At 70.0% G+C, this 55,187-nt stretch carries 50 protein-coding genes and 7 pseudogenes (1 of these 57 running past the window's edge); 26 read left to right on the forward strand and 31 right to left on the reverse strand.

Annotated features, from left to right (window positions below; genetic code table 11):
• Positions 1–426 (reverse strand): annotated as a pseudogene (locus ACWDYJ_RS19295) (hypothetical protein); the annotation flags it as partial.
• Positions 427–457: 31 nt separating this feature from the next.
• Here ACWDYJ_RS19295 and ACWDYJ_RS19300 point away from each other — a divergent pair.
• A complete protein-coding gene (locus tag ACWDYJ_RS19300) occupies positions 458–895 on the forward strand; it encodes a hypothetical protein (protein ID WP_451566766.1) in 438 nt (145 codons plus the stop codon).
• A gap of 201 nt (positions 896–1,096) precedes the next feature.
• Here the strand turns inward: ACWDYJ_RS19300 and ACWDYJ_RS19305 are convergent, their stop codons facing one another.
• Together ACWDYJ_RS19305 and ACWDYJ_RS19310 are read right to left on the reverse strand one after the other, a co-directional pair.
• Positions 1,097–2,251, reverse strand: coding sequence for a hypothetical protein (locus ACWDYJ_RS19305; RefSeq protein WP_451566767.1), 1,155 nt, complete (start codon positions 2,249–2,251; stop codon positions 1,097–1,099).
• Complete coding sequence (locus ACWDYJ_RS19310) at positions 2,251–2,595, reverse strand: hypothetical protein (RefSeq protein WP_451566768.1); 345 nt, start codon at positions 2,593–2,595, stop codon at positions 2,251–2,253. Before ACWDYJ_RS19310 ends, ACWDYJ_RS19305 begins: the two co-directional genes overlap by 1 nt.
• A gap of 193 nt (positions 2,596–2,788) precedes the next feature.
• Here ACWDYJ_RS19310 and ACWDYJ_RS19315 point away from each other — a divergent pair, with 193 nt between their 5' ends.
• A complete protein-coding gene (locus tag ACWDYJ_RS19315) occupies positions 2,789–3,544 on the forward strand; it encodes a transposase family protein (RefSeq protein ID WP_451566769.1) in 756 nt (251 codons plus the stop codon).
• 257 nt (positions 3,545–3,801) lie between these two features.
• Positions 3,802–4,368, forward strand: coding sequence for a hypothetical protein (locus tag ACWDYJ_RS19320; RefSeq protein WP_451566770.1), 567 nt, complete (start codon positions 3,802–3,804; stop codon positions 4,366–4,368).
• 547 nt (positions 4,369–4,915) lie between these two features.
• Here the strand turns inward: ACWDYJ_RS19320 and ACWDYJ_RS19325 are convergent.
• A pseudogene (locus tag ACWDYJ_RS19325) lies at positions 4,916–5,667 on the reverse strand (transposase).
• 112 nt (positions 5,668–5,779) lie between these two features.
• On the opposite strand from ACWDYJ_RS19325, the pseudogene ACWDYJ_RS19330 reads away from it, so the two are divergent.
• From ACWDYJ_RS19330 to ACWDYJ_RS19340, 3 genes and pseudogenes are all read left to right on the forward strand, one after another.
• Positions 5,780–6,022, forward strand: a pseudogene (locus tag ACWDYJ_RS19330) (IS701 family transposase); the annotation flags it as partial.
• A 317-nt stretch (positions 6,023–6,339) separates the two neighbouring features.
• On the forward strand, positions 6,340–7,404 hold the full coding sequence (locus ACWDYJ_RS19335) for a gluconolaconase (protein ID WP_451566771.1): 1,065 nt from the start codon (positions 6,340–6,342) through the stop codon (positions 7,402–7,404).
• Between the two features lie 53 nt (positions 7,405–7,457).
• A complete protein-coding gene (locus ACWDYJ_RS19340) occupies positions 7,458–8,615 on the forward strand; it encodes a hypothetical protein (RefSeq protein ID WP_451566772.1) in 1,158 nt (385 codons plus the stop codon).
• A gap of 354 nt (positions 8,616–8,969) precedes the next feature.
• Here the strand turns inward: ACWDYJ_RS19340 and ACWDYJ_RS19345 are convergent, their stop codons facing one another.
• From ACWDYJ_RS19345 to ACWDYJ_RS19385, 9 genes are all read right to left on the reverse strand, one after another.
• Positions 8,970–9,989, reverse strand: a complete 1,020-nt coding sequence (locus tag ACWDYJ_RS19345; protein WP_451566773.1) for a TauD/TfdA family dioxygenase — start codon at positions 9,987–9,989, stop codon at positions 8,970–8,972.
• Between the two features lie 14 nt (positions 9,990–10,003).
• The gene (locus ACWDYJ_RS19350; protein ID WP_451566774.1) at positions 10,004–11,080 is read right to left on the reverse strand and encodes an amino acid kinase family protein; all 1,077 of its coding nucleotides are present in this window, start codon (positions 11,078–11,080) and stop codon (positions 10,004–10,006) included.
• The gene (locus ACWDYJ_RS19355) at positions 11,077–12,120 is read right to left on the reverse strand and encodes an aspartate-semialdehyde dehydrogenase (RefSeq protein ID WP_451566775.1); all 1,044 of its coding nucleotides are present in this window, start codon (positions 12,118–12,120) and stop codon (positions 11,077–11,079) included. Before ACWDYJ_RS19355 ends, ACWDYJ_RS19350 begins: the two co-directional genes overlap by 4 nt.
• Complete coding sequence (locus ACWDYJ_RS19360; RefSeq protein WP_451566776.1) at positions 12,107–13,468, reverse strand: methylaspartate mutase; 1,362 nt, start codon at positions 13,466–13,468, stop codon at positions 12,107–12,109. The genes ACWDYJ_RS19355 and ACWDYJ_RS19360 overlap by 14 nt, the downstream gene beginning before the upstream one ends.
• Positions 13,465–13,995 (reverse strand): cobalamin B12-binding domain-containing protein, encoded by a 531-nt coding sequence (locus ACWDYJ_RS19365; RefSeq protein ID WP_451566777.1) that lies wholly within the window; start codon positions 13,993–13,995, stop codon positions 13,465–13,467. Before ACWDYJ_RS19365 ends, ACWDYJ_RS19360 begins: the two co-directional genes overlap by 4 nt.
• Positions 13,989–15,020 carry a pyridoxal-phosphate dependent enzyme gene (locus ACWDYJ_RS19370; RefSeq protein WP_451566778.1) on the reverse strand — a complete coding sequence of 344 codons (1,032 nt, stop codon included), beginning with the start codon at positions 15,018–15,020 and terminating at the stop codon, positions 13,989–13,991. Before ACWDYJ_RS19370 ends, ACWDYJ_RS19365 begins: the two co-directional genes overlap by 7 nt.
• Positions 15,013–15,903 carry a GHMP family kinase ATP-binding protein gene (locus ACWDYJ_RS19375; protein WP_451566779.1) on the reverse strand — a complete coding sequence of 297 codons (891 nt, stop codon included), beginning with the start codon at positions 15,901–15,903 and terminating at the stop codon, positions 15,013–15,015. Before ACWDYJ_RS19375 ends, ACWDYJ_RS19370 begins: the two co-directional genes overlap by 8 nt.
• A gap of 34 nt (positions 15,904–15,937) precedes the next feature.
• Positions 15,938–17,242, reverse strand: coding sequence for a diaminobutyrate--2-oxoglutarate transaminase (gene ectB / locus ACWDYJ_RS19380; RefSeq protein WP_451566780.1), 1,305 nt, complete (start codon positions 17,240–17,242; stop codon positions 15,938–15,940).
• 407 nt (positions 17,243–17,649) lie between these two features.
• Entirely contained in the window at positions 17,650–18,885 is a 1,236-nt protein-coding gene (locus ACWDYJ_RS19385; RefSeq protein ID WP_451566781.1) for a threonine synthase, read from the reverse strand.
• 149 nt (positions 18,886–19,034) lie between these two features.
• Here ACWDYJ_RS19385 and ACWDYJ_RS19390 point away from each other — a divergent pair, with 149 nt between their 5' ends.
• Genes ACWDYJ_RS19390 through ACWDYJ_RS19400 form a run of 3 tightly spaced genes read left to right on the forward strand, consistent with a single transcriptional unit; the run spans position 19,035 to position 22,814 of the window.
• Complete coding sequence (locus ACWDYJ_RS19390) at positions 19,035–20,246, forward strand: ATP-grasp domain-containing protein (protein WP_451566782.1); 1,212 nt, start codon at positions 19,035–19,037, stop codon at positions 20,244–20,246.
• A gap of 29 nt (positions 20,247–20,275) precedes the next feature.
• Positions 20,276–21,532, forward strand: coding sequence for an ATP-grasp domain-containing protein (locus tag ACWDYJ_RS19395; protein ID WP_451566783.1), 1,257 nt, complete (start codon positions 20,276–20,278; stop codon positions 21,530–21,532).
• On the forward strand, positions 21,504–22,814 hold the full coding sequence (locus ACWDYJ_RS19400) for an MFS transporter (protein WP_451566784.1): 1,311 nt from the start codon (positions 21,504–21,506) through the stop codon (positions 22,812–22,814). The genes ACWDYJ_RS19395 and ACWDYJ_RS19400 overlap by 29 nt, the downstream gene beginning before the upstream one ends.
• Here the strand turns inward: ACWDYJ_RS19400 and ACWDYJ_RS19405 are convergent.
• Positions 22,711–23,709 (reverse strand): hypothetical protein, encoded by a 999-nt coding sequence (locus ACWDYJ_RS19405; protein ID WP_451566785.1) that lies wholly within the window; start codon positions 23,707–23,709, stop codon positions 22,711–22,713. The two genes, ACWDYJ_RS19400 and ACWDYJ_RS19405, sit on opposite strands and share 104 nt — an antisense overlap.
• 53 nt (positions 23,710–23,762) lie before the next feature.
• Positions 23,763–24,089 (reverse strand): hypothetical protein, encoded by a 327-nt coding sequence (locus ACWDYJ_RS19410; RefSeq protein WP_451566786.1) that lies wholly within the window; start codon positions 24,087–24,089, stop codon positions 23,763–23,765.
• Between the two features lie 627 nt (positions 24,090–24,716).
• Between ACWDYJ_RS19410 and ACWDYJ_RS19415 the strand changes: the two genes are divergently transcribed.
• Entirely contained in the window at positions 24,717–26,075 is a 1,359-nt protein-coding gene (locus ACWDYJ_RS19415) for an outer membrane protein assembly factor BamB family protein (protein WP_451566787.1), read from the forward strand.
• 66 nt (positions 26,076–26,141) lie between these two features.
• Here ACWDYJ_RS19415 and ACWDYJ_RS19420 read toward each other — a convergent pair whose 3' ends face one another.
• The 6 genes and pseudogenes from ACWDYJ_RS19420 to ACWDYJ_RS19445 form a co-directional block, all read right to left on the reverse strand.
• Positions 26,142–26,981 carry an IS5 family transposase gene (locus tag ACWDYJ_RS19420; RefSeq protein WP_451566788.1) on the reverse strand — a complete coding sequence of 280 codons (840 nt, stop codon included), beginning with the start codon at positions 26,979–26,981 and terminating at the stop codon, positions 26,142–26,144.
• A 354-nt stretch (positions 26,982–27,335) separates the two neighbouring features.
• On the reverse strand, positions 27,336–29,486 hold the full coding sequence (locus ACWDYJ_RS19425; RefSeq protein WP_451566789.1) for a hypothetical protein: 2,151 nt from the start codon (positions 29,484–29,486) through the stop codon (positions 27,336–27,338).
• A gap of 178 nt (positions 29,487–29,664) precedes the next feature.
• Positions 29,665–30,708: a hypothetical protein gene (locus tag ACWDYJ_RS19430; protein WP_451566790.1), complete on the reverse strand. Its 1,044-nt coding sequence runs from the start codon at positions 30,706–30,708 to the stop codon at positions 29,665–29,667.
• 106 nt (positions 30,709–30,814) lie between these two features.
• Positions 30,815–31,126: a hypothetical protein gene (locus ACWDYJ_RS19435; protein WP_451566791.1), complete on the reverse strand. Its 312-nt coding sequence runs from the start codon at positions 31,124–31,126 to the stop codon at positions 30,815–30,817.
• Positions 31,127–31,181: 55 nt separating this feature from the next.
• Positions 31,182–31,292, reverse strand: a pseudogene (locus tag ACWDYJ_RS19440) (hypothetical protein); the annotation flags it as partial.
• Positions 31,293–31,303: 11 nt separating this feature from the next.
• The gene (locus ACWDYJ_RS19445) at positions 31,304–32,329 is read right to left on the reverse strand and encodes a transposase (RefSeq protein ID WP_451566792.1); all 1,026 of its coding nucleotides are present in this window, start codon (positions 32,327–32,329) and stop codon (positions 31,304–31,306) included.
• Positions 32,330–32,398: 69 nt separating this feature from the next.
• Between ACWDYJ_RS19445 and ACWDYJ_RS19450 the strand changes: the two genes are divergently transcribed.
• The 3 genes and pseudogenes from ACWDYJ_RS19450 to ACWDYJ_RS19460 all read left to right on the forward strand — a co-directional run.
• Complete coding sequence (locus ACWDYJ_RS19450) at positions 32,399–32,938, forward strand: DEAD/DEAH box helicase family protein (RefSeq protein WP_451566793.1); 540 nt, start codon at positions 32,399–32,401, stop codon at positions 32,936–32,938.
• On the forward strand, positions 32,935–33,450 hold the full coding sequence (locus tag ACWDYJ_RS19455; protein WP_451566794.1) for a hypothetical protein: 516 nt from the start codon (positions 32,935–32,937) through the stop codon (positions 33,448–33,450). The genes ACWDYJ_RS19450 and ACWDYJ_RS19455 overlap by 4 nt, the downstream gene beginning before the upstream one ends.
• A pseudogene (locus ACWDYJ_RS19460) lies at positions 33,414–33,552 on the forward strand (transposase); the annotation flags it as partial. The gene ACWDYJ_RS19455 and the pseudogene ACWDYJ_RS19460, both read left to right, overlap by 37 nt.
• Before the next feature lie 60 nt (positions 33,553–33,612).
• Here ACWDYJ_RS19460 and ACWDYJ_RS19465 read toward each other — a convergent pair.
• Together ACWDYJ_RS19465 and ACWDYJ_RS19470 are read right to left on the reverse strand one after the other, a co-directional pair.
• Positions 33,613–34,149: a hypothetical protein gene (locus ACWDYJ_RS19465; protein WP_451566795.1), complete on the reverse strand. Its 537-nt coding sequence runs from the start codon at positions 34,147–34,149 to the stop codon at positions 33,613–33,615.
• A gap of 272 nt (positions 34,150–34,421) precedes the next feature.
• Positions 34,422–35,402 (reverse strand): annotated as a pseudogene (locus ACWDYJ_RS19470) (IS5 family transposase).
• Between the two features lie 190 nt (positions 35,403–35,592).
• On the opposite strand from ACWDYJ_RS19470, the gene ACWDYJ_RS19475 reads away from it, so the two are divergent.
• Positions 35,593–35,976: a helix-turn-helix domain-containing protein gene (locus ACWDYJ_RS19475; RefSeq protein WP_451566796.1), complete on the forward strand. Its 384-nt coding sequence runs from the start codon at positions 35,593–35,595 to the stop codon at positions 35,974–35,976.
• On the opposite strand, the gene ACWDYJ_RS19480 is transcribed toward ACWDYJ_RS19475, so the two are convergent.
• Together ACWDYJ_RS19480 and ACWDYJ_RS19485 are read right to left on the reverse strand one after the other, a co-directional pair.
• Positions 35,913–36,770, reverse strand: coding sequence for a TIGR03621 family F420-dependent LLM class oxidoreductase (locus ACWDYJ_RS19480; RefSeq protein WP_451566797.1), 858 nt, complete (start codon positions 36,768–36,770; stop codon positions 35,913–35,915). The genes ACWDYJ_RS19475 and ACWDYJ_RS19480 overlap by 64 nt on opposite strands.
• Positions 36,771–36,820: 50 nt before the next feature.
• Positions 36,821–38,041 (reverse strand): MFS transporter, encoded by a 1,221-nt coding sequence (locus ACWDYJ_RS19485; protein ID WP_451566798.1) that lies wholly within the window; start codon positions 38,039–38,041, stop codon positions 36,821–36,823.
• Between the two features lie 203 nt (positions 38,042–38,244).
• Here ACWDYJ_RS19485 and ACWDYJ_RS19490 point away from each other — a divergent pair, with 203 nt between their 5' ends.
• The 11 genes from ACWDYJ_RS19490 to ACWDYJ_RS19540 all read left to right on the forward strand — a co-directional run bounded on the left by ACWDYJ_RS19490 (position 38,245) and on the right by ACWDYJ_RS19540 (position 48,210).
• Complete coding sequence (locus ACWDYJ_RS19490) at positions 38,245–38,970, forward strand: transketolase (RefSeq protein WP_451566799.1); 726 nt, start codon at positions 38,245–38,247, stop codon at positions 38,968–38,970.
• Between the two features lie 24 nt (positions 38,971–38,994).
• Complete coding sequence (locus ACWDYJ_RS19495) at positions 38,995–39,903, forward strand: transketolase family protein (RefSeq protein WP_451566800.1); 909 nt, start codon at positions 38,995–38,997, stop codon at positions 39,901–39,903.
• Between the two features lie 102 nt (positions 39,904–40,005).
• Positions 40,006–40,131 (forward strand): hypothetical protein, encoded by a 126-nt coding sequence (locus ACWDYJ_RS19500; protein WP_255306236.1) that lies wholly within the window; start codon positions 40,006–40,008, stop codon positions 40,129–40,131.
• An 89-nt stretch (positions 40,132–40,220) separates the two neighbouring features.
• Positions 40,221–41,069, forward strand: a complete 849-nt coding sequence (locus ACWDYJ_RS19505; protein ID WP_451566801.1) for a JmjC domain-containing protein — start codon at positions 40,221–40,223, stop codon at positions 41,067–41,069.
• A complete protein-coding gene (locus tag ACWDYJ_RS19510; protein WP_451566802.1) occupies positions 41,066–41,881 on the forward strand; it encodes a hypothetical protein in 816 nt (271 codons plus the stop codon). Before ACWDYJ_RS19505 ends, ACWDYJ_RS19510 begins: the two co-directional genes overlap by 4 nt.
• Complete coding sequence (locus tag ACWDYJ_RS19515) at positions 41,878–43,731, forward strand: alpha/beta hydrolase family protein (protein ID WP_451566803.1); 1,854 nt, start codon at positions 41,878–41,880, stop codon at positions 43,729–43,731. Before ACWDYJ_RS19510 ends, ACWDYJ_RS19515 begins: the two co-directional genes overlap by 4 nt.
• Positions 43,728–45,011 (forward strand): YcaO-like family protein, encoded by a 1,284-nt coding sequence (locus ACWDYJ_RS19520; RefSeq protein ID WP_451566804.1) that lies wholly within the window; start codon positions 43,728–43,730, stop codon positions 45,009–45,011. Before ACWDYJ_RS19515 ends, ACWDYJ_RS19520 begins: the two co-directional genes overlap by 4 nt.
• Positions 45,008–45,682 (forward strand): TfuA-like protein, encoded by a 675-nt coding sequence (locus ACWDYJ_RS19525; RefSeq protein ID WP_451566805.1) that lies wholly within the window; start codon positions 45,008–45,010, stop codon positions 45,680–45,682. The genes ACWDYJ_RS19520 and ACWDYJ_RS19525 overlap by 4 nt, the downstream gene beginning before the upstream one ends.
• Position 45,683: 1 nt before the next feature.
• Positions 45,684–46,802, forward strand: a complete 1,119-nt coding sequence (locus ACWDYJ_RS19530) for a JmjC domain-containing protein (protein ID WP_451566806.1) — start codon at positions 45,684–45,686, stop codon at positions 46,800–46,802.
• Positions 46,803–46,805: 3 nt separating this feature from the next.
• Positions 46,806–47,612, forward strand: a complete 807-nt coding sequence (locus tag ACWDYJ_RS19535) for a CmcI family methyltransferase (protein ID WP_451566807.1) — start codon at positions 46,806–46,808, stop codon at positions 47,610–47,612.
• A gap of 70 nt (positions 47,613–47,682) precedes the next feature.
• Positions 47,683–48,210 carry a GNAT family N-acetyltransferase gene (locus ACWDYJ_RS19540; RefSeq protein ID WP_451566808.1) on the forward strand — a complete coding sequence of 176 codons (528 nt, stop codon included), beginning with the start codon at positions 47,683–47,685 and terminating at the stop codon, positions 48,208–48,210.
• A 444-nt stretch (positions 48,211–48,654) separates the two neighbouring features.
• Here the strand turns inward: ACWDYJ_RS19540 and ACWDYJ_RS19545 are convergent.
• Positions 48,655–49,054 (reverse strand): annotated as a pseudogene (locus tag ACWDYJ_RS19545) (transposase); the annotation flags it as partial.
• 233 nt (positions 49,055–49,287) lie between these two features.
• Between ACWDYJ_RS19545 and ACWDYJ_RS19550 the strand changes: the two are divergent.
• Positions 49,288–50,322: an HAD-IIA family hydrolase gene (locus tag ACWDYJ_RS19550; protein ID WP_451566809.1), complete on the forward strand. Its 1,035-nt coding sequence runs from the start codon at positions 49,288–49,290 to the stop codon at positions 50,320–50,322.
• Here ACWDYJ_RS19550 and ACWDYJ_RS19555 read toward each other — a convergent pair.
• The 5 genes in view from ACWDYJ_RS19555 to ACWDYJ_RS19575 are tightly spaced (at most 37 nt apart) and all read right to left on the reverse strand, a layout consistent with a single transcriptional unit that may run on beyond the window.
• On the reverse strand, positions 50,312–51,406 hold the full coding sequence (locus ACWDYJ_RS19555) for a hypothetical protein (RefSeq protein WP_451566810.1): 1,095 nt from the start codon (positions 51,404–51,406) through the stop codon (positions 50,312–50,314). The two genes, ACWDYJ_RS19550 and ACWDYJ_RS19555, sit on opposite strands and share 11 nt — an antisense overlap.
• Positions 51,407–51,426: 20 nt before the next feature.
• Positions 51,427–52,338, reverse strand: a complete 912-nt coding sequence (locus ACWDYJ_RS19560; RefSeq protein WP_451566811.1) for a methyltransferase domain-containing protein — start codon at positions 52,336–52,338, stop codon at positions 51,427–51,429.
• 37 nt (positions 52,339–52,375) lie between these two features.
• Positions 52,376–53,359, reverse strand: coding sequence for an ornithine carbamoyltransferase (locus tag ACWDYJ_RS19565; protein WP_451566812.1), 984 nt, complete (start codon positions 53,357–53,359; stop codon positions 52,376–52,378).
• 13 nt (positions 53,360–53,372) lie between these two features.
• Positions 53,373–54,404: an ornithine cyclodeaminase family protein gene (locus ACWDYJ_RS19570; RefSeq protein ID WP_451566813.1), complete on the reverse strand. Its 1,032-nt coding sequence runs from the start codon at positions 54,402–54,404 to the stop codon at positions 53,373–53,375.
• Positions 54,401–55,187, reverse strand: partial view of a diiron oxygenase gene (locus ACWDYJ_RS19575; protein ID WP_451566814.1) — the 3' portion only. Its footprint extends 155 nt past the window's final position; 787 of the gene's 942 nt are visible here — the last part of the coding sequence; its start codon lies beyond the right edge, outside the window; its stop codon occupies positions 54,401–54,403. Before ACWDYJ_RS19575 ends, ACWDYJ_RS19570 begins: the two co-directional genes overlap by 4 nt.

The following is a 55,187-nucleotide window of genomic DNA, read 5'->3' on the forward strand; positions in this document are numbered from 1 at the left end:
CGTTCTCGCGGGCGGCGCCCACGGATCGGCGGCCTCCCGCACCGGCGCAGCAGCGGGGGCGGGCGCGGTGCCCGGAGCCGGGGCGGGTGCGGGTACGCGTCCCGCCGCAGGCGCGCCCCACGGATCGCCGGAGCTGCCCATGCGCGAGGCCAGCCCGTCCCGGGCCGGCGGCGCCACAGCACCGGGAGCAGCAGGGGCCGGGGCGGCGGTGGGCGCCGGGGTGGCCGGGGCGGGCGCGGGTGCTTTGGCGGCGGCCGCGGTGGTGACGGCGGCGACGGCCTGGTCGACGCCCGCTCCGGCTGCGTGCGCGTCGAGGAGGATCCGGGCGACGTCGATACCGCGGGCGTCGAGCCGGCCCATCGCGGCCGCGATGTCCGGCCAGGCCGGGGAGGCGAGGATCGCGTCGCGCACCAGCCCCTCGGGCATCGTGGACTTCAGGAGGTCGGCCCAGCGGTCCGTGCCCTCCGCCAGTCATGCGGCCCATCTGCGGCAGAAACGTGCCGAGGTCGACACCGGCCTGCTGGAGACCGACGAGCTGGCGGGCCATCACCGGCCAGTCCGCCCCCGCCATCAGCTCGGCCAGGATGTCGTCGCCCAGGACGCCGCGCAGCTGGTCGGCCGACCAGCCCGGCGCCATCTTGGCGGCGTCCTCGCCGAGCTCCTCCTCCTTGCCCGTGAGGCGCTTTTGGGTAGCGCGGCGTACGGCGTCGGTGATGGTCATCACCAGCCGGTAGGCCATCGCGGCGGTCTGCGCGGCCTCCCCGAGGGCTTCGGCGAACGGATCGGGCTGGGGCGGGTACGTCATCGGCGGGGGCTCCCTCGGTCAGGCGTCAGCGCCTACGGGACGGGCCCGGCCGGCCAGGATCCGGGCGCGGCCGGACCGGTACACCAGTAACGGGTGTGGCGGTCGGCAGGCCACGGCCCGGCGTCCGCGCGGTGCGCGCAGTGCGTGGCTTCGTGGTCGGTGGCGGGGCGCCGGTCAGACCGGCTGCTTCCCGCAGCAGGACGGCGGCTTCGGAGGCGGCTTTCGCCTGCGCGCGGAAGGCCTGCGCCCGGTGCCAGGAGGCGGCGGCCTCCACCGCTTCCACGAGCGCGATCAGCAGCGTGAGGACGACCGCGGCGCCGCCCCCGCGTGCGGCGCGTGGGGCCCGCTCCAGTGCCCGAGGCGCGCCATCCGGCCCGCGCGCGGCCCTCCAGGCTGCGGGCGCCGGGGGCGCGGGCGGCTTGCTCGAAGGCGTCGGCCGCTGCCTGGACGCGGTCGCGGACGCGGGCCGGGGAGTGGGCGGCGGCGACGGCCAGGAGGTCGCCGAGGGCTGCGACGTCGCCCGCGCCTTCGTCCTGCCTGGCGCGGCCCAGGAGTTCGGATGCTTCGCGGATCCGGTGTTCGGCGAGCGCCCAGTCGGCCGGGGTGACGACAGGGTTCGAAGCGTTCGCGGACGCGGGGCAGGGACAGGTCGTAGGCGAGCGTGGATCCGGCGAACCAGACGGGTCGGGTGCCGCCGTCGGCGCGGTCCCCGGGCAGCGCGACCGCGTACCCGACGAGGGAGCCGTCGTCGTCTCGGCGTTCGCGCACGCGCAGCCCGGCGTCGCGGAGCCGGTCGAGGAAGTCGGTGTCGCCGTGGGCGAGGGCGGCGGCCTGGCGGACGGTGCGCTGCAGGGACTCCCGGGCGGTCTCGGCGAGGCCGCGGCGGGCGGCTTTCTCGGCCTCGCCGGTGAACGGGCGGCGGCGCGCGGTGCGGTCGAGCGGCGACATGGGGGTGAGGCCCCAGCGGGCTTCGAAACCGCGGGCGGCCGTGTGCATGTTGAGGATGTCGCCGCGTACGCGGGGGTGCCGGCCGTCCTGGCGGGCGAGGGTCGCCAGGATGTGGATGTGGTCGTCCGCGTGCCGTATCGCGATCCAACGGCAGGCCTGCTCGTCACCGTGCCCGGCGATGCCCGCGGCGTGCACCATGGCGGCGGCGACCTCCGCCCACTCCGCGTCCGACAGCACGCGATCGTCGGCGTGGTTGCGGACCGAGACGTGCCACACGTGTTCTTCCGGCTTCGGGCCGCGCAGCGCCTCCACGGGCGCGTCCAGGAGCAGCGCCAGATCGGCGAGCGACATGCGTGCTGGGGTACGGGCCGGGCACGGCAGATCGGAGTCCCAACCAGCGACGAGGTGGGGGTCGACGTGCTCGTCGCGCTCGCGCGGACCGAAGAGGTAGTCCAGGAGGTCGATCGTCGTCGAACCCGTCTCCGCCTTCTTCGGCATCACGACCGCGGGCGCCTCTCCCGCATCACCTGGACCGTCGCCTCATCCACCCGGGCCACCGCCGCCAACGCCGCTTCCACCACGGTGGCGGCCGACTCCGGGACGCCGGCCCCGGACGGGCCGGTGGCGGTCAGCAAGCGGAGCGCGGCGACGGTCTCCCGCAGGTGCACGCGGGCCTGGACCAGCTCCCTCAGCACGTCCCCGGCGTCCCGGGAGACCGGCACCAGGATGTGTTGCGCGACCGCCATCACCTGCCGTCCCGCCCACGACGCGGGCGACATCCCCTCCCGCCCCGCAGCCAGCCGGACGACCTCCAGCTCCGCGTCGTTGAACGACAGATTCACCCGCCGTCCACGTGGCGCGGACGTCAGCCGCTCACGCCGTCGGCCCCCGCCGGAAGGCCCCTCAATACCCATTGAGCCTTTTCCAACCTGAGTGCGATGCCGGGCTGTTGGGGGTCGAGGGCTGTACGGAACGACGAAGCTCCTGGTAGACGGGTTCTCGACCAAGATCACCCATGTCTGCCAGGAGCTTCGCGTGCTTGTTTACCCGTCGTCGATCGACCTGTCCAGCCGTACCCTGCGGCACCTGACCGCGCAGCTCGCAGTTCGGCAGTGGGAGATCGGGACGAGGTGGCGGCGCCTGCCCGCCGGCCGTCAGGCCCTGCTCGCCCTGGCCCACCTGCGGTGCGGCGACACCTACACCCAGCTCGCCGCCGGGTTCGGCATCGGGATCGCGACCGTGTACCGATACATACGCGAGGCCATCGAGGTACTGACCGCCCTCGCGCCGACCCTGGCTGAGGTGATGGAGACGGCCCGGACGAAGGCATACGTGATCCTGGACGGCACCCTGCTGCCGATCGACCGGATCGCCGCCGACACCCCGTACTACTCGGGCAAGCACAAGCGGCACGGCATGAACGTCCAAGTCCTCACCGACCCGTTCGGCCGACTGCTCTGGGCATCCCCGGCCCTGCCCGGAGCCACCCATGACCTGACGGCCGCCCGAAGTCACGGGATCGTCGACGCGCTCGCCGCAGCGGGACTGAAGTGCTGGGCGGACAAGGCCTACCAAGGCGCCGGCCGGCACATCCGAGTCCCCTTCCGGGGCCGCCGGCTCAAGCGTTGGAAGCGACGGCACAACAGCAGCCACGCCAAAATACGGTGCGTCGGCGAGCAGGCCATGGCCGTACTGAAGGGCTGGCGCCTCCTGCGGAAGCTCCGCTGCAGCACGAACCGCATCACCGACATCGTGAAGGCAGTCCTCGTCCTTCACCACGCCTCAACATGAGGTTGGAAAAGGCTCACTGTACGCAGCAGAGGATCTACTTGGCGCAGACGGCCGGCCGAATCTTCCCCGGCCCTCCTCTGGCCTCCCAGCGCGCTCGGGGCCCCGCCAGCACCAGCGCCTCGGACTCTGTGAGCGTTCACGTTTTTCGGCTCTGTCGGGGATCTTGTGATGTCGCAGGACCTGGAACATAGGATCACCCACCGCTGAACCTGCCGGGCAGGTCCTTCTGTACCGTGGCGACCTCTTACCTTGGTGCCATGGGAGGGACCAACACGAGGGGACGGGTCGAGTTGACGCACGAGGACGTCCACGCCGGTGAGCACGGTTCCCGCGCGCGGTGCCTGCCCGAGCCGTGGATGTGCGATGTCTTCCATCTCGATGGCAGCCTGAGGGACATTCGGGTCCTCGACGCGACCCGCGTCGAGTGGATCGCGGTCCTCGAACGCTTGCGTGTCGTAGCCGACGAGACCGAGGTGGAGCACCCCTACCCCCGGCTCGATCCCGTGCGGCCGGCCTTCGCCGACCTCTTCCGCGTCTGGGCAGACGAGCCGGAGGGCCAGGGGACGAGTTTCGCCTTCCGGGCCCGCTTTGGCGCCGTGTGGTTCTTCGCCCTGCCCTACGACGAGGAGGAGATCGAGTTCTCCGTCTGGCCCGAGGACGTGCTTGACGGTGCGGGGGTGGCCGCCGTGCTGCGGTTCCTGGTCGAGGCCGCGACGGCCAGTCAACGTCGGGCCCTGCTGACCGCCGAGGTCGTCCGGTATGACCCGGGGCTACCGACGCTGATCTCCCACGACCCTGTTACCGGCCTCACTTCCCACATCTGAAGGGTGTGGTGGACGTTTCGCGTCATTCGGCTCTGTCGGGAATGTTGCGATGCCGCACGGTCATGGGCGAGGAGTACGCGTTGGCGTAGGAGGTCGAGGTTGGCTCGGTCGTAGGCCATGCGTTTGAGGAGTTTGACCCGGGTGACGTGGCCCTCGACCTGACCCGAACTCCATGGTGTGGAGAGTCCGGCGATGACAGCGTCGAAGTCTCGTCGCAGGCCGCCGAGGGAGTGGAGGGCTGGAAGGTCGTCGGCAAGCACGCGTTCCATCCAGTCCGGGAGTTCGTCGCCCCGGAGGTGGTGGAGCATCTCGGCGAAGTCGTGGACGTACCTTGCGGCGGCGTCGAGGTGAGGGCAGACCATGCGGATCTCCTTCAGTTCGGCGGCGTCCGTGGGGGCGAGGTGCTGGGGTTCGTCATGATCCAGCGGACGACACGTCGGGGCTTCGGGGCCGGCCTGGGCTGTGGCCGGGAGACCGGCTGCCGCTTCCGGCCTGGCTGGCGGGAGGCCGGAAGGCGCGGAAGTAGCGGCGGAGACACTGAGCTCTTTCAGCGTTGCCGCTCCAGGGTGAGGACGGCTGGGGCGATTGACGACATTCGATTCGGGCTGCACCGGGCTCTGCGGAAGATGCGCCAGGACTTCAGAGGGGCTACGCCCCGCTCCACCGGTGCCCGTGCCGCCGAGAGCGCGCGGTTGACGGTTCGCTGGGTTGGTGTGAGGTCGCGGCCTGGTGGGCGTCTGAGGGGTGTCGTCACCCACGGGCCGGCCCCCCTGTAGGCGCGGTCGGCGAGGACGGGGACGCCCTGGCGTTCACAGATCCGGATGATCCGGTGGGTGCGGGCCGCCGTCAGGTCGTGGGCACGGCCGGGCAGTGCGGGCGAGATCCATAGCAGCCGCCCGGCTGGATCGGTCACCAACTGCACGTTCACCCCGTGTCGGCGGTGCTTGTGCGAGTAGTCGGCCCGGCTGTCGCCGACTCGGTATCGCACTCCGCGAGGGTGCCGTCGATCAGGACGTAGTCGGGGTTGGCTTCGCGCAGGGCGCGCAGCAGGCCGGGTGCGCGGTCGGCGAGCAGGTCGACGACGGCTGTGGTGATGGTGTGGGCGGTGCCTACGGATATGCCGAAGCCGACAGCGATCTGCGTGAGGGTGTCGTGCCTGCGTAGGTACACCAGGCCGACCAGGGCACGCTGGTGCGGCGGGAGCTTGCAGCGGCGGTCACCCCCGCGGGTGACGATGAGCATGGTGACCCACTCGACCAGGGCATGGGGCAGGTCGAGTACGGCAGGACAGGGAACCAACATGGCTCCTGGGCCGATGAGTTGAGACGTCGAACACCTCTCTCAACGGCACAGGAGCCTCGTGCGTTGCAGACACCGCCCCCATCACCCGATCAGTGACCACTCTGAAAGAGCTCACGTACTGGCCGTGCCCAAGTCACAGTTCACCGTCGGCTGCCCCCGCATCGACGGCCTGTTCGCGCAGGCCCCGCCCGAAGCATGGGAGAAGGTCTCGTGCGGTGACGGCGCGAAGGGACCGCGCCTCTACCACTGGGCGGCGGTGCGGCTGCCAGCCGTCGCCGAGTTCGACTACCAGGGCGAAGTCCCCCACCGGATGCGATGGGCACTGGGCCGCCGCAGCATCCGCAAGCCCGACGCGCCGCCGGCTCGCACCGGCGCACACCCGCGAGAGCGGCGCTTCCCCGGCAGCGGCACATCCCCGCCACTTCCCGACCGCCCCCGGCCCCGCAAGCGGCCCGAGACCACGGATCCGGCCACACCGGACGTCCCGCGCCGCCGGGGACGGGCCGGTCCACCCCTCGCCGAAAAGGCGATCCCCGCAGGTGGAAAGGGGGTTGTCCGATTTTCAACCCATGGCCATTTCCGCTTGATGATCATCTTGCGCCAGCCGCGTAGTTTCACCGTGCACCGGAAGAATCATTCATTTCCGCGACTCAGGGAGACCTCAGGTACATGTCGGAGAAAAGCGCGAAGAGTGATGTAGGCAAGGCCTATATCAACGACGTGTTCATGCGCCACCCGCTCACCGCGCGGAACCAGGACGAGCTCGAAATCCCGGCCAAGGCCGAAGCCATCCTGGATCGGAACAAGCAGCGGGGCGCGTTGAAGAGGACCCCCGAAGGAGGGGGAGAGCCGATCAGCCCCATCGGGTTCTCGTTGAACAAGAAGCGCTACGGCGAGTTTCCCGAGGACGAGAAGACGGCGCAGGAGCGCGGGTGGCGCGCGTTCATGAACATGGGCGTGCCCGTCGTCGAAGAGCGGAGCGACATCACGCAGCCCCCGCCCGACATGATCTCCAAGCAGACGTATATCAACGGAACCGACCCCGTCAAAATAACCGTGACGGACACGGTCGAGTTCTCCATCTCGAACACCGTCAGCTGGTCGCTCCAAGGCGAGGTGAAGCTCACCTTCGGGGCCAAATCCATCGCATCGCTGCAGCAGGAGATGCAGAAGAGCATGGCGATGCAGCACTACCAGAAGACCACCCTGAAGAACAGCAAGGACAATCAGGGCGTCGACCAGGAGTCCCAGACGGAGGCGACGAGCACGACGACGGCCACGACTACCGCCACGGGCACCGGTGAGCTGTGGGCGGACCTGCTGCTCGGCGTCACCGCCTCCGTCAGCGGTTCGCTGACCACCGAATGGAAACACCAGTCGTCGGTCAGCCTGGAAGTGATGAGCCGGGCGGACGTCATGGCCACGACCCGCCGCCAGGTGAGGCAGTTCGACTACGAATTCCCGGTCACCTTCGGCGGTTGGGTCGCCTTGTACTACCCGCAGCCGGTGGAGGTCAGGGGAGCTCCCCCGCAGGCCAAGCAGCCGAAGTACTCCCGGGTCGTCGCATGGAAGCTCGGCGACTCCGTCGAGGACGGCAGCAACTTCGACCTGGCCGATGAAGGCAAGAGGTTCATGCAGAAGGGGTCGGCCGAAATCGTGGCCGTCCGCACCGGGGAACACCGGGTCTTCCAGCCCGAGACACTCGACTACGAGAGCCAGAAACAGCCTCTCTGAAAAGGCGACCACCCACCGGGCAGGCCAGAACAGCCACATCAGGAGGAACTCTCGTGTCATTCGGAAACATCTTCGACGGCGGCGGCAGCGGAGCCGACTCCGCCAAACAGTCCGCTGAAGCGCTCAACAAGGACACCCCCGGGGCCGGCGACGTCTCGGAAGCCGTCCGCAAAATGGAGAGTGAGCGCGACCCGTGGCTCGTGCGCCAGACGGCGCACGGGGCGTTCGACGTCATGGGTTTCCTCAATCCCCTCTTCCAGAAATTCCACGACGCGTCCGCCGATCAGCGTCAGGTCTCCGAGGACCCCGGTTCGACGTCCGCCATGGCCTCGTCGACCCTGAAGGCGGCCGGACCGCCGAAGGTGAGTATCGGCGAGGACGACATGCCGAAGCTCGAAGACCTGTCGAAGCTCATGGCCACCAGGCGGAGCTTCGCCCTCATCGCGACGGGCCTGGGCACGTCCGAGGGCCTCGCGGTGGACCCGTCGCAGAACACGGCGTACGTCGCCGACCGGGGCGGCCAGAAGCTGTCCGCGGTGAAGATCGCCACCGGCGCGCAGCGCGTGGTCGCGAGCACCCTGGGCGATGTCTGCGATGTGAAGCTGGACGGCAAGGGCAAGGCCTACACCGCCGACTACGGCAACGGGCGCCTGCTCGCAGTGGACCTGTCCACCGGCACCTCCAGCGCGGTCGCCAGTGTCCCGGGCGCGTACGGCCTCGCGCTGGACGGCAAGGGCAAGGCCTACGTCGTCAGCCACAGCGAAGGGAAGCTGATCGCGGTCGACCTGCAGAACGGGCAGAAGACCACGGTCGCCACCGGCCTGCCGGTCGGCGTCTCCGCAGTGGCGCTGGACGGCAAGGGCAAGGCGTACGTCGGCCAGAAGGACCACGGCGGCAGCCTGTACGAGGTCAACCTGGCCGACGGCACGAAGCGCCTAGTGACCACCCTCCCCGGGGCGAGCGCCATGCGCATGGAGCTCACCGGCGACGGCAAGGCGTTCACCATCGACCACGTGAACGGCCGCCTGTACGAAATCACCCTGGCCGACGGTTCGCAGCGCGTGGTGGCCAGCGGCCTGGCGACCTGCGAAGGCCTCGCACTGGACACCGCCAACGGCCAGATCTACGTCAGCAACCGTGAGACCCAGCTCTGGCAGATCACCCAACTCGACACCCAGCCCATGGGCGGCGTCGGCAAGGTCGCGGCGTAGGTGGGCGTTACCCTGCTGACCTGTGGTTTTCCGTCCGGGCCGGGCACCGCCGTCACGACGCCAGTGGTGTTGGTCATGGCGCAGCCGATGGCGAGGTACCAGTTGCGGTCTCCGCCGTCGACGTGCTCCGGGACCTTCGCCGCGAACACCGCTCGCCTCGCCCGCCGTCTCAAGCCCTTGGCATGCCAGCCGAGCTGACCTGCCGACCGCGTCCAGCAGCCGGGCCCTACGCCGGCTCTGCTGCGGCTCCTCGAACAGGTCGGCATCACCGTCGTCCTGTGTGCTCCTGACGGCTGCCGAGCAGGGCCTGGTCCGAGTGGCTCCGGGCCCTGCTCGACGCCGGGAGTGCCGGGATCAGGTGTAGATGCGGCGGGATCCGAGGGCGGCCCGTTCTCGCAGGGGCCATGTGGTGCGGCGGACGTAGGTGCGCTGAAGCCATCGGTCCGTCCCGTCGTGGCGCGCCGTGAAGGCGGAGCGGGCGTGGAGGCCCTTGCGGTTGTTGATGAGGAGGGCCTGGCCGGGTGCGAGTTTCACGCTGTGGTTGACCTCAGGGTCTCGGCAGACCTCCTGGAGCCGTTCGAGGGCTGCCTCGGCAGCGGTGGTGAGCGGCCGGACGCCGTTGGCGGAGACCGCGATCTCGGGGGAGTGCAGGGGGCCGTGCAGGACGGGGACGCGAGCGGAGAGGACCTCGTCACGGCCGGCGTCGCGGCAGTAGCTGCCGGGAGCGTTCAGCCGGAAGTTCGCTGTGCGCAGGACGCGCACGGTGTCCGGGTCGAGGGTGCGCACGATGTCGCGGGCGTCGGCGTAGTGGGTGACGGCCTCCCCGAGCGGGTCCTGGCGAAGGCAGGAGAGGACCAGGAAATCGGGGTTCGGAACGTCGTAGCGGCCGTCGGCGTCATACACGATGTCGTTGTGGAAGTTGAGGAAGACGCGTGAGCCCTGGTTGGTCTGGCTGTGCGCGCCGGTGCTCACGGGGACGACGTCGTGGATGGCGCGCCCCGCCTTCTCCGTCAAAAAGCCGATGGGTTCGCCGAGCAGGGTGGACAGGCCGGTGATCACGTTCTCGGCGACGAAGGTGGGTTTGCCGGGCGCGGGTTCGCCGTCCACCGGCGTGGGGGGAAGGACCGGATCTGTGGGCAGGTTCGTCAGCAGGGTGACGCCGGGGGTATCGGCGTGGCGGCCGAAGTCCAGGATCTGGTTGACGGCGGGCACTGGGAGCGCGGTGAAGGCGCGCAGCAGGTGAACGCTTGCGGCGTCGAGGTCCTGTGCCGGGTCCGGAAGCGCGAGGAGCGCCTCGGCGAGGGTGTCCCGGTCGGAGTCGGCCAGGTCCACGCGGCGGAAGGTGGCGGTGGGTTCGAGGACGTGGGTGTTCATGTGCGACTGACTCCTTACGTCAGGATCGGGCTGAGGGCGTCGTGCAGGTGTCGGGCCAGCTGGACGGCCTCGTCGGGCCCGGACGCGAGGTGGACGGTCGCGTCGGTGGGGCCGACCTTGACGACGGGGATGCCTCCGGGGCGGCCTGCTCCCAGGGCGGTGCGCCAGTGGTCAGATTCCAGGTCGACGTAGCCGCCCGAGATGACAACGCAAGGGCCTTCGTCGGTGTCCGCGGTGAAGACTTCGACGCCGCCGGCGGTGAGCGCATCGGCGGCTGCCCTGGCCTGGTCGTGGCTGTCGTAGAGGAGGGCGCGGGACATCCGGTTGAGGACCACCATGGCGGTGGGTGCGCTGTCCGTTCCGATCACGGTGCCTTCCGTGAACGGCGGCCGGTTGGAGCGGCAGCTGATGCGGATGCCGTGTTCTTCGGCTAGTGACACGGCACGCCGGTGGAGGACCTTGGCTCCGTAGCGGGAGAACTCAGCGGCGCGTGCGTGCGTGAGCGCGGTCAGCAAGGCGCTTCCCGGTACGAGGTGGGGGTCGCAGCTGTAGACGCCGTCGACGTCGGAATGGATCTCGCAGGTTGCCGCGCCCAGTGCGACGGCGACGGCGACGGCGGACAGGTCGGAGCTGTTCTTGCCGAGCCAGCTGGGCCGGCCCGCCGTGTCAACGGCCTGGCCACCCGGTACGACGACGATGTCGTGGCTGTTCAGTGCCTTCTGGAGGGGGGCGGGGTCGATGGCGGTGAGCTGCGCCCACATGGGAGACCCTGTGGTGGTGAACCCGAGCTGATGGCCGACCAGGACGGTGGCGTCGGCTCCGCCGTGGTGCAGGGCGGCGGCGAGGAGGTGGGCGCTGATGGTGTCGGCGAGGGTGAGCAGTCCCGCCACAGTCTCCTCGGGCGGGTGCGGTTGCGCCGCGACGAGGCGTTCGCGCAGCCGTTCCGTTTCTCCGGGCATCGCACTCACGACGACCGCGAGGGGGCGTCCGGTCCGGCGGCGGCGCTGGTTGAGCACTTCAGCGACCGCGGTGTAGTCGTCGGGCGTGCGGAAGGTGGACCCGCCGAACTTCAGGACGTCGGCGGTGCTCATACGGTCCCCCGGCGGCGGAGTTCCTCGGCGATCTGGATGGCATTGAGGGCGGCGCCAATGCGCAGGTTGTCGGCCGTCAGCCAGAGCCAGAAGGAGTTCGGGTCCTGGGGCGTCACGCGGATCCGGCCGACATGGACGTGGTCGGGTTCGGTCACGGTGCGCGGGGTGGGGAACAGGCCGATCTCGTGGCGGTCGTGCACCGTCACTTCGGGTTGAGCTGCGAGGAGAGCGACGAGGCTGTCGCGGTCCAGGGGGCGCTCGGTACGGACGAGGGCGGCCTCGCTGTGTCCGTTGGCCACAGGAACCCGGACGCACGTGGCGGTGAGATCGAGTCCGGGAAGGCCGAGGATCTTCTCGCTCTCCTGGCGCATCTTCTGCTCCTCGAGGGTGAAGCCGTCGTCGAGAAGGCGGTCGATCGAGGGGACCAGGTTGAAGGAGAGTGTGGGGGTGAACTCCTTGGCGACCGGTTCGAGGGGCGGCTCGGCGAGGGTGCGGCGGGTGTCCTCGTACAGTTCGCTGATCCCGGAGTGGCCTCGGCCCGAGGCCGCCTGGTAGGTGCTGACGACCACCTGGCGCAGACCCGCGGCCTCGTGGACGGGCCGCAGCAGGCGCACGAGCGGAATGGTGGAGCAGTTGGGGTTGGCAACGACGCCGCTGCGCGGCCGCCGGTCGAGCTGCTCGGGGTTGACCTGAGGTACGACGAGGGGTGTGTCGGGGTCCATACGGAAGGCGTTGGTGTTGTCGATCACCAGCGTTCCGGCGGCCGTGGCGGCGGGCACCCATGCGTGACTGACCTCGGTGCCGGCGGAGAAGAATGCGAGGTCGGCCCGCGAGAAGTCGTACGCCGCGAGGTCTTGCACGGGGTACTGGACACCGCCGAGGGGAAGTTCGCGCCCCGTGGACCGGGCGGACGCGACGAGGTCGACGGAGCGGTACTCGAAGCCGCGTTCCTCGATGAGCCGGGCCAGGGTGGTGCCGACGGCTCCGGTGGCGCCGACGATGGCGATGCGCGGTGCGTTGGGGTTCTCAGTAATGGGCATGGCGCGTGAGTTCTCCGTGTCGGTGTCGGGCGGTGTGGATGCGCAGCGCGCGGGCCGGCGTCGGCGGGCTGTCGTAGCGGTGTTGTGTGTGGGCGAGCATGGTGAGGAGCTCGGCGGCGCGGATGCGTGCGCCGGTGGCGTTGTCGGGCGCCGGGCGGATGGGCATGGCGCCAGTGGTGCGCCAGGCCAGCCGACCTGTGTCGTCGACGGTGGCACGGGCTTGCCCCGCGTTGTCGGGGTGAAGGCAGTACGGCACGTCGAGGGCGCCCCGGCGGAACGCTTCGACGAGTGCGCCGCCCACTGTGGGGGCGAGGGAGAGCGTGGTCTCGATGAGGCGGATGGCGTTTTCGAGGATGCCCGAGCTGTCGGCCTGTACCCCGGGACCGATGGAGGCGGTGCGAGCCGCTGCAGTGGCATCGTGCAGGGCCTGTACGTTCTCCCGGATGGTCGGGATCCGGTGGGCTTCGGCCACGGTCTTGACGATGAGGCGGCCGGCGCCGGCGCGAACCGAGAGAGAGGCGCTGTCGGCGAGCAGCCGGGTGGCGCCGTCGGCAGTCTGGGGATAGACGCCCATGTAGGTGTAGACGACGATGTGCCGGCTGACGGTGGCGGGCAGGTACGTTTCGGCGAGCACCCGCAGGGCGGCCAGGGCTTCGGCGTCCTGCGCCGGGTGGGTCTGCTGGGCATAGCTGAGCGACACGCTGCGCAGGCCGTGCTCGGCGAAGAACATGCATTCCAGCACGCTGAGCGCGATGAGGAGGTCGGGCGGGCAGAGCTGGCCAAGCATGCAGCCGCCGAACGACTCCAGGTGTACCGGCGCTCCCGGCCCGGTGTGGGCGGCAAGCAGTTCACAGGAGCGGGCCCATTCGGCCGTGGCCTCGCGCAGTGGGACACGGCTGTAGGGCAGGCAGTAGGAGACGGGGCCGCCCTCTGTGATGGTGATGCCGGAATCGAGCATCACCTGGAAGATCTCGTACGGGCGGGCCGAGCCGTGACGCATCTGCACGGGAAAGTCCGGGGCGGCGATGCCGTCGAGGAGTTCGCGGGTACGGACGGCTCCGTGTGTCACGATCGGGTACCCGTTCAGGGGTTTGCCCGCTGCGAGGGCCGCGCGGGCCCGCTTGTGCTGCAGGGTGCGGGTGAAGCTGTCGAGGGTGATGGTGCCGATGCTCGCGGTGCCGCTGTCGCGCACCGCGATCAGGCCGTCCCGCATGGTGGCCTGGTCGGAAAAACCCATCCGGGTCTGGACGACCAGTTGCCGCCCAGATAACTGGTCGGGGGTGTGCGCTCCGAGGACGCGGTCGAGACCGTTGGCCGGTTCCGGCCGGGCGTGGCCGGCCTCGGTCATACGGCCGCTCCGGAGACGGCCGCGGCGGGCTCCTCGGCCGCCTGCTGGAGGTAGCGTGCGAAGGCATCCACGGGCTGGTCAGCGGTGAACACGGCGTCGAATCCTGCTTCGAGGAGCGTGGTTGTCTGCTGGTCGCTGAGGGCACCGTCGGTCGTGAGCTTGCCTCCGGCGACGGCGCGGAGCCGGTGCAGACCCGCGTCGCGCAGGGCGCGTACGCAGTCGGGTGCCTCCAGGACGCCGTGGCCGTTGACCGAACTGAGGACGAGCAGGTCGGGCTGGTGGCGCCGACAGCCGTCGACGAGCTCCTCGACGGGGACGCATGCTCCGAGGTTGTGCACGATGTAGCCGTGTTCCTCCAGAAGAAGCTGGAGGAAGACCAGGTTCCAGGTGTGCGAGTCGGAGGGTGTGGTGGTGACCACGGCGGTGGGCCGCCCGGGGCGCCTGCCGGCCGGCGCCTGCTCCGGCCAGGACGGCACCCCGCGCCCCGGTGACTGGTTGGCCGAACGCCGGACGAAATCGGTCAGCACGGCAGTTCCTTCTGGGCGACGGTGTAGGCGCGGCGGTTCCAGTCCATGACCGACCAGGGGAGCGCGAGGTCGTCGAGGACGTCGATGGACTTCGGCTCCAGTCCGGCGACCGGTACGGCGGTGGCGTGCTTGCGGTACACCGTGTCCATGTACCGGTGGCCGGTGTCCGCGGCGATGAACACGTACTGGCGGCCGGAGTCGAAGCGGGCTTCCCAGTTCGCGGCCAGGTAGGCGCAGCCCGAGGACATCCCGCCGAAGACCCCGTGCTCACGGTAGAGCTGGATGGTGGCGGAGATGGCCTGCTCGTGTGCGATCCAGTGGATGCGGTCGTACAACGAGTGGCGGACGTTCTTGAAGTAGACGGGGCTGCCGATGCCGGAGATGCTGGCCACCGGGTCCTCGACGGGCTCGCTGCCGAAGGTGACGCTCTCGAAGGGCTGGATGCCGACGAGTTCGGTGTCCGGCCGCAGTTCCCGCAGGTAGGTGGTCAGTGCACCGGTGGAGGACCCGGAGCCGACTCCGCCGACGAGGGTCAGCGGGACGTCCGTGTCGAATGCCTGGTGGATGACCTGGGCGCAGTCGCGGTAGCCGAGGTAGTGGTAGTCCTCGTGGTACTGCTGCATCCAGTAGACGTCGTCCCGTGCGGCGAGCACCTCGTGGATGCGCTTCAGGCGCACTTCCAGGTCCATCTTGTCGACGAGGGGGCCCGGCGGGATGGCGACCTGGTCGACTTCGGCGCCGAGTAGTTCGAGCTGTACCAGGACGGAGGGGTCCACCTTCGTGGAGCAGACGATGCGGCACTTCATGCCGTACTTGTGGCAGGCCAGCGCCAGGGAGTACGCGTACGTGCCGCTGGAGCTGTCCATCAGAGTGTCGCCGGGCTTCACACGGCCGCTGTCGAGTAGGTGCCTGACGGCCGCGAGGGCGGAGTAGACCTTCATCGTCTCGAACCGGGCGACTACGAGATTGCCGCTGAGGCGGACCAGGTCCGGCAGCTTCACCGCGTCGGCTATGTGATCAAACATTTCCCCACCCCACCTGAGAGAACTGGCACTGGTAGCCCATGCCGAGGAAGAACTCGGAGAGTTCGGCGTGGGCCTGCTGGTCCGGGCGCTGCCGGAAGAGGTATCCGATGACGGTGCCGGTGTGGGCGACGAAGAGCCCGTCGGCACGGAGGTCTGTGCGCCGGGCGCGCAGCAGGTCGAACGTCGTTTTGGGGACGGCTCCCTGTGACAGCGTGGCGCTGCGGGTGGCGGCCGCGGCGATGGCGGCGGCGTCCTGGCGGGCGAAGGCGGTCACGAGATCGTCGACACAGTCGCCGTACTGGTCGCGGTGGCGACCGTAGTGGGCGAGGAGGGCTGGCCCGGCCGCCTCGGTGTCGACCGTCCCCTCCTCGGTGATGTAGCAGGCGTACAGTCCGACGCGGTCGCCGAGGGGGCGCACCACCCGGTGCGAGGCACTGAGGTAGAGGGCGAATTCCTCGAGGAAGACGCTGTCGGCCCGCTCGATCTGTCCGAGGATGCCGGTCACGGCCATCTGGTCGTAGGGGATGGCGAAGAGACGGAAGAGGCAGCGCAGGGTCGCCACGATGTCGGCGGTGGAACTCGCCATGCCCTTGCCCACGGCCAGCTCACTGTGGAAGGAAATCCGTCCGGCGGGCATGGTCAGGCCGTAGCGGTCGAGGAAAAGGGACAGAGCGCGGGCCGACTTGTGCCGCGTGTCCAGGGCGGATCCGTCGAACTCGGTGTCCTCGGGGTCCGCGGTGAAGTGGCACCAGCTGAACTTGTCGACGGGCAGCGAGACGATGGAGATGTGCGCGACCCCGCTCTCCCAGTACGGGCCCTGGAACAGCTCGCCCAGGGTTCCTCGGCTCAGCCCGCTGTGGACGAGCGGGCCGGTACGGGGCACGCTGCCCCCTGCACGGCCGATGCGGGGCCGTAGGTCAGTCGTGGTCTGAGACATGGCTGCCCTTTCCGGGAGCGGTGGCGGTGAGCGCGGAGAGGATGATGTCCAGCCCTCGCGCGAGTTCTTCACGGCCGATCGTGAGAGGCGGCAGGACGCGCAGGACCTCATCGCGCCGGCCGCAGCGCTCCACGACAAGGCCGTCGTCGAAGCACCGTTCCTGAATGCGCTGGGCCCGATCCGGGTCCGCAGTGTCGATTCCGACGACCAGGCCCCGGCCGCGGGCGGGCAGGCTGTGTTCGACGGCGACGCGTCGGGCGAAGCGGTCCAGTGCGTCGGCGTTCTCACGCAGCAGCTTCAGGAATCCCGGGTCGTTCCAGTAGTCCAGGGCGGCCGTGGCGGTGACGAAGGCCAGCTGGTTGCCACGGAAGGTGCCGCTGTGCTCGCCAGGTGCCCAGACGTCGTACTCCGGGGCGATGAGCAGCAGGGACATCGGCAGGCCGTAGCCGCTGATGGACTTCGACAGTGTGATCAGGTCGGGGGCGATGCCGGCTTGCTCGAAGCTGAAGAAGTCTCCGGTGCGGCCGCAGCCGGCGAAGATGTCGTCGACGATGAGCACGATGTCGTGCCGCTGGGTGAACTCGCGCAGGCCGCGCAGGAACTCGGGTGAGGCACAGTAGATTCCGCCGTCGGACTGGAGGGTCTCCAGGATCACGGCTGCCGGGAGTGGTGTGCCGCTGGAGCTGTCGGCGATCATCCGCTCCAGGTAAGCGAGGGAGTCGAACGGTCCGGTGGGGCCTTCGGGATAGGGAACGAAGACGGTGCCGTGCGCGTCGGTGCCCAGGGCCGCGCGGGTGGCGAGGTCGCCGGTGACGGCCAGGGCGCCGGCGGAGACGCCGTGGAAGCCGCCGTAGAAGGAGACGACGGATCGGCGGCCGGTGGCCTTACGGGCGAGTTTGAGAGCGGCCTCGACGGCGTTGGTCCCGGTAGGGCCGCAGAACTGGACCTTGTGCCGCAGGCCTCGAGGGGCCAGGACGGTGTCGTGCAGGGCGTCGAGGAAGTCTCGCTTCGCGACGGTGAAGAGGTCGAGGCCATGGGTCAGACCGTCGGCGGCGATGTGCTCGATGAGTCTCTTCTTGAGAGCCGCGGGGCTGTGGCCGTAGTTCAGGGCCCCCGAGCCGCAGAAGAAGTCGAGGTACTGCCTGCCGTCCTCGTCGTAGAGGGAGGCTTCGCGGGCCGTCGCGAAGACAGCGGGAAATTTGCGGGAGTAGCTCCGTACCTCCGACTCGAGCCTGTGGTGCGCGGTCTGCGTCCGGGGCGGTAGGGGTGTCGACAGCGTACGCATTCGGTTCTCCTTCAAAACAACCTGGCAGATCAGTGCCAGATGATGTCTTCGGCGTGTCGGACGACCATGTGGTGGGCTGTCCGGCCGGCGCTGCTGATGTTCATGGGTCCCTCCGCCGACGGGCCGAGCCCAGTCGGACGTCCGGTGGTGCGGTGGGGGGGTAGGGGCGCTCGCCGCTCAGGCGGTACGGGTGTCTCACGCTGTGCGGGAGCAGGTCCATATGGCCGCAACAAAACCAGCAGTCTGGTTTTCTGTCAACGGGAATGATCAGCGGTTGGCATGCGTGGATGTTCCGCCCTACCCTCGCGCCCATCCCTGAACTGGGCATTCGACCGCGACACGGCGGCAGGACCCTTCCGCAACCGCCCTAAAAAACCGCACATCCGGTCTGGAAGGGGAGAGTGGGTTCAGGCAATGCCGAAGTCCTTCAGCTCCAGGGAGACGGCCTTCCACGTGGGTTCGATCTGCTTCAGCGGCACGACACCCACTCCCAGGCCCTTGAAGCCGCTTGAAGTGGACACGCACACGACCGGCCCGTCGAACTCTTCTCCGGCAGCGGTCCGCTGGTGCAGTCCGGCCAGTCCCGCAGCGGCCGACAGCTCCGCCCAGATGCCCTGGGAGGCCAGCCGCTCCTGCGCCCGTGCCATCTCCGCGTCCGTCACCAGCAGCGCCGCCCCCTGGCTGTCGAGGACCGCGCGCACCCCGCGGTGTCCGCCCGCCGCGCAGTCGATGGCGTACGCCTCGGTGGGCGCGACCGGCACGACGGCGGCCGGGGATCCGGAGCGGATCGCGGCCGCCAGGGGCCCGCCGGCTGCCGGTTCGCACCCGACCATGCGGGGCAGCCGGTCGGTGATCCCCAGTCGGCGCAGCTCCGCGAAGCCCTTCCAGACGCCGAACAGCAGCTCGCCGTACCCGCTGGGGGCGAACACGGCCGATGGGACGCCCAGTTCAGCATGAATCTCGTACGCGATGCTCTTGTACCCCTCCGCGCCGAAGGGGTGCCCCGTGTGCGTACGCGTCAGATTGCTCACCGGGTGGTAGCCGAGCCGGTCACAGACCTCGTTCAGCAAGGGCCAGCGGCTGTGCTCGGGGACGGGGAGGACGGCGGCTCCATAGGCGCGCAGGAAGGAGGCCACCGCCGGCGGCGCGCCGGCCGAGGCCAGCACCACGCACCGCAGCCCGGCGCGCGCGGCATAGGCAGCGGCCGAGGCTCCGTGGTTCCCGGAGGACGCCACCGCGATTCCCGGGGCTCCCTGGTGGACGGCCGCGCTCACCGTGACCCGGTTGAGCCGGTCCTTGTGGCTCCAGGTGGGGTTCCGCGACTCGTCCTTGATCCAGACCCCGTCGCCGAGCGGAAGCAGCGGCGTGGCGCCCTCCCCCAGTCCGGGAGCGGCGAGCGGGGGCAACAGAGGCGCCCAGCGGTCCAGCCCGCCGCGCGCCGGCCCCGTGAAGAGGTCCGCCGGAGTCTGCTCGTAGGCGTAGTCGACCTCCAGCGGGAAGTCCACCTGCGCGGTGCGCGTACGGGGACAGCCGCGCGGCAGCGTCGGCCACAGCGGGTAACGCAGCCGCGGGTCGCCCAACGACCGCTGGAACCGGGCGAGCGAGGCTCCCGGATCCGTCTTCTGGCGGGAGGCACCGTTCATGGCGTGATCCTAAATGCTGGCGCGGCGGGTACTTCCTGCATGCAACTTCATGCGCCCGAGGAGAGCTGGAAGCCCGCGTCCGGGCCGGGACATACTCAGCGCACTTCCCCCCCGCTCATCCCATCCGGCCCTCGATCGGAGATTTCACCGTGCACATCGCAGCTCTCGAATGGCTCACCTACGGGCTCAGCCAAGCCGTTTCGGCCGCCCGTCAGCGCGGAATCACCTTCCACCTGCTCACCGCCGACCGCACCGAGTACGCGCACGAGATCGCCCTGAGCGACCCCGCCACCCTCGTCATCCACGACGTGGACACCACCGATGCGGCCCAGGCGGCCAAAGAACTGCGGACGATCGACGGCCTGGCCGGTCTCGTCAGCACCACGGACGTCTGCAGCCTGGTCTCGCTGGAGGTCGCGGCCGAACTCGGCCTGCCGGCCCAGCCCGCCGAGGCCGTGCGGCTGGTACGTGACAAGGCCGCGCTGCGCCGACACCTGCACGGGATGGGACTGTCCCGTGCCTCCCAGGTCAGCGTGGACCCCTCCACCACCGACCCGGCCGCTCTCGCCGACCAGCTGACCTACCCGTCCGTGCTGAAGGACACCTCCGGCACCGGGAGCCAGGGCGTGTGGATGGCCCACAGCGCCGACGACCTGCCCGGCATCCTGGCGGCAGCACGCGACAGCCACCTGCGGGGAGGGATGCTCACCGTCGAGCCCTACTTCGCCGGCCCGCTGTACAGCGCCGAGACCCTGAGCTGGGACGGCGAGACCCGTCTGCTCGGAGTCAGCAGCCGCCTGCTTTCCCCCCTGCCGCACTTCCGTGAGGAAGGCGAGGCCTTCCCCATCGCATTCCCCGAGCCACAGCAGCGTGAGCTGACCGCCTGGGTCTCCTCCGTCCTCGACGGCATCGGCTACCGCGGCTTCTCCCACACTGAGTTCATCGTCACGGGCGACGGCTACGAGATCGTCGAGATCAACCCCCGGCTGGGCGGCGGCCATATCGGCACCCTGGTCTGCGGCACGTACGACACCAACATCTACGAGGCCTTCCTCGATATGGCTCTCGGAGAGCGCCCCGCCCTCCTGGACGCGCCGCTCTCCGCGGCGCGCGGCGTGTCGGAGATCCACCTCATCGCCGACCGTACCGGCGTGTTCGACGGGTTCGACGGCGAGCAGCACCTCGTCGGCCACCCAGGTCTGCCCCGCCTGTACTCGGCCCTCACTCCTGGCGCGCCCGTCGACTCGCTCACCGACTGGCGCGCAAGCCTCGGCTCGATCGTGGCCGAGGGCCCGACGGCCGAGCTCGCGATGCACAACGCCGCGGCCGCGGCCCGGCTCGTGCGCCCGCGCATCCTCTGACCGCGCCACCCATCTCCAGGGAGACCATCATGGACAGACCTCATCTGCTGATGATCGGCGGCTGGAAGGCCCTGATCGACAAGGCCGTCAAGGCCGGGTACGACGTCAGCTTCCTCGGCGACACACACGACAGCGAATGGCAAGACGGCACCCTTGAACGCGACTGCGTACAGGCATGCCATGCGGCTGTCGTACAGATCTCCACGTGTCTCGTGCACGCCCGTCGCATGCACGCCCAGCGGCCGTTCGACGCCGTCGTGTCCTTCACCGAATTCGGGCTCGAGACGGCGGCAGTGGTCGCGGACGCGCTCGGCGTCAAAGGACTCGGCCTGCATCCGGTGGCCGTCACCCGCTACAAGGACCGCATGCGCGCCGTTCTCGACGCCCACCCCGACCTGGCGCTGCGCTGGCGGCTCGTGCACAACGGGGCGGAGCTGCGCGACTTCTGGCAGGAGCACGGACCCGACCTGATCCTCAAGCCGGCGGCCGGTGTGGGCAGCGAGGGTGTCTACGAGATCAACGGCGCCCGGGACCTGGAGGAGACGGCGGAGAACCCCGCCTGGCAGGGCGACACCCCCTACCTGGCGGAGCGCTTCGTACCGGGCGACGGGCTCTACAGCGTCGAGACCGTCACCGCCGGCGGCGAACACCGGACCGTCGCGGTGACGCTGGCCAAGCTGGTCGGCGACCCGAAGACCGTCGTCAACTACATCATGACGCCGCCCCCGCCGCCCCACGACGTCCACGCGAAGCGCGTCGCCGCGGCTGCCCACCGGCTGCTGGACGCCATCGAGCTGGGCTGGGGCGTGGCGCACACCGAGGTGAAGGTCGACACCGACGGGCAGCCGGTGATCATCGAGTCGCAGACGCGGGTCGGCGGACACGGGATCTCCCGCATGGTCGAGTGGTCGACCGGCACGCTCCAGCTGGACGCGGCACTGACCGCGCTGTGCGCCGACGCCCCGGGCTTTCCTGCCACCCCCGTGGTTCCCGTCGAGCCGCCTGCCGGTCAGGTGACCGTGTCCTTCTCGATCCTGCCCCCGGCGGGACGGGTCAAGGCGGTCGCCGATCCCAAGGTCCTGGACACCGTGCCGGAGGTCCTCGACCACGAGATCCGCATCACCCCTGGCTGCGAGCTTGTGGAAACCGTGGACAACTCCGCCCGCCAGGGGATGGTCTGGCTGCGCGCCGGCTCCCACGACGAGGTGTTCGCGGCCATGCGGGCCGTCTGTGACAACTACTGGGTGGAGTACGACGATGGTCACATCTGGCACCCCTCCTACTGAGGCGGACCCGGCCACCGCGCCGGGCGCCCGGCCGCGCCCCCCGGTGCTGACCGGCCGGCTGAAGTTCTTCCTGGTCTCTTCGTTCCTGCTGCCGCTGGGCAGCTTCATGGTGCTGCCCTTCATGTCGGTCTTCCTCCACCAGCGGCTGGGATTCCCGCTGGGTGTGGTCGGACTCGTGATCGGCGCGGCCTCGCTGGTGCAGTTCTCCGGCGGCATGGTGGGCGGGATCGTGGCCGAGCGCATCGGCCTGCGGAGCACCATGCTGGCCGGGCTGACGGTACGGGCCTGCGGCTTCCTGCTCTTCTCGCTGTCGCTCGGAGTGCCGGCGCTGGCCGTCGCCGCCCTGCTGATGACGGCGGCGGGCGACGCTCTGTACACCCCCGCCAACAAGGCGTACCTGGTCAAGGAAGCGGGGCCGGACCGTCGGCCGCTGGTGCTGTCGTTGACCAACTCAGCGCTGAACACCGGTATGGCCGTGGGCCCGCTGATTTCGGCGCTCTTCATCACGACGGCGCCCGGGCCGGTCTTCGTGACCGTCACGGTCGTGTTCACCGGGGTCGCCATCGCCCACGCGGTGCTCCTCGAACCGGACCGCCCCGCGTCCCGAGGCGGCGGCGAGAAGCGCGAAGTGCTGGCGAAGGCCCTGCTCAAGCCGCCCATGATGGTGGCGGGGTTGGGCACCTACATCTACATGTTCTTCCAAAACTACCTGGTCGTATACCTGTCGGACCATCACTCCGCGGGCGTCTTCAGCCTCGTGCTGCTGCTCAACACGGTGCTGGTCATCGTGGTGCAACCGCTTGCCTCCAGCCGGATCGAACGCCTCCGGTTCGGTACGGCGGCGCTCATGTCATTCGTACTCTTCGGGGCCGGGCTCGCCCTGGTAGGCCCGTACGGCCTGCCGGGGGTCTTCGCCGGTACCGTCCTGGTGTCGCTCGGAGAACTCCTCATCTTCCTCAAATGTGATCTGGCAGCCCTGGACTCGCTACCGAACCGGCCCGCCGCGGCCGTGGGCACCGTGCGGATGGCGGCGGGACTCGGAGCCCTGGCCAGCGCAGTGGTGGGCGGGCAGCTCTACGTCCTGACCTCCGACGCCGGCACGGGGAGCCCGATGTTCTGGCTGGCCGTGGCCGCACAGAGCCTGGCCCTGGCGCTGGGCACGGCCCTCACCATCCGCCTCAGGAGGCGGCGTCAGCTACCTCGTCGCGCCGATCCAGCCAGCCCTGCTCATGAGCACGACTCCCCGCTTGGAAGCGACTCGTCGCCCCAAGGTCCTTCATGACCTCGGCTATGTGGCGACGGCAGACGCGTACGGAGATGCCCAGCCGACGGGCGACCACCTCGTCCTTGAGACCGCCGTCGAGGAGTCTGACGATGGCCCGCTTGAGCTCCTGATCGGCTTCGCCGTAGCCGAGCTGACCCGGCAGCGGTTCAAAAGGCAGCGAGGTCTCCCATGCGGAGTCCCAGTTCCTCTGGATGTAGACGAGCAGCGGCTCGGCACGCAGGACGAGCGCACCCGGTTCCGGGCCCTCAGCAGGCAGTACAGCGGTCCCCCGGTCGAAAATGATCACCCGGGACGCGACATGGCTGACGGTCCGGAACTCCGCTCCCTCGCTGGTGAGCCGCTCCAGATGGCGCCGCATGTACGGGTGTGCGAGGACACTGTGCGGGTACAGAGTCCGCAGTCGCACCCCGCGCCGCAGGCAGTCCACCGTGCGCTCGAGTCCCTCCTCGATCGCCTCCTGGGGCGGCAACACCGGGTGGGCGGCGCGTATTTCCAGCGCGGCGTTGTCGGTGAGCCCGCTGAGCGTTGCTCGGACGGCATCCAGGGACCTGAGGTATTCGAGCGGCTCGTGGTTGCTGCGCTGCGCCTTCGCCCCCTGATATGCGGAGCGGAACACTGCGAGGCTCTCCTCGACCTCTCGCGCGGCACGGCGCCGGCGTTGGATGGCCGCCTCGATGGGTCCTACGAGATGGGCGCCCGCGGTATCGGGCGTACAGGGCAGGATCTCTCCAGTGAGCTGCTCCTGCCTCAGAAGCCTGGCGGACAGCAGGTCCCCGAGTGCCAATCCGGCCTCGGCCCCGGCAACGCCCAGCTCGGCAGCAGCCTCCTCCAGACGAAGGTTCCCACGCTCCAGCGACCAGCGGTACAGCGCGACATGCAGCGGGCCGAACACCGCTGGCGGCTCTTGGTCCATGGTTCCCCCACCCAGCGATAGCGCCCATCCCCTCAAGGGCAGACCCATAGTAGGGGGCGTAGTCGGCTGTGATCAATTTCTGGGATTGACCCTCGCGGCTGGACCTGAACCGGTAGATCGTCTTTGTGACGCGGATGCAACTGACGGATGTGTAGCGGGAGTTGATCCATGCGCTTGAGCGCGTGCAGGGCCGGGGTGACCTCGGCGTTGAAGCAGGCCCGGTACATCTCCGACAGCTCCGCCACCTTCTCCTCGGTCTCGAGGAACATCTCCGCGAGCAGCGGGTCCCTCCCCGGGGCGAGGACGAACGTGAAGCCCTTGCCGAGCAGCTCGTCCTCGATCTCGTTGACGTGGTACATCTCGTGGAGCCGGTGCAGCGGGGGGATCCCGGCCTCGTAGGAGACGCCGCACCGACCTCGACCTGGAACGGCAGGAAGTCCGTGAGCTGCGCCAGGTTGTCGGCGTAGACCGGCTGTCCGGCGGTGTCCTTCACCCGGACTCCGTGGGTCAGGACCTCCCACGGCCGGCGCCGGATCGTCCGCGGCGGGAACGTGTTGACGGAGGTGAACGTGGTGTCGATGACCTCGTGGTCCGCCGGCAGCCTGCGGCCCGCCCGCCCGCCCTGCCCACCCGGCCTCTCGCCACCACCTCTACGTGCCGAATAACTGATCGTTTCAGAATGAGTTGAGCTTCGGGTCTTGTCCTCGACGATCTTGCTCGGCAGGGTCTCCGGAGTGTGCGCTGATCTTGTTCGTGACAACCTGCGGGAGCGGGTGGCCCCGCGGCTGCCGCCCACGCCCGAACGGCGCCGTCGCTACCTCGGGCTGGCGCGCGTTTCCTACGCGTGCAGCAGCCGCAGCGGAGATGAGCCCGACGCCTTGACGGTGCCACACCTGCTCGGACCCATGTCTATGATCACCGCGCTGGGAGAACCATGACGCCCCGTCTGCCGGCTGGCGGCGTCACGCCAAGGGGGGGTAGCGAGCATGGCCACGCGAACGACGCGATCGAACGACGACGAGCCGAACGGCGATTCATCCGCGCGCAGGGAACGGACCCGCCGCATCCTGACCCGCCGCTTCCTGATCCGGGGCGGTGCGATCGCGGCCCTGATCTGCGCCGTCATAGTCGCCTCCGTCTGCATTGCGGGACGCTTCCCGGGCGACTCGATGGACATCGCCTGGGAGGCCCCCGCGGACGGCACGGTCCTCGACCAGGTCAACGGGACCCAGCCGTACGACAGTGACGGGACCTTGCTGTACGACGGCGACGGGTCCTGGCTGGCCGGCGACACGTTGGTGCGGAGCCGATCCTACGCGGCAACCGGCCACGACGCCGGGACCGGCAAACAGGTCTGGGAGTACTGGCCCCCGCGCAACTCCAAGATCTGTGCAACCAGGGCCGACGTAGACCAGTCCGTCATGGTCGTCACCCGCGACAACGAGAACCGGCCCGCCTCGGACAAGCAGCAGTTGTGCACCACACTCGCCGCGGTCGACATGAAGAACGGCCGCGAGATCTGGCGCACCTCAATCCCGGCCCTGGACCGCACAAGGCGCTTTGGCGACCGCGAGCGTGCTCAGGTGACCGCGGGCGGCGGTCTCACCGTGCTCACCCACCAGGGACTGCGCGCCGTCGACGTACGCACCGGCACACCCCGCTGGACGGCGGCCGTTCCCCCGAACTGCGTCCCTGCCCATGCCCTGCCCGCCGTGCGGCACGTGGGCGCCCTCCTCACCTGTGGTGGCTCGAAGAAGGAACCGAACGGGATCACCAAGGACGCCGAACTGCACGCGGCCGCGTTCGATCCGGCCACCGGCGCGCTCCTGTGGTCCACCCCGATAGGCGACCGTCAGCCGGTCGTGTGGGGCCAAGGCCGCGCGCACCTCGTCTCCGCCGACCCACTGGTTGTGGACGACAACAGCGCCTACCGCTCCTTCAACAGGGACGGCCGGCCCAACCCGCCCATCAGCTCCAGAAGTCTGGCCATCGGCACCGTTGCAGTGGACGACACCAGGCTCTACTCCATCGGCGGCCGCTACGTGAAGGGCGTCGGCACCCGGCACCACGCCATGGCCTTCGACCTGGCCACCGGACGGCAGGTGTGGAAGAACGACCTTGACACCCACATCAGCGTCTTCCACCTCCAGGACGGGAGACTGACCGTGGTCGACGAACGCCGTGACCTGCTGATGATCCCGGCCGTGCGCCTGTACCTCCTCGACCCCGCCACCGGCAAGGAGCGTGACGTCCGCCGCTTCCACTACGGCGAGGATCCAGTGGCCGAGGCCTTCGAGTACAAGGGTCTGCTCATCGTCGGTGGCACGGCGTACAAACGCTCGTGACTCGATGGCTTATCAGAGGGCGTTTCATCCCGTTGTTTTATCCTGGATTGCCGGGTTGAGTGTGGTTCACGTGCCGCGCCAACTCGGTGTGGATTCGGCGGTGAGGCGGCGGGTCATGAGGTTGATCATCGCGAGGTGGATCATGGCTTCGGAGCGGTGTGGGTGGGCTTCGTAGTCGCGGGCCAGGCGGCGGTGGTTCATGAGCCAGCCGAGGGTTCTCTCGGCGGTCCACCGACGGGGCAGGACGGCAAACCCCCTGGTAGCGGGGTCGCGGCGGACGATGTGCATGTCGATGCCGAGGGTGGCGGCATGTTCGACGAGGTGCTGGCGGTAGCCGCCGTCGACCCAGGTCTTACGGACGGTCGGATGGTCGGCGGCGACCCGTTCGATCAGGGTCTGGCCGGCGATCGAGTCCTGCACGCTCGCAGCGGTGACCATGACCGCCAGGAGCAGGCCGACGGTGTCGATGACGATGCTCCGCTTGCGGCCCACGATCTTCTTGCCGGCGTCGATGCCTTGCTCGGAGGCGGGCACGTTGGTGGATGTCTTGATGCTCTGCGAGTCGATGACGCAGGCGGTCGGTTCCTCCTCCCGGCCTTCCTGCCTGCGGACTTGGCGCCGCAGGAGGCTGTTGAGCTGATCGAAGACACCTTCCTCCTGCCATCGGGCGAAGTAGGCGTAGACGGTGTGCCAGTGTGGATAGTCGTGCGGCAGGTAGCGCCAGGGGATCCCGGTGCGGTTCACGTATAGAACGGCATCCAGCAGACTGCGCAGGTCGTGGTCGGGAGGCCGGCCGATGTCCAGGCCCCGGCCGCGGCGCTCGGACCGCCACGCGGTCAGGACCGGCTCGACCAACTGCCACCGGGCATCGGACAGGTCACTGGGATATCGGCGACGTTCAGGCACGATTCCGAGCTACCCACCCACGACCCGGCAGGCCCGGGCGCAGACACCGGCGCCCGAAGCACACGGCGCACAACCCGGCACCTTGGGATGAAACAGGAGTAGCCAGACCAAGACGCCCTTGCGGCCGCCGCTCCTGCATCACAGACCGCATCAGCCCCAGGGGCCCCGCTCAACCTCAAGCCGATAGCGGCACTAAGCAGCCAAATATGGGTCTAAACGCCCTCTAAGTCACAACTGGTGTGACTTAGCGCCGCAGTTGGCCCGTCCGGCCAACTACGACGCTCACGGTCCGGGACGAATGGTGCGGGGCGCGGCCTGGTTCGGATGTCGAGGCAGCCGACGATGCCCGGCAGGTCAGGGTGCCGCGGGGTCCGGGCAGGCGGTGAGAAGTGGCCGGGCGCGGTTTCGGAGGGCTTCGTCCTGGCGGATGACGCGATCTTCGACTCCCGAGCGGACCACCCGGGCGTCGCCGTCGGCGAGAGCGGCAAGTCGGCGCGCGTGGTCGCCGGTCAATGCGTCGGGGCCGAGTGCTTCCAGGGCGTCGCAGGCACCTGCCGGATCGGCGTCCGATTCGGCCGACCGCAAGGCGGCCTCGGCGAGCGCGGTGCGGTCCAGCGAGGCGGGTTCGGCAACGGCCGTGAGGGCCAGCACCGCGGCCGGTGCCTGTGCCGGATCGTCGAGGGCGGCTTCCAGGCGGGCGGCGAGCGGCCGTCCCGCGGGGCCGAGGAGGACCGTCGTGCGGGCGGCCCGCACCACCGACCACCGGGACCAGGGGTTCTGTTCGGCGCGTGCGAAGACCGAGTCCAGAACGGCAACTACCCCGTCCGCGTCCCCCGTGACACGCCACAAAGCCTCAGCGAGGGCCGTGTCCGTATCCAACGCGGGCGTGGTGTCGCCGTCCGTGCCGCTGAGCGCCTCGCGCAGGGCAGGCGCAAGCGCCGCTGCCCGGGGACCGAGCGCACCAGCCATCCTGGCGGCCTCCCTGAGCTGGCCGGCGCCACGCCGGAGGTCCTGTTCGAGGCAGTGCAGCAGGGGCGCGATCTCGCCGTCGAGGTCGTGCAGGGCCTTCGCCACGGGGAGGACTCCCTGCTCGGCCGCTACCGCCCGCAACGAGGTGACGGCCCGGGCGCGGTCCGCCGGAGCGCAGACGGCGGCGACGGAAGCGATGGCCCGGGCGGCCTGGCCGGGCAAACGCTGGAGCGCCGCGCACAGCTCGGGCAACGCCGGCGCTGCCTCGTCGCCCCACCCCGCCAGCAGGTTCGTCAACTGCCAGGGTTCGTTGCCGCTCAGGGCCTCGGGCCGGGCAAGGCGGTCCCGGACCGCGTCGAGGAGTTCGCCGCTGTACGGGAAGGCGGAGTCCTCCGGGCTCCGGAACCCGGCGGCGGCATCGAGGGCCCGCGGGCGCCGCCCGAGGCCAGCGGCCAGGATCGGGGCGGACTGCGCGGGCGCAACCAGTACGAGCGCGGCCAGGGCCCGGTCCGCATGGTCGTCGTCGTGGTCCGGGTTCCGTCCGGCGAGGGGGGCGAGGATGTCCGCGGCCGGTGCGGCCACGCTGCCCAGCCGGCCCAGGAGGGACGACATGGCGACCACCGACTCCTCGTCGACGGCCGCCGCTCGCAGGTTCCACACCAGTCGCCGCGGGGCACTGCGGGAGAGCATGCAGGCGCGGTCGGCCGCCCAGAGGCCTTCGGCCCGCACCTCGGCCCGACCGTCGTGCAGGGCTGCGTCGACCAGTGCGAACGCCACCTTGCGCTCCATGCGGCGGCCCCGGCCCAGGAGTGCCTCGACGACGGCGGCCAGCGGCTCGCCGCGTTCGAGGTCGAGATGAGAGCGCAGGGGGTCGGCGGGCAGAAGGGACAGCATCGTTGTGTGCATGGGCTCGGTCCACGGAGCGCCTGCGTCGAGGGAGGCGAAGACGGCGGCCATGCGCACCTCGGCCGGCTGGGACGGGTCCAGGACGGCGGCGGCCGCCGCCGCTCCGCCCTGCGGGTCGAGCCGTGCGATCCCGGCCAGGACCTCCGCGCGCGCGGAGGGTTCGGGTTCCTCGTCCCAGCGCGCGCGGAGGGAGGGGAGCGCAATCGCGGTCGCGCGGGTGTGGGACACCGCCCAGGCCGCGGTCCGGCGGACCTCCGGCTCCGGGGAGGCCAGCAGGGGCAGTAGCAACGGAAGCCGGTCCGCCACGGCCGCCCGGACCGCGCCCGGTGCCACGCCGTACTCGTCCTCGCTCTCTGCCATGCCGCCGAGCAGCGCCAAGACGTCTGCCGTGCGGTGGCCGGCCGCCGCGATCCCGGCCAGGAACGGCACCGTCTCCGCGCTGGCGGCGTAGACCGTCCCCTGATGCAGAACGCTCCCGTACAGCTCCGACAACGCCTCATCCGCCGCATCCACGTCGGCGCCGGTCAGAGCCCGCAGTAGATCGGGAAGGTCCTCCGCGCTGCCGTACGCATGGGAGAGGAAAGACCAGGGCCGGGCATCCAGGCCGTCGAGCGGGTGTACGAGATCCATGCGGAGCATCGTGCCAGCCGCCTCTGACATGACCCGGCCACCCAGGGGTACTCACCCGGGCGGTGCCACGTAGAGCGCTCATGGGCCCACTACAGCGCCCAGTCACAACCATTGTGACTGAGCACTCGAATTGACACCGTCCCCGGCTCAGCCTCGCCGTAGACGCCCAGCCAGACGTTCATGATTGGTACGCGTCGTGGTACCTGCGTAGCCGGAGGGCGCGGATGGCGGGCAGCCCGACCAGGGTGTACTCGAAGGCGCCGGGGTGGGGCCGCAGTGGGTACCAGGGGCGCGGCGGCAGTGGGTAGTCGTCGCGCAGGACGCCCTCCGGGAGCACCCCGGTGGCGGGCACCGGCGAGGTCTCGCCCGGGTAGGCGAGGTACGCCCATACTCCGCTGTCCAGCGGCACCACGGCCGCCTCATCGCCGGGCGGGCGCCAGGGTTCGCCCGTGCGGGGGTGGCGGGGGACGAGGAGGACATCAGGACGGGGCCGAGACGCGCGGATCCCCGGACCGGCCAGCCCCACGGAGCGGGCATCCGGCCCAGCGGGGAGGCACCGCCCGACGGCGTGGCCGAGCAGCTCTGCGACGGGGCCGGCGGGCAGGGACACCGGGCGGTCCCCGGTGGCCACTACCAGGTGGGCCAGCGCGACCCCAACTGCCGCCTCCCACCGGCGGCTCCACGACCCATCGGGTTCGACGGGCGGGACGCGGTGCTCGGCGCGCTTCAGCTCGTCCCAGTCGGGAGGCGGCCCGGCCGAAAGCCCCGAGGGGCGGCGTACGACCGCGTCGGGCTCCAGCCACACCGTCTGCCACACTCCGCAATCGTCCATGCGCGTAGCCACGGCACGCCCGCACCCCTCGCACGCCAAATTGGGGCCGGCCCGGCCGTCCACACCCCGGCAGTAGCCCTCGCACTTCTCAAGGATCAGGACCATGGACCGGGAGTCGCCTGGGGCGATGACGATCCGGTTCCGTGCCCCGAAGGAGACGGAGTACACCGGCGCGTACACGCCCTGTCGGGCAGCCGCGTCCTCTCCGACCTCCTCCCACAACCGCCAGGGCGGTCCAGTGGGCCCGGGGTCGACGGCGTACGTCGCGGGCTCCATCAGCGGAGGATGGAGTTCCTCCCAGCCCCCGTGATGGGTGTGGACCGGGAGGGCGACTCGGGACACCGGCGCCGTCACCTCGGTGCCGCACCCGGCACACGCGAACACGTCCAACAAGCTCTCCCTCACCCCGGTTCCCCGGGAATTGTGCCTCGCCTACGGCGGAGGACCCACCGGATATTCAGGGGTAAGGCCGGTGGGCCGCGCCTACGTCGCCACATCAAGCCGCCGCCGTCCACACCACGTGTCGCACACCGCAGCGGCCCAAAGCAGAGGCACTGACCACGACATCCGTGAGGGGGCCTACCGCTCGCTCTTCGAGAAGCCCGACAGAAAGGCAGTGCCCCAGGCAGGCGGCCCAGCCCCGCGGGCTGGCGCCGTCGGCGACCTCGGCCGCCGACGGCGCCGCCTTCCCGTTGGCCTGGTGGTCGGTCTGGCCGATCACGTGATCCGTGAGGTTGTGGCCGACTGCGAACACGGCCCACACCGATCCGAACGTCGCCAGGGTGGCGACCTGCTCAATGGGTTTCATCGGGCATCGCTGATGAGGATCTCGGAAAACGGCTGTGACCGCAGTTCCGTGATGACTACGGCTGTATGAGGATTCGGGCTCTCAGTACGTGGAACGAGGCTCGGCCGTACATCTGCCGCTTGATCGTTTTGATGCGGTTGACGTGGCCTTCCACGACGCCAGAGCTGTATTGCAAGGTCAGCCCCGCGGTGACGCGTCGATATCGAACTTCATGAACCGGGCGAACCCGCGGATCGGCTGAGGCGCGTCACGCTCCACGTCGCTGATCCAATCGGGCAACAAATGACCTGTGCGTTCGCGGACCAGGGCGGTGAACCGCTGCGCGATCTCGCGGGCGCGGGCGATGTCTGGGCAGGCCAGGCAGACGTCGCTGAGCCGGACCTCGTCATCTTCACTCAACGACTCAGGGCGGCGCGTGATCCAGGATGTGATCGCGCGTGGGCTCGGAATCGGTGCTGGTGCGGGTAGGGCAGTGCCGTCTCGGAGCGTCGCGACGTATCGGCGGACGGTCTGAACGGTGCCTCCGAATCCACGCTCGCGGACTTCGCGGAAGAGCCGGCTGGCGTCCGTGCAGCCGTTGGAGAACCGGGCCTGCAGGTAAGGGTGGAAGGGCGTGAGGAGCCCCGTTCGACGATGCCGCGCGGATTCGATGAGCACGCCGACATCGCTGTCCCGGAAGTGCCGCACAGTTTTGCGGTCCATGCCCAAGCGGCGCGCGATCGCGCTGATCGTCCACCCTTTGTCCACCAGATCGAGGATGTCAGCGTGCCGGTGGACGGTGCGCTCGACGATGGCGGTCTTCGGCAGCGCGGCCGGCTGATCCGGCACGCAGGTGTCAGGCACCGGCGCGTCAGGTTGAGCTCGCTCTTGGGCGTGTTTTCGCAGGCAGCTGCGGTGCTGGTGACATATCTTCTCCACCACAACGGACAGGTTTTGCAGCAGATGCCACCGGTCGGCCACCTCGATCGCCCCGGTGCCGGCCTGCTTTATCGCGCGGGTGTAGCTGGTAGCCCGGTCCCGGCAGATGACCTCCGCTCCGGGATGGGCCTCCAGCCAGGCAAGAAAGGTCTCCGAGCTGCGGTCGGGCAGAACATCGAACGGCTTTCCCTGTTCCACGTCCACGAGCCCCGTTCCGTAGGTGTGGCCACGTCGGAAGACAAAGTCATCCACCCCCAGGATCCGCGGAGCCCGGGCCGGAACCACCGGCGCCGAGAGGAGGCGGATGAATGACGCACTGTGCCACCGGTCGCAGGAGACGAAGGACCAGCAGACGTGACGAGGCAGCTCCGCTCACACCAGCGGGGGGCGGTGGACGCCGTGCTCCGCGCCCTCGAACTGCCGGCCCGGTCGACCGTGCCCGCGCAAGGACTGCGGACTCAGGTGATCATGGCGACCGGGTCCGGGAAGAGTCTCGTCGCCACCCGGAGCGCGGAGGAGCTCCGGGCGGGCCGTGTACTCGTTCTCGTGCCGTCGCTGGACCTGCTCGCCCAGACCGAGGCCGCGTGGCGCGAGGGAGGCCACCGCGGCCCGATGATCGGGGTCTCCTCCCTGCTTGGGGAGGAGGTGCCCTTCCCGAACACCACGGACGTGGACGAGCTGGTCGCGTGGGTGCGCCCTTTCGATCGTGTCACGGTGTTCGCCACGTACACCTCCCTCGGACTCGGCACCCTGGAGCGCGCCCACCAGGCCGGCCTCCCCGGCTGGGACCTGATCGTCGTAGACAGGCACACCACACGTCGGGCCGGATCGGCAAGCCGTGGGCAGTCGTCCACGACAACACCCGGATCCCGGCCCTGCGCCGCCTCTACATGACCGCCACGCCGCGGCTGTGGCAGGCCGCGGACGACGAGGACCAGGAACAGGGCGCGCCGGACGAGCTGGTGGCCAGCATGGACGACGACCCCGACAGCCCGTTCGGCAGCCGGTGCTTCACCCTGACCCTCTCGGAGGCCATCGACCGGGGGATCTGTGCGCCGTACCAGGTGGTGTGCGTGGACATCACCGACACCCAGCTCCAGGCCGCCCAGCTCCTCGGCCCCGAAAGCCGCTCCGACACCGTCCGCGGGGCGCGCCTGGCCGCTCTGCAGGCCGCGCCGGTGAAGGCGTCGGCCGAGGAGGGCTTCCGGCGCACGTTCGTCTTCCACCACGTGGTGAAGGAGGCAGAAGCCTTCGCGGCCGGCCTCCTCGGTGTCGCCGCCCAGCTGCACGACAGTGACCCCGAGCTGTACCGGATCGGCAACCAGCGCTCCAGGGCCGCGACGCTGACCCCGGAGCGGGTGGAGCAGCTATCCGCGCCCGCGTCGAGCACACCTTCGCCCGGATGAAGAACTGGAAGATCCTCCGCGACTGCCGTCAAAAAGGTGATGGCCTCCCCCACGCCGTCCCAAGCGGTCGCCACCATGCACAACCTCGCCACGGCCCGGTGAAACAGCAGGTCAGCCAACACGCCGACCTGCCCACACCCACCCTTCCGCAACAACCTTTATTTAGTAGCAGTCCATGCGCGATCCGTCGGTCGACGCCTCTGCGAACAGGTGGAACCAGATCCGGGGCACGGAGCCGGTCGGCTCGGGACCCGGGTCCACCAGGTAGAACTCGCGGAGGTCGGCGGGTGACTCGAAATCGACCATGACGCTCGGCCGGTCCGGGGATTCGAAGCAGGTGACGGGGATCCGGCCCTCCGGCGCTGCCCCGGTCCGCTGGACCGGATGCCAGCCCGCCGCCGGCAGTTCCCGTGCGTAGTACGCCAGCACGTCCGCGACGCTCCCGTCGTACACGTACAGCCGGTCCGCGCTCAGCCAGGCGTCCCCGCTGTCGTCGGTGCAGGTGGCCCCGTCCGCCGCGCCGCCGTCGACGGGCCTGGCCCCCGGCGGGTGCAGGTCCAGGGCCGGCAACTCATCGAGGGCAGCCACCTCCGGACCGGTGCCCTCACAAGTCGTGAAAGGGGAGAGGAAGGAGCATCCGCTCAGCGTGGTCCCGACGAGAACGGTCGCGAGCAACAGCCGCAATCCAATCATGTTCATGGCGGAATTATGACCCCAGGCCAAGCTCCCAGAAACCCCCGCTGCGGGCAGCTCATACCCCTCACCCTCCCGAACTCCGACGCCTGATCACCCGCCTCACCCACCGCCGACCAGCACCCGTCGACCACGTCATGCACTGGTCCCACCGGCGCCGCCGACGCCAGTTCCAGGCCCGCACCAGCCACTACAAACGACGCGGACACACGCCACCAGAGGCCAACAACCATCACGTCAAACACCGTTGCAGTACTAGGGCCTGTGTGATGTCGTGATCATTCGGTGGTCTTCAGTAGGTCGTCGATCCAGATCATTGCGGCGCGGAGGTGGAGGCCGGCGAGGTAGCTGTCCGGGGTCTTGTCGTATCGGGTGGCGATGCCACGCCAGGCCTTCAACTTGTTGATCAGGCGTTCGACCGTGTACCGCTCCTTGTAAAGGTCGGCGTCGTGGCTGACGGGTCGGCCGCCCCGTGCGCCTTTTTTCTTCCGGTTGGCGGTCTGGTCCCGCTTTTCCGGGATGACTGCTTTGATACCGCGTCTGCGCGGGTAGGAGCGGTTGCCTCGGGATGAGTAGGCCTTGTCCGCGGCGACCGCGGACGGTGTCGTGCGGGGACGGCCGACGGGCAGGCGGACTCTCACCTTCGCGAGCACGGGGATGAACTGCGGGCTGTCCCCGGCCTGCCCGGCGGTCAGGACCAAGGCGAGCGGACGGCACCTGCGGTCTGCGGCGAGATGAATCTTGCCGGTCAGGCCGCCCCGGGACCTGCCGAGCAGGGCTTGCCTCAGGCGGAGCTTGCGTCTGCGTCGGATGCGCCGACGCTCGGTCTGTCCGTTGTGTTCCTCCGGTCCGCCCTTTTTTGGCGGGCCGTTTCCTGCTCCCGCGCGGCCTCTTCCAGGGCCTCCATGAGGTGCTTGCTGACGCGCATTCCCGCCGCGTCATGGTGGGCGCGGACCGTGGTGGAATCCACGCTGACCAGCGACAAGTCGGTCCTTCCCACGCGGGCCCCCCTCGGCGATCAGGCCTTCCAGCAGGGCGGTGAAAACACCGGCGTCCCGCCAGACCCGGAAGCGTCCGTAGACGGTGGCCCAGGGCCCGAACTCGGCAGGCATCTCCCGCCACTGGGCACTGGACCGGAACCGCCACATCACACCCTCGAACTGCTCCCGCAGCCGCTCCGGGTACGGGCCGTACCTACCGATCGGCAGATACGGCTCGACGAACTTCCACTGCACATTGGTGAGTTGCCTGCGTGTCACGACCACAGTCGTACCGGATTCCACCTCGCGAAGAGGACAGGACCCAGGAACTGATCACGACATCACACAGGCCCTAGTTGCGTGAACTGAGAGGTGCGCTGAGCCATGAGCTCATGCGGAAACATCCTGAGGGCGCCACAGGCACTCTCCCCCGACACCATCGCGCTCACCCTGGATGTGGTGGTGGGGCATGGCACTTGAGCCAATCCTGTGGGCCCTGCACGACAGCCCCGTAAACAGCACGACGGACAGGATGCTGCTGGCCGGCCTGGCCGAGGAAGCCGATCCGGACGGCACCAACGCCTTCCCGTCGCGGCGAACACTGGCCCGGATCGCACTATGCGACGTCAAGACGGTACAGCGGCGTCTGGCCTCCCTCACCAAGCGCGGTGTGATCACACTCGGCGACCAGGCAGCCGCCCGATACATCCCCGCACATGCCCGCCCCAAGGTCTACGACCTGCAGATCCCGGCCGACTGGTACGGCAGCCGGTCGGCTCCGCGCCCGCGTCAGCGGAGCAGCGCTATCACCTTGGCGAAGGTGTCGAGCGCCGACTCCTGCACGGTGACGTAGTCGAACCCGAACCGTTCCCGACGAGCGATGAGTTGCTCGGCGATCTGTTCCGGGCTCCCGATCAGCACGGCGGGTAGTTCGCCGACCTGTTCGGGGCTCAGCGTGCCCCGCAGGAAGCGGGAGTAGTCCTCCCGAGCGGCCGCGCGGTCATCCGTCACCTGCGTGCGCAGCACGATGATGTTTCGATGCACGGTGTCCCGGTCGGATGCGCGTAGTTCCGCATCGACCAAGGCCACCCGGTCGTCCATCTGCCGATCGGTGAGGAACTGCATCCCCCGACCCTGCGGGTCGAATCCGGTGCCGGCGAACGAGACGATGTCGGCGTGCCTGGCAGCCAGTCTCAGCACCCGGTCACCGTTTCCGCCGATCATCAGGGGCGGCCGGTCGGACGCGGCGCCGGGGCGTGGCCGGGCGGCGCTCCAGGCCCGGTTGACCTCGTCCAGGGTCTCGACGAGTCGGTCGACGCGCTTGCCCGCCGCCTCGAACGGAATTCCGGCCTGGTCGAACTCCTTCTTCTTCCACCCCGCGCCGAGGCCGACCTCCAGCCGCCCTCCGGTGAGCTGGGCGGTAGTGACGACGTCCCGGGCGAACAGTGCCGGGCTGTAGAACGAGGTGTTGCTCACGAACGTGCCGACCCGGACGCTCCTGGTCGCCTCGGCAGCCAGAACGCACGCCGGGAAGGGCGATGGCATGTCGATGTGGTCGGGCACGGTGATCACGTGGTAGCCGAGGGCCTCGGCACGTCGGGACTTCTCCATCCAGGAGGCCCGGTCTTCGAGCTTCCAGAAACTCACGCCGAACCGCATATTCATCGCACAGGTCCTGTCCTTGAGTGTGGGGAGACTCAGACGGCGGTGGCCCGGTCGCGTTCGGCCAGGCGGACCGCCGGGCCGATCAGCACTGCCCCGGCGAGGAGCGCCGCCGCCACGATCGCCCAGCCGTAGGGCGCGAGGTCGGTCGCGAACCAGGCCACCGTGGCCGGGCCGAGTGTGGCCTGCGCGACCATCCTGAGGTGGAACGCGCCCAGGTATTCACCTCGGGCGGTGTCAGGAGCCAGCCCGTAGCCGATGCCGAACGCGCCGGCGGACTGCCACAGCTCTCCGGCGGTGATCAGCAGGACGGCGACCACCGCGATGCCGACGGTCGCCCAGGAACCGATGAGACCACCGAGGACCATGACGAGGCAGGCCGCCGCGCTCACCAGCCCGGATCGGCGGGCGGCGGCGACAGCGCCGTCCAAGTGGTCCGAGCCTCGGGCGGCCCGGACCTGCAACAGGACCACCAGCACGGTGTTCAGGATGAACACCAGCGGGATCACGCTGCGCGGTACGCCGTCGACACTGAGGATCCACAGCGGTACACCCACCGCGAGCACGGTGCCGTTGAGGGCGAGCAGAGTCGACACGCCGATCACACCGAGGAACGGGACGTCACGCAGCGCCCTGAACCGTGAGGTTCGTTCGGGTGGCGGCCCGGGGCTGGTGACCGGCAGCCTGACGACCACCAGTGCGGCAAGCGCGAAGGACAGGGCGTTGCCGAGCGGCAGTGCCTGCATGGCCGCACCGCCGATGCCGATCAGCCCCGCGGCGATGAGCGCGCCCGCGGAGAAGCCGACGTTGAACACCGAACGGAGCGCGGCCCGTGCGGTGACACGGTCGGCTTCCGGGACCAGATCCATGACCAAGGTGTGGAACAGCGGACCGCTGCCCCATTCGAGGGCGCCTACCAGGGCCACCACCACGAAGAACGTGGGCGCCGAGTCGACCATCGGGTACATGCAGTAGACACCGGCGAGGGCCAACATGCTGATCAGCAGCATGCGCCGGGCACCGAACCTGTCGGCTGCCCGCCCCATCAGGACACTGGAGAAGAATCCCGTGAGCCCTGCCAGGGACAGCCCGATCCCGACCTGAGCGGTGGGCAACCCGACGACCACGACGAAGTAGACAGTCGAACTGGCCAGGAACAAGCCGTTGCCGACGCTGTCGAGCAGGTGCAGCACCGCCAGGGGGGCCGTCGGGCCGCGCAGCGAGGCGTAGTTGCTACGAACGAAGGAGGTGATCACGCCATCCGCCCCCCGGGGACCTTCCCCTGCCGAATCAGCCTCTGGAACACCCGCGTCGTCTCCCCGGGCGGTATTCGTTCGTCGTACACCCACCGATGCCTCATGGCCGCCCACCCTAGACCACTGATCGACGACCCGGCAGTGGCCCTGAGCCCTCCCGTCACGGTCCGTGAGTGACGGCCGGTGAAGATCGACGGTCGTGTATGTTCGCGCCTCTGACCGGAGTTGGGGAAGTAGGTGGTGTGATGACAGGGCTGGTCTACGACGACCTGTACCGCTTGATGGCTTCGATGACCGGGGACGAGAAGCACGCCGAGGCGGCGTCTTCCACCCTGGATGTGCTCTGGGTGCTCTACGACCGGGTGCTGCGGGTCGGGCCCGACATGGCGGACGACCGCGACCGGTTCTACCTGTCGAAGGGGCACGGTCCGATGGCCTATTACGCGGTGCTGGCCGCGAAGGGCTTCCTCGATCCGGCCGAGTTCGACCGGTTCGGCACCTACCACGCTTCTCTCGGCCACCACCCGGACCGGTTGCTCATACCGGGGGTGGAGATCTCCAGCGGGTCGCTCGGCCACGGTCTCCCGTTGGCCGTAGGCACCGTGCTGGGCCTGCGGGCGCGCGGCCTGACGTCACCTCGGCTGTGGGTACTGCTCGGCGACGGCGAACTCGACGAGGGCTCCAACCACGAGGCGATCGCCTACGCCGGCCGCAGTCGGCTCGAGCAGCTCAACGTCGTCGTGATCGACAACGGCAACGCGACCCAGGGCTGGCCCGGCGGATTGGAGACCCGCTTCGCCGTGGAGGGTTGGGCGACGGCGCGGGTCGACGGGCGCGACCACACCGCACTCGAGGCGGCGTTCACCGCTCCTCATCCGGGTCGCCCCTCTGTGGTGGTCGCCGAGGTCGAGTACAGCCCTAGCCACTGACCACACAACCGAGGAGGAGAAGCGATGGCCGGGCAGATGCGAGAGCGGTTCGTCGAGGTCACGACGGAGCTGCTCGCCGAACACGAGAACCTCGCGCTGGTCACAGCCGACCTGAGCGCGAAGATGTTCGGCCGGGCCTCCGGCGAGCATCCGGATCGGGTGATCAATCTGGGCATCCGCGAACAGTTGCTGATCAGCGTGTCCGGCGGCCTGGCCCTGGCCGGGTTGCGACCCATCGCGCACAGCTTCGCGCCGTTCCTCATCGAGCGGCCGTTCGAGCAGATCAAACTCGACCTGAACCACCAGGACGTGGGCGCGGTGCTGGTCAGCGCGGGCGGGTCCTACGACATCGCCAGCGGTGGGCGGACCCACCAGTCCCCCGGAGACGTGGCGCTGCTGGCCACCCTGCCCGATTGGACGATCCACGTTCCGGGTCATCCCGACGAGGTGGAGGCGCAGCTGCGCCGGGCGGCGGCGGGGAGCGGACTGGTCTACATCCGCCTGTCCAACCAGGCCAACGAGAACGCCTACCACCCGGACGGGAACGGGTTCCGGGTGCTGCGCGAGGGCGGGCGGGGCACCGTGATCGCGGTCGGACCGCTGGCCGACGCCGTACTGGAGGCGACCGGGCCGCTGGACGTGACCGTGCTGTACGCGTCGACCGTCCGGCCCTTCGACGCGGCAGCGCTGCGGGCCGCGGTGGCCGACCAGTCGGAGGTCAATGTCGTGCTCGTCGAGCCCTATCTCGCGGGCACCTCCGCCGCCGAGGTCGCCCGCGCCCTGCCCGACCGGGCTCATCGAACGCTGTCCCTCGGCGTGCGCCTGGACGAGTTGCGCCACTACGGCACTCCACGTCAGCACGCGATCGCACACGGTCTCGGGGCAGCGGGTTTGCGCCGCACCATGGCCGAATTCCTTGGATATTTGCATTAGTTGGCGGGCAGATGCCCTATCGGAATGATCCAGATCGACGTACTGTCGATGCTTCATCCGGTGCAAACGCGCTGGAACCGTCTCAAACCAGAAGGAGTCGGCATGTCTTTTGACGACAAGCTCCGGGCGACCGACGCTGAGCTGCTCATCGCAGAAGCCAACGCGGAAATCGAGGAGCTCTCGGACCACTCCCGCCCCATGGTGATCGAGAACATCAACGAGGCCTAAGAACACAGGTCTTCGGTGAGCCAATTCTGGGTGCCGCTTCGGCGGCCCCAGAGTTGGTCCGGATCCGACCAAGAGGGACGGCTGTGGTCATGGAACATCCGCTGGTCCGACTGATCGACGACGTGGACCTGTTGGGCACTTACTGGAACAAGAAGTTCGGCTTGTTCCCCAAGGCGGCCCCGCCGGACGGCCTGATCGACGAGCACGCCATCCAGGCCCAGCTCGACGCCGGCCTCCTGCGCTGGCCCTATTTCACCCTGATGCGCGAGGGCAACCAGCCCGCGATCGGTGACTTCACCCGATCCCGGAACGTGCTCGGCCAACGCGTCGGATCGTTCGCCGATCCGGAGAGGGTCCGGTCGCACCTCGCCGCCGGCGCCACCATGAAGTTCAGCCAACTCGAAGACTGGCACCTTCCGATCCGCACCCTGATGCGCGCCCTGGAGACGCGGATCGCCGCCGAACTCAAGGCCTACGTCTTCTACACCCCCTGTGACAACACCGGGATGCTCCCCCACCGGGACGGCTCGCACGTGCTGGCGCTCCAGCTCGCTGGTGCCAAGGAGTGGACGATCTACGACGCCCCCGACCAGATCGACGCGCGTCCGGGGCTGAACGTGGACGCCGACAGCCGCTCGCACACCTTCGTGATGGAACCCGGCGACGTCCTGTACCTGCCACACGGCTTCCCTCACGTGGCCACCGCCCGGGGCGGCACTTCCCTGCATCTGACCTTCACCATCACCGAGCCGACACCACGTGACTTGGCCGGGGCCCTGATGGCGACCTTCGAACAGCCTAGGGTCGACCCTGCCCTGCCCCTGGAAGACCGGGCGGCGGCCGTGGCGAAGGCGCTGCTGAACCACCTGGACTCGGCCGACCCGGACGTCCTTGTCGGCACGGCCGTCGAACGAATGCGGAACAGGACGATCCGATGACGCTACTGGCCGACATCGTCGGAGATGTCGACGCCTTCGCCGCCGAGATATGGGCGCGGCGGCCGGAAGTCTTCCGGTACGAGGCCGGGCCGGACCTGCTCGTACGGGCCGCCGCCTGGGAGATGGTCGAGTGCGGGCTGTTGGTCGCACCGTACTTCAGCATGCTCCGCGAGGTCGGCGGCGGCGCGACCGCGCAGGGCATCACCACGACCCGCGAGGTGTTGGGCCGGGCATTGCCCGCCTACGCCGATCCGGATGCGGTGCGCGCGAAGTACGCGTCGGGGCGGGTGATCACCCTCAACCAGCCCGAGGACTGGCACGTCGGCATCCGCGGCCTGCTGGACGCGTTGCGGGCGGACCTGCGGGGCGGGGCGCGGTCGGCGGTCTTCCTGACTCCGCCCGGCGCGAGCGCGTCTTCGGAGCACACCACGGATCAGCACGCACTGCACTTCCAGCTGGACGGCGAGTCGCACTGGACGCCGCCCTCCGGCCCGGCGATCGAACTCGTTCCCGGCGATGTGCTGTACCTGCCCGGTGGGCAGGACACCAGCTGCGAGGCCGGCCCGGACGGATCGTTCCACCTCACCGTGACCATCGAAGAGCCGACCGGTTCCGAGCTGGCCGGCCTGATGATCGCCGAGTTCCTCGACGGCCCGGCGGCCACCGAGATCGCCGGGACCCACCACTTCCTCACGCCGGCTCAGAAGACCGCTTGGCTGCGTACGGAACTGGGCAAGGCACTGGCCGACCTGGACCACGCGGCGCTGGTGGACCGGGCCGCGGTCGACCCGCGCCGCGGCGGCCGAACATGAAACCGGACGTCTTGCTCGGCCAGGTCCGCGCGGAGATCGCGCACCGGCTCGGGGACGGCTTGGTGCTCGAGGCCAGGATGACCCGACCCGACCGGCCGTATCCGGTGCCGTTCGTCCTCGGTTACGCACCGGGGCCGGACGGCGAACTCACCCTGGCGCACGCCTACGCCGGGGCCTCCGCGGTGACCGTGCTCGACGACGGCTATCTGTTCCTCTCCGACACCAAGGCGGGCAACGGTCGGAGCCTGCGCCGGCACCGGCCCGACGCCGAGACGGAACTCGTGCTGAGTCCGGGCCGCGACGTGGTGTCCTACGCCGCCGGCGGCTCCGTGGTCGTCGCGGCGGCCTGGGTGCCCGTCGACCGGGCTGATCCACACCGAACCGCCGTCCTCCTGGACGGCGACCTCTGGCCGCGCTCCGGCTACCAGGCCGCCGGTGAGGTGCTCGGCCTGCTTCTGACATCCCTCGAAGCCGGGGTGCCGGAGTCACTCGACGTCACGCTGGCTCCGAACGAACGGCTCACAGGACTGTTGTCACTGACCCCGGACGGCAGCCGGTGCGCGGCCGGCGTGGTCCGCTTCCTGCCCGGCGGCCACCGCCGTCACGGCCTGCTGCTCATCCCCGTGGCGGACCCGACCGCCGCGCAGGCGGTGTGGCCGGACGAAGACCTGCGGGATGCCGTGCCGTCCCCGGACGGTTCGTGGTTCGCCTGCACGGCAGAGCGGGTGGCCACTGCGGGGCTCGGACCGCGCCAGGGCGTGGTGCTGGTGGCGTCGGACGGCTCCCGGCTGTTGCGGCCCGCCGCCCGTCACCCGCACTGGCTCCAGCCGAGGGCTTGGTGCGGGCACACCCTGCTCTGCGTCGGCGAGGACCACGGCCGACGGCGTCTGTACACGGTGCTGCCGGAGGGCGAGCGTCCCGAGCCGGTCGAGCTGTCCGGCTCCGTGGGGTCCGTCACCGTCACGGCAGCCGAGGCATTGGTCGTACAGTCCCGAGTGGACCTGCCCCCCGAAGTAGTCGCCGTGGACCTGGCCGGATCCTCCGCGCGCACCCTGCTGGCCCCGGCGGCCGCCGCCCGGCCGACCGGACGCATGGAACGACTCAGCCATCTCGCCGAGGACGGCACGGTGTGGCACAGCTGGCTGTGCCTGCCCGCCGACGAACCGGCCGAGCCGCTGCCGGTACTCGTCTGGTGCCATGGCGGCCCCTTGTTGAGCTGGATCGACTGGTCGTGGCGGTGGAATCCGTGGCCGTTCGTCGCGGAGGGCCATGCCGTGCTGATGCCTGATCCTCCTCTGTCCATGGGGTACGGCCAGGAGACGGTCGAGCGGGGCTGGGGTCGGTGGAGTTCGGAGGTGGCCTCGGTCGCCGCCGAACAGGTCCGCGCGGCGCTCCGGCGGCCTGACCTGGACGCACGGCGCGTCGCCGCGATGGGCGGCAGCTTCGGCGGCTACCTCGCCCTGGCCCTGGCCACCCGGTTGCCCGAGATCCGACTCGTCGCCAGTCACGCCGGCTGGTCGGACTTCGCCGCCGTGGCCCGCGCCAGCGACCTGCACTGGCACTGGCTTCGGGAGTACGGGCCGGTCGAGGAGTCCGAGGCATACCGCAGGGAGAGCCTCGCACTGGACGGCATCGATCCGGGAGTCACCGTGTTGCTCTCGCACGGCTGCGCGGACCAGCACGTCCCGGTCGGCGAGGCCCGGGCCATGTACCGGGCCCTGGACACCAGGAAGGTCGACGTACGGCTCATGCTGCTTCCCGACGAAGGTCACAGCATCGAGCGTGCGGCCAACGTGACCGCCTGGTACGACTGGGTCCGCGCGGCCTGCGCGGAGGTGCTGGCAGCATGACGACCACCACGACCACGCTCACCCCGCGGATCAGCCTCGGCCGCGAGCACTGGCTCCCGCCGACCACGGCCGACGCGACCACCGCGGGCGGCACTTCGCTGCGGATCCGCACCCTGGAGGCGACCGCGGAACTGGCCGGCGCGGTACTCGACCGATGTGGCATCACCCGAATCGCCGACGTGACCGACCTGGACGTGCTCGGCATCCCGGTGTTCAACAGTTGCCGTCCCGACGCCGCCCCCGGCCTCAACACGGTCACCAGTGGCAAGGGCACGACCGCGACGGCCGCACGGGTCTCGGCGATGATGGAGGCGATCGAACGCACCTGGTGCGAGCCCCGGGCCGCCGAACCGCCGCTCCGCGCGAGCTACGCCGAACTCGTCGCGGCCGGTCGGCCGACACTCGACCCCCGGCGGCTGATTCTCCGGCGCGGCCACCGCTGGACCGAGCGGCAGCCGCTGTCCTGGTGGCCGGCGCGCGAGTTGCGCTCCGACACCGAGGTACTCATCCCCGCGCTGGCGGTGTTCACCCCGTTTCCGGACGAGTACGGGATGTTCTCCTCGAACACCATCGGCCTGGCCTCGGGCAACAGCCCGCGCGAGGCACTGCTGCACGGCCTGCTGGAACTTGTCGAGCATGACTGCACCGCGTTCGGCGAGACGCTGCGGGGCGGCCACCGCATCAGGTCGGGCACGTTGCCGGCCGAGGCGCGGGAACTCGTCGCCCGGTTCGAAGGGGCCGGCATTCAGGTACAGGTGTTCGGCTACGTCAACGAGATCGGCATACCGACCGTCTTCGTCACGACCGACGACACCCACTCGGAGGACGGCCTCCTGATCAACGGCGGCGCCGGCTGTCATCCCGACCCCACCGTGGCGCTCAGCCGAGCACTCACCGAAGCCGCGCAGTCCCGACTGAACGTGATCTCCGGAGCTCGCGAGGACCTCAACGGCCAGGTACACCGCCGACACGCCTCCTACGAAGAGATGCGCAAGATGTTGCACACCTGGAGCGCCGGCCGGTCCGAGCTGGACTTCGGCGAGCTACCGAACAGCACCACCGGCAGGGTGGAGGGAGACCTCCGACTGGTTCTCGACGGGCTCGGGACGGCCGGATTGGATCTCGTGTTCGCCACCGAACTCGCACCGCCCGACCTGCCGTTCTCCGTGACCCAAGTGATCGTGCCCGGCATCGAGAACCACCACAACGACCCGGCCCGGCTCGGCACCAGACTGCACGCCTCGATGGTCGGGGCCGGGTTGGCGAGGTCCCCGCGATGACCCGCCCCAACACGATCCTGTTCACCGGACCCTCCCTGCGCCCCGCCGACCTGGTCGATTTGCGGGCACTCGCCACGAGGACAGGGCACGACCTGGACGTGCGGCCCCCGGTGCGCCGACTCGACCTGGTCGAGGTGGTCAACGCCGGCGGCATCGATCGGGTGCTGATCCTGGACGGCGAGTTCGGCCAGAACCTCGCGGTGAGCATCACCGAGATCCGCTCGGTGCTGGCCTCCGGGCAGCCTCTCGTCGGCGCCTCGTCGATGGGCGCGCTCCGGGCCGTCGAGTGCCGGACCCTGGGCATGACGGGCAGCGGCTGGGTGTACGAGCAGTACCTGTCCGGCGCCATCGAGTCCGACGGAGACGTGGCACTCCTGTACGACCCGGAGGACTACTCCCCCGTGACCGTGCCGTTGGCGAACGTCCGCTGGTTGCTGAGCCGAACGGAGCTGTCCGCCGAAGACGCCCGACGTGCCCTCCGCGTGGCCCACGGCCTGCACTTCCGGGACCGGCGGCCTTCCCTCCTGCTCCGGCGGTGGAAGGAGCGGCTGCCGGCCGCCGTGGTCGAGGTCCTCGAACCGGAACTGGCCGAAGACCGCCGGGACACCTGGGATCGCAAGCGGCTTGACGCGCTCGAAGCGGTACGCGCCGTACTCGGAGAGGAGAACTGACATGAGCGTCCTTGACGCGCTCGGCGACCCGACCTGGTTCACCGACGATTGGCCCGCCACGCCCTACCACCGGGTGGGCAGCGCCTCCGAGTTGCGGACCACACTGACCTGGTCGGCGCTGGACACGATCCTCAACGACCAGGGACTGCAGGCACCGGCGTTCCGGATGGCCCGGGACCACCGGTTGGTACCGGCAGAGCTGGTGACCCGGCCGGAACGGCACACGTCGCAGGCCGTCCAGGGGCTGGCCGACCCGGTCCGGATCGGCGCCGAGCTGGCCGACGGGGCGACGCTCGTGCTCCAGGGGTTGCAGCGGTTCTGGCCACCATTGGCGGACACTTGCCGGCGCCTGGCGGCCGACATCGGGCATCCGGTGTTTGTCAACGCCTACCTGACACCTCGCACGGAGCAGGGCTTCGGCGCCCACCACGACCCCTACCACGCCTGGCTGACCCAGGTCTCGGGCAGCAAGTCGTGGCGACTGTGGGCGCCAGACCACGACCCGGCCAAGGATCCGGCCGACTTGGAGGTGGTCCTGGCAGAGGGTGACGTGCTGTGGATACCTCGGGGGTGGTGGCACAGCGGGAGCAGCGGCTCGGAGCCGAGCCTGCACCTGACCTTCACCGTCTGGGCCACGAAGCTGGATGCCGTGCTGCGCGCCCTGTTGGCCGAGGTTCTGCGTGATCCCGGGCTGGCCCGGGAACTGCCCCCGGGCGCGTTCCGGGACGGTACGCGCACCGAGGCCACGGTGGCCGATGCGATGGGAGAAATCGCCGACATGATCGCCAAGCTGGTCCCGGAGACGGTCGCGACCCGGGTGGTCGGTGCGCGGCTGGATCAGTTCGCCCCGCTACCCGCCCGTCCGGTGTCGTCGGGGATCGGCGAAGACCGGGCTGTGCGGTTCCACGCCCATCCGGAGGGGGTCCTGCACTCCGACGGGATCCGGTTGCGAACAGCCGACCGGCTGATCACCCTGGAGCCCGGCCAGGAAGCCCTATGGCATGCCGTGTCGGGCCGGACCGACAGCTTCACCCTGACCGAGCTGGACGCGGACCAGGCACTGCTCGACCTCCTGGTCGACGCCAGGTTGGTCTGTGCCGCACCCTGCCCGGGACGCTGACCCATGGACGAAGTCGACGTCAAGGGCCTCGCCGAGATCGCCGAGCGCCTCGTGGCCGCGAAGGTCGAGCGGCAGGGCGGCATCTCCACCTATCACGACCACCACATCCGGGGAGCGGTGACCGAGGCCCGGCGCACCGGCCGATCCGACGAACTGACCGGGTACCTCGCACTGCTGACAGGGGAACGGTACCGGGATCCGCTTCCGCGCCTCGATCGATCCGACCGGGACGTGCTCGCGGCCCTCGCATTCCCGGTCCAAAACTTCGTCGCCACCCAGGGCGTCACCGATCACCTCACGTGGGCCGGTCGGCCTCTGTACAAGACGGTGTTCGACCTGGCCGGTTATCCGATGCTGATCGCCGAGCTGGTCCCGGGCACTATCATCGAACTCGGCTCCGGCAGCGGCGGGAGCGCACTCTGGCTGGCCGACGTCGCAGCGGCGCACGGCCAGCGACCGGAAATCATCTCGATCGATCGCACTCCGGTGGACCTGGCGGACGACCGGGTGCGGTTTCGAACCGGGGACGTCGGACGTCTCGGCGAGGTCCTCGCCGACTCCCATGACCTGCCCAGGCCCTGGCTGGTGATCGAGGACGCCCACGCACACGTCCGGGCCGTGCTCGACTTCTTCGATGCCCGACTGACCTCCGGCGACTACCTCTTGGTCGAGGACAGCCTGGCCAAGCGGGCCACCCTCCGCGAGTTCCTCCGCAGCAGTCCGCATCGATACCAGCTCGACACCCGGTATCTGGACCTGTTCGGCGAGAACTCGAGCTGCGCGATCGACTCGATCCTGCGGCGGGTGTAGGGCGCGCCAACATGTGCGCCCTCCCCTGGCCCGACCGTCTCATCCCATGCACCGCGACAAGGACTGACCCATGCACACCAGTACTGCGATCCGCTTGATCGAGCCCGCCGACGCCACCCCGATCGCCGCCCACCGGAAGCGGGACGTCGAGGCCTTCCGACGGTGGGAACCGGCACAACCCGCCGACTTCTTCACCCCGGAGGGCCAGGCAGAGCGGATTGACGGCCTGCTCGCCGGACACCGGGCCGGCACCATCTGGCCGGGTGTGGTGCTCGCCGACGACCGCGTGATCGGACAGGTCACCGTCGGAGGCATCCTGCCGCAGCCACACCTGCGCCGTGGCTCCGTCGGATACTGGATCGCCAGTGTCGCCCAGAACCAAGGGCACGCCGGACGCGCCGTCGGCCACGTGCTCCGCGTCATGACGGACGAACTCGGCCTGCACCGCGCCGAGGCGTCCACCAACCTGGAGAACCTGCCATCGCAACGGGTACTGCGCCGCAACGGATTCAGCCCGTACGGCGTCTCCCACTCCTCGATCCTCCTCGACGGGAGCTGGCGGGACGGCCTGCTGTGGGAACGGATCCTCGGCGACTGAGTGCAGGCGGAACGCAGGTGCTGTGGGTGAAGAACTCACCACCAGACTCACCAGACCAACGCAGCCGTCAATCACCAGCCTCCGACCCACCCTCTGCCAGTGGTGGAATGAGGGAGCCGCAGACAGCGGAGCAACGACTCGCGTACCTCGACCGGTGGCTGAAAGACGCTCGGCGATGACCAGCGACGTCGACGACACACATAACCCCCGGGCCAACGCGATGTTGGTGGAAACCCTCGCCGGGGCTTTGCGGTCCACGGAGAGCGGGCTCAGCGCGGTCCCTGAGCTGTTGGCCCGCGCCTTGCCGAGGGATCGTGGCGATCGTTCATCACCCCACGCGGCGAGCATGTCGAGCATGACCGTTTCGAGGACTTCGTCACAACTCAACCGACCCATGGAATTGGTGCCAGCCTTGGCTTGATCCGGCGACGACCGTGTCTACGTCTTGGAACCCGGCTTGCCCCGGTCCACAGGGCTCGGACCGGTGAGTTCGCCCCTTTTTCAGCCCTCACGTGGGCGGAGTCAAGGACCGCTCGGGACAAGTCGAGGAGACCGGCGTCATCGAGGCGGTGCGGGATCTCCTCGTGCAGCCGGCCCCACACGCCGGCCCGCGACCAGATCAGGAACCGGCGGTGGGCTGTCGACTTCGATATCCCGAAGCAAGCCGGCAGTGCCCGCCAGGCGCAACCGCTGACCAGCACGTAGATGATCGCGGCGAACAGCGTCTCATCAGGCGTGTCCTGTGTTCCATCGCCCTGCGGCCGCACCCTGGACGGCGGGATCAACGGCTCCGCGATCTCCCACAACCCGTCCGGACAATCCAACTCCACGTACCCCGCCCCATACCGACGTCAACGACACCTCACCACATAGGACACGGTCTTAACCATCAGCCCCTGACCGCAGACGACACCACGGGTTCAATCTCAGTGACGGTGCCGTCGTGCCCTGCCGGAGCACGCTCGTGCGACCGGTGATCAGCCGGATGGCTCCCATGGGCACATGGGTGGCCGATGCGTCATCCGGCCGCGTCGGGGGCATATCCCAACGAGCCAACCAGCGGAAGGGAGACCGGTGGTGCGGGCATTCAGTGGGCCGGGCGCAGCCGGCGGTGGGGCGGGTGCGCTGGTCCATCGCCACGACGCCGCTCTCCTTGACCTGGACGGTGTCATCCAGGTGGGACCCCATGCCGTGCCGCACGCCGTACCAGTGCTGCGGCAACTGGCCCACCGGGGGCTGCCGCTCGTCTACGTTACGAACAACGCCCTGCGCGCGCCCGGTGAGGTGGCGGAGCGGCTGCGGGGGCTGGAAGTGCCTGCGGCCGAGCGGGACGTGGTGAGTTCGGCGCAGGCCGCCGCCCGGCTCGCCGAGGAGCAGTGCGGTCGGGCCGCGCGGGTGCTGGTCGTGGGCGGCACGGCACTGCATCGAGCGCTGCGGGAGCGCGGGCTGCGGCCGGTGCGGTCGGCGCAGGAGGATCCGGCCGGGGTGGTGCAGGGGTTCGCGCCGACGGTGTCCTGGCAGGAGCTGGCGGAGGTTGGGTACGCCGTGGCGCGCGGCATCCCGTGGATCGTTACCAACACGGACCTGACCGCGCCGACAACGCGCGGCACCGCGCCCGGCAATGGCGCCCTGGTGGCCGTGGTGCGAGCGGCGACGGGTGCGACGCCCTTCGTCGCGGGCAAGCCGTCGGCCGCGCTGCTGCGGGAGGCGGCCCGACGGGTGGGGGCGAACCGGCCCCTCATGGTCGGGGACAGCCTGGACACGGACATCGAGGGAGCCCGCCGGGCCGGGTACGACAGCCTGCTGGTGCTCACCGGGCGGACGCGGCCGGCCGACCTGCTCGCGGCGCCGCCGCACCGCCGCCCCACCCATCTGGGCGCGGACCTGCGGGCCCTTCTCGCGCCCTCACGCCTCGTGCAGCGGCGGGCCGATGGCTGGGCGTGCGGTGCCTGGCAGGCCCGCATCGAGGACGGCACGCTCGCGCTGCGCGGCCACGGGGACCCCTGCGACGGGCTATGGGCCGCGTGCGCGGCGGTCTGGTCGGCGCCCGGGCCGGGGCCGGTGGACAGTGCCGCCGCGCTCGCGGCCCTGGACGCCGCACTCAGTCCATGAGCCGGTGCTCGCGCACGAGGCGTCCCAACTCGGTGGTGCTGTATCCGCGTTCGAAGTGGCGGGGTTCGGACAGCATGAGGGACACCAGGTCGCGCAGCATCGCGGCGTACGTCTCGACCGTGCCGTCCCAGACGGTCGCGTCCAGCATCCAGGGCTCGGTGTCCGGGGTGAGCTGCGCCTTGCCTTCCCGCATCAGGGACTTGGAGAGCTTGGCGCCCGACGCGGACAGGATCACTGGCGTGAACACCCGGGGCGGGGGGACACTGCCGGGGAGGCACAGGAACGCCTCGTCCAGCAGACGGCAGCCGGCCGCCCAGTCCGCGCCTTTGACGATCACGGGCATGGCCTCGTCCCGGTCGGCGACGCGTTCTTTGACGAGGTTGCGGTGCAGGGTGGTCAGGCCGAGGTACGCACCCGCGTCGGGCCGTACCTCGGCCTCATAACGCCCGTGGTCCAAGCAGACGGCCGTGAACCGGGCCGAGGCGGGCCCGGCCTCAAGGAGGCGGGTGTCCTCGCCGTACTTCTGGAGCCAGCCGCACTGCGGGCAGGGGAAGCTGACGGGAACGTGTCCACTGGAGGGTGCCAGCACCCAGCGCAGCCGCTCCCAGTGACCCAGGGAGGCGAGGAACTCCTCGCGGAAGGCTGGGAGTTGCTGTTGACAAGTGTAGGTGTCGACCTCATATCGCACACCGGTGGCGGTGGACAGGGCGTCGAACAGGTCGCCGTAGAAACGCTTGACCAGTTCTTCGACGCGGTCCGGTCCCAGGGCGTGGTGGTAGGACCGCTCGTAGAGGGTGCCGGTGTGCGGGCAGGTGCGGGACTCGTGCGGGGCGTTGTCCAGTGCCCCGAAGCGCAGTTCGGCCTCGACGCCGAGGCGGTCGCGTGCGGCCTGGGCCAGCAGGAAGGCGGCGGTCTGCATGACGTTGGTGCCCACGTGCGGCGCCCCGTTGATCTGTACACCGGCGTAGAGGGCGACGCGGTGCGCACCGCGGGCGCGCAGCTGCGGCCGGATGAAGTCGACGCTGTGCTCGACGGCGCCGACCGTGACGCTGACGGGTGACAGGGGTGGTTCGGGTGACGGCATGGGTTCGCTCCCCGGGTGGGTCACCAGTGGTGGCGGGCCGCCGCGGGCGGCAGGTCGAGGATTCGGACGGGCCAGGGCGGGGACGCAGCACCGAGCGCGTCGAGCGTCTCCAGGCGGGAGGTGGTGGAGCGGGCGGCGGTGTACAGGACATCCATGAGTTCCTTGGCGGTGTCGGCTCCGGGCGGGCCGTCGCTTTGCCGGCAGGCCAGGCCGACGACGAAGTAGGCGGGTGGCTCGTCGACTGGGCGCCACAGCACTGCTTCTCCCGAGGCTTCCAGGGCCAGCACACGTTCGGGGTGCTCGCGGGTGAAGTCACCCAGCGGCAGCGGGCACAGGGTCACGGCGGTGATCCGGTATCCCGCCTGCTGGACCAGCGCGACCGCGCGCCGGGGCGTGGAGTAGCTGCCGAAGGTGAAGCCCAGGTCGGCTCCCAGGGCACGGGCGTGCCCAATGATGGCCCCGGCCCACTTCAAGCCGTCCGCGCCGCCGCTGATCGAGGGCCGCTCCTGGTCCACCTCGGGCGGCAGGGGCACGTAGGCCGGGTTGCTGGTCACGATCAGCGGGCGGGGCAGGTCGTCGGGGGCGGTGGCCGGCAGGCCGGGCGGGTCCAGTTGCGCGTAGTCGGCGAGGGCGAAGGTGACGCGACCGTCGGCGGAGGCGTAGTGGGACCGGGCCCACTGGACGCTCCGGTGGCCGGAGTCGATGCCGTGGACGCGGGCGGCTCCCGCGCGGGCGATGGCGGCCGCGGCCGCTCCGCTGCCCGAGCCGAGGTCCAGGACGGTGCCACCACCGCCGGCCGGTAGCAGGTCAGCAGCGACCCAGACGCCGATCTCGGTGTCCGCCGGCTCGAAAAACACCTCTGGTTCTCCGGGCGGCACCAGGTCGTGCGCCGTCAGATGCGTGTAGCGGGTGACGCGCGTGATGTCGGGCACGCGTGCTCCTTTCCGTGCGCTCTGCGTGGTGCGCGGGTCAGCCGGTCAGGAGCCCGGCGGTGTGTTCCAGGACGGCCATGGCACTCGACAGCTTCATCGCGGCCTGGGTCCAGGCCAGGGAACGGCCTCCGTCCAGCACCTCGGCGGCGACCTCGTCGCCGCGGTGGGCGGGCAGGTCGTGCAGAAAGAGGGCCCGCGGGCGGCGCGCCATGAGCACGGCGTCCACGTGGAAGGGCCGGAATACCTCACGCCAGGACACGTCCGGCTTGCTGGTGCCCGTCGTCTGCCACCGCGTGGTGTAGACGGCGTCGACGTCCACGGGCACCTCGGCCATGTCGTGGATCTCGGTGAGCCGGGCCCCGCTCGCCCCGGCGGCCTTGAGCGCCGCGGCGAGGGCCGCCTGCGGCAGACCGTACCCGGGCGGGGTGGCGAAGGTGACGTGGGCGCCGGGGACCGTGGCGAGGCCGTGGGCGAGAGCCGTGGCGGTGTTGTTGCCCTCCCCCACGTACAGCAACCGGATGCCGCTCAGGTCGCCCAGGGCCAGGGTGAGCGTGGCGAGGTCGCACACGCCCTGGGTGGGGTGCTCCTCCGTCGCCATGGCGTTGATCACGGGCAGCCGTCCGGTGCTCGACAGCTCCCGCAGCTCCTGAAGCGGGCCTGCGGTGCGAGCCACGAGCAGGTCGAGCATCGCCCCGAGGACCCGGCCGGTGTCGGCCACCGACTCACCGGTGTTGAGTTGCAGGTCGTGGGGGCCGTAGGCGATCGGGGTGCCGCCGAGCCGGACGCTGCCGGTCTGGAAGGCGGTGCGGGTGCGGGTCGAGGTTCGGGTGAACAGCACCCCGACGACGCGGCCGGTCAGGGGCCGGTCGTGGGCGTGCGGGTCGTGGAAAAGGTCCACCGAACGGGCCACCAGCCGCCGCAGGGCCGTGGGTTCCAGGTCGGACAGCGAGAACAGGCCCCGCTCGGCCGCGACAGCGGGCAGCCCGAGCGGCACCGAGGGTTCGTCGAAGGTGTCGTGCACGGGGATGCTCCTTTCAGTAAAGGCGCAGTGTCCGGCCTGCCTTGCGGTCTACGGCCGCCTCGTGGACGGCGTGCAGGAGAGCGACGTCCAGGACAGCCATCCCGAACGGGTTGCTGATCACGTGCCCGGTGCTGGGCCGAACGGCGGGGACCTCTCCGGCGAGAACCTGGCCGAGGGTGCCGTCGATGCCCCGGCCCTGGGCCGGGCCCGGAGGACGGGCCGTGACATGCCCTTCCCTCATCAGCGCGCCCAGGACCCGGCGCGGGTTGTCGGCGACCAGGCCCACGTCGTCGACGTACAGCGCCTGCGCGGTCAGCAGGGCATCGGGCAGCAGGTCGGCGAGGGAGACGTGGGCGACGAACGTGCCCGGCCGCAACCAGGCGGCAGGCAGGTAGCCCTGGTCGGTCGTGGTGACGGTGACCACGACGGGCGCGGCCTGCACGGCGGTGCGGGCGTCGGGTTGCTGGACGGTGCGCAGCCGGGGTCGGTGGTGTGCGGTCCATTCGGCCAGTGCGGCGGCGCGCCCGGGGTCGGCGTCGTAGAAGTGCACCGTCCCCGCCTGTGGGAAGCTCTCCTCGAGCAGTTCCAGGTGGGTGCGGGCCAGGGTGCCGCAGCCGATGACGGTGAGTGCGTCCCACTGCGGTGGTCCGAGGTGGCGCAGACTCACCATGGTGTACGCCGCGGTGCGGGCGGCGCTCAGCCAGCCGGCCTCGGCGATCACCAGCGGGCGTGCCGTGTGGTGGTCGAACAGGACGCTGATGCCGGCGGCACGCTCCCGGCCGTGGGCAGGATTGCTGGTGGCCGCGTTGATGAGCTTCATACCGCGGATCGGCGGCCCGTCGTCCCCGGCCAGCGCCCCGAGCATGGCCAGCGACCGGCAGTAGGCCCCGGCTTCGTTGGTCCACGGCAGGTAGCCCTCGGTCGGCAGGGTGACGGCCCCGCGCGCGTGCCGGACCAGCGCGTCGGCGACGACCTGGCACACGTCGACCTCGGCCGCGCACTCCAGCACAGCGGCGCGGTCCAGGAAGAGCAGTTCCTCGGTCATGACATGGGCTCCTCAGGCAGCAGGCCCTCCGTGTGGAAGGCGTCCCGTCCGCCGTCCACGTCGAGGACGCCGGTCTCGTTGAACAGCCGCAGCGCGTGCCGGGCGGCGGTGCGCATGTCCGCCTCGACGCGGGCACATGGGTAGCAGTCCCGCACCACATCCTCCGCCTGGTCCGGCGGCAGCCCGGCCAGGGCCAGTGCGGCGCGCACCGGGCTCAGGTCGGGTAGCAGACTGGAGCGGATCAGGCCGGGCAGGCAGCGGGCCACCCGCACGCGCAGCGAGGGCGTCAGGCCGGTCCACAACTCCCGGAAGAAGCCCGCGAAGAAGGCGTGGTGCCAGCCTTCGTCCCGGGCGTGGTCGCGGACGATGTCCCGGACCACGGTCAGGACTCGCTGGTCCTTGGGCACGTCGTTGAGAATGGCGGTGACAAGCGTTTCGAACACGACGACCTGGAGCAGCTGGGCGAGTACCGGTTCGCCGGGCAGGGCCTCGGTGCCGACGGCGTCGAGGCGGGCCAGGAACGGGGCGAAGTCGTAGGGCAGCGGGTCGATGCCGGAGGCGTCGGAGACCTGCCGGACGACGTCGTAGCTGTACAGGGCGTGGTAGCCCTCGTCGCAGTAGATGCGGTAGGCGTTCAGGCGGGTCTCGGGCGGTGTCTCCAGGTCGCTGCGGCCGGAGGCGATGAGGTCGGTGGCCCGGTTCACCACGCGGGTCTCGAACTGCGTGGTGAAGTGCAGGTACTGGAACAGGTGCCGTGCCTGGAGCGCCTCGCGGGCGTCGTCG

This window comes from Streptomyces sp. NPDC003042, from assembly GCF_053591315.1.

What these genes read in the sequence shown, in the direction of transcription:
- ACWDYJ_RS19305 (WP_451566767.1), bottom strand. Translation starts at nt 2,251, where the DNA reads ATGCCGAAGAAGGCGGAGACGGGTTCGACGACGATCGACCTCCTGGAC.
- ACWDYJ_RS19320 (WP_451566770.1), top strand. Translation starts at nt 3,802, where the DNA reads ATGGGAGGGACCAACACGAGGGGACGGGTCGAGTTGACGCACGAGGAC.
- ACWDYJ_RS19335 (WP_451566771.1), top strand. Translation starts at nt 6,340, where the DNA reads ATGTCGGAGAAAAGCGCGAAGAGTGATGTAGGCAAGGCCTATATCAAC.
- ACWDYJ_RS19345 (WP_451566773.1), bottom strand. Translation starts at nt 9,989, where the DNA reads ATGAACACCCACGTCCTCGAACCCACCGCCACCTTCCGCCGCGTGGAC.
- ACWDYJ_RS19350 (WP_451566774.1), bottom strand. Translation starts at nt 11,080, where the DNA reads ATGAGCACCGCCGACGTCCTGAAGTTCGGCGGGTCCACCTTCCGCACG.
- ACWDYJ_RS19355 (WP_451566775.1), bottom strand. Translation starts at nt 12,120, where the DNA reads ATGCCCATTACTGAGAACCCCAACGCACCGCGCATCGCCATCGTCGGC.
- ACWDYJ_RS19360 (WP_451566776.1), bottom strand. Translation starts at nt 13,468, where the DNA reads ATGACCGAGGCCGGCCACGCCCGGCCGGAACCGGCCAACGGTCTCGAC.
- ACWDYJ_RS19370 (WP_451566778.1), bottom strand. Translation starts at nt 15,020, where the DNA reads ATGTTTGATCACATAGCCGACGCGGTGAAGCTGCCGGACCTGGTCCGC.
- ectB (WP_451566780.1), bottom strand. Translation starts at nt 17,242, where the DNA reads ATGCGTACGCTGTCGACACCCCTACCGCCCCGGACGCAGACCGCGCAC.
- ACWDYJ_RS19385 (WP_451566781.1), bottom strand. Translation starts at nt 18,885, where the DNA reads ATGAACGGTGCCTCCCGCCAGAAGACGGATCCGGGAGCCTCGCTCGCC.
- ACWDYJ_RS19395 (WP_451566783.1), top strand. Translation starts at nt 20,276, where the DNA reads ATGGACAGACCTCATCTGCTGATGATCGGCGGCTGGAAGGCCCTGATC.
- ACWDYJ_RS19400 (WP_451566784.1), top strand. Translation starts at nt 21,504, where the DNA reads ATGGTCACATCTGGCACCCCTCCTACTGAGGCGGACCCGGCCACCGCG.
- ACWDYJ_RS19410 (WP_451566786.1), bottom strand. Translation starts at nt 24,089, where the DNA reads ATGTACCACGTCAACGAGATCGAGGACGAGCTGCTCGGCAAGGGCTTC.
- ACWDYJ_RS19415 (WP_451566787.1), top strand. Translation starts at nt 24,717, where the DNA reads ATGGCCACGCGAACGACGCGATCGAACGACGACGAGCCGAACGGCGAT.
- ACWDYJ_RS19425 (WP_451566789.1), bottom strand. Translation starts at nt 29,486, where the DNA reads ATGGATCTCGTACACCCGCTCGACGGCCTGGATGCCCGGCCCTGGTCT.
- ACWDYJ_RS19435 (WP_451566791.1), bottom strand. Translation starts at nt 31,126, where the DNA reads ATGAAACCCATTGAGCAGGTCGCCACCCTGGCGACGTTCGGATCGGTG.
- ACWDYJ_RS19455 (WP_451566794.1), top strand. Translation starts at nt 32,935, where the DNA reads ATGACCGCCACGCCGCGGCTGTGGCAGGCCGCGGACGACGAGGACCAG.
- ACWDYJ_RS19465 (WP_451566795.1), bottom strand. Translation starts at nt 34,149, where the DNA reads ATGAACATGATTGGATTGCGGCTGTTGCTCGCGACCGTTCTCGTCGGG.
- ACWDYJ_RS19475 (WP_451566796.1), top strand. Translation starts at nt 35,593, where the DNA reads ATGGCACTTGAGCCAATCCTGTGGGCCCTGCACGACAGCCCCGTAAAC.
- ACWDYJ_RS19490 (WP_451566799.1), top strand. Translation starts at nt 38,245, where the DNA reads ATGTTCGCGCCTCTGACCGGAGTTGGGGAAGTAGGTGGTGTGATGACA.
- ACWDYJ_RS19495 (WP_451566800.1), top strand. Translation starts at nt 38,995, where the DNA reads ATGGCCGGGCAGATGCGAGAGCGGTTCGTCGAGGTCACGACGGAGCTG.
- ACWDYJ_RS19500 (WP_255306236.1), top strand. Translation starts at nt 40,006, where the DNA reads ATGTCTTTTGACGACAAGCTCCGGGCGACCGACGCTGAGCTGCTCATC.
- ACWDYJ_RS19505 (WP_451566801.1), top strand. Translation starts at nt 40,221, where the DNA reads ATGGAACATCCGCTGGTCCGACTGATCGACGACGTGGACCTGTTGGGC.
- ACWDYJ_RS19510 (WP_451566802.1), top strand. Translation starts at nt 41,066, where the DNA reads ATGACGCTACTGGCCGACATCGTCGGAGATGTCGACGCCTTCGCCGCC.
- ACWDYJ_RS19515 (WP_451566803.1), top strand. Translation starts at nt 41,878, where the DNA reads ATGAAACCGGACGTCTTGCTCGGCCAGGTCCGCGCGGAGATCGCGCAC.
- ACWDYJ_RS19520 (WP_451566804.1), top strand. Translation starts at nt 43,728, where the DNA reads ATGACGACCACCACGACCACGCTCACCCCGCGGATCAGCCTCGGCCGC.
- ACWDYJ_RS19525 (WP_451566805.1), top strand. Translation starts at nt 45,008, where the DNA reads ATGACCCGCCCCAACACGATCCTGTTCACCGGACCCTCCCTGCGCCCC.
- ACWDYJ_RS19530 (WP_451566806.1), top strand. Translation starts at nt 45,684, where the DNA reads ATGAGCGTCCTTGACGCGCTCGGCGACCCGACCTGGTTCACCGACGAT.
- ACWDYJ_RS19535 (WP_451566807.1), top strand. Translation starts at nt 46,806, where the DNA reads ATGGACGAAGTCGACGTCAAGGGCCTCGCCGAGATCGCCGAGCGCCTC.
- ACWDYJ_RS19540 (WP_451566808.1), top strand. Translation starts at nt 47,683, where the DNA reads ATGCACACCAGTACTGCGATCCGCTTGATCGAGCCCGCCGACGCCACC.
- ACWDYJ_RS19555 (WP_451566810.1), bottom strand. Translation starts at nt 51,406, where the DNA reads ATGCCGTCACCCGAACCACCCCTGTCACCCGTCAGCGTCACGGTCGGC.
- ACWDYJ_RS19570 (WP_451566813.1), bottom strand. Translation starts at nt 54,404, where the DNA reads ATGACCGAGGAACTGCTCTTCCTGGACCGCGCCGCTGTGCTGGAGTGC.